Source organism: Pseudomonas sp. CHM02 (assembly GCF_000612585.1).
In the GTDB taxonomy this organism is placed as follows: domain Bacteria; phylum Pseudomonadota; class Gammaproteobacteria; order Pseudomonadales; family Pseudomonadaceae; genus Aquipseudomonas.
Genome location: NZ_JFCA01000045.1, coordinates 1 through 56,184, shown reverse-complemented (window position 1 = coordinate 56,184; position 56,184 = coordinate 1). Strand labels below are relative to the sequence as shown.

At 61.2% G+C, this 56,184-nt stretch carries 48 protein-coding genes; 12 read left to right on the top strand and 36 right to left on the bottom strand.

Translation table 11 applies throughout. From position 1 onward, the window contains the following. Positions 1 to 129 precede the first annotated feature (129 nt). From BM70_RS33700 to BM70_RS0123970, 6 genes are all read right to left on the bottom strand, one after another. The gene (locus tag BM70_RS33700; protein WP_256220941.1) at positions 130 to 255 is read right to left on the bottom strand and encodes a hypothetical protein; all 126 of its coding nucleotides are present in this window, start codon (positions 253 to 255) and stop codon (positions 130 to 132) included. 170 nt (positions 256 to 425) lie between these two features. Next, positions 426 to 605, bottom strand: coding sequence for a hypothetical protein (locus BM70_RS0123990; RefSeq protein ID WP_010210027.1), 180 nt, complete (start codon positions 603 to 605; stop codon positions 426 to 428). 156 nt (positions 606 to 761) lie between these two features. Then, entirely contained in the window at positions 762 to 1,937 is a 1,176-nt protein-coding gene (locus tag BM70_RS0123985; protein ID WP_025858396.1) for a lactonase family protein, read from the bottom strand. Further along, positions 1,924 to 2,220, bottom strand: a complete 297-nt coding sequence (locus BM70_RS0123980) for a DUF5629 family protein (protein WP_025858395.1) — start codon at positions 2,218 to 2,220, stop codon at positions 1,924 to 1,926. The genes BM70_RS0123985 and BM70_RS0123980 overlap by 14 nt, the downstream gene beginning before the upstream one ends. A 78-nt stretch (positions 2,221 to 2,298) precedes the next feature. Further along, positions 2,299 to 4,674 carry an RND family transporter gene (locus BM70_RS0123975; protein ID WP_025858394.1) on the bottom strand — a complete coding sequence of 792 codons (2,376 nt, stop codon included), beginning with the start codon at positions 4,672 to 4,674 and terminating at the stop codon, positions 2,299 to 2,301. A gap of 16 nt (positions 4,675 to 4,690) precedes the next feature. Continuing rightward, positions 4,691 to 5,731 (bottom strand): YCF48-related protein, encoded by a 1,041-nt coding sequence (locus BM70_RS0123970; protein WP_025858393.1) that lies wholly within the window; start codon positions 5,729 to 5,731, stop codon positions 4,691 to 4,693. Between the two features lie 306 nt (positions 5,732 to 6,037). Between BM70_RS0123970 and BM70_RS0123965 the strand changes: the two genes are divergently transcribed. Beyond that, entirely contained in the window at positions 6,038 to 7,153 is a 1,116-nt protein-coding gene (locus tag BM70_RS0123965) for a Gfo/Idh/MocA family protein (RefSeq protein ID WP_025858392.1), read from the top strand. A gap of 111 nt (positions 7,154 to 7,264) precedes the next feature. On the opposite strand, the gene BM70_RS0123960 is transcribed toward BM70_RS0123965, so the two are convergent. From BM70_RS0123960 to BM70_RS0123915, 10 genes are all read right to left on the bottom strand, one after another. Next, entirely contained in the window at positions 7,265 to 8,968 is a 1,704-nt protein-coding gene (locus BM70_RS0123960) for an AMP-binding protein (RefSeq protein ID WP_025858391.1), read from the bottom strand. A gap of 31 nt (positions 8,969 to 8,999) precedes the next feature. Then, complete coding sequence (locus BM70_RS0123955) at positions 9,000 to 10,298, bottom strand: acetyl-CoA C-acetyltransferase (protein ID WP_025858390.1); 1,299 nt, start codon at positions 10,296 to 10,298, stop codon at positions 9,000 to 9,002. Further along, the gene (locus BM70_RS0123950) at positions 10,295 to 11,185 is read right to left on the bottom strand and encodes a MaoC/PaaZ C-terminal domain-containing protein (protein WP_025858389.1); all 891 of its coding nucleotides are present in this window, start codon (positions 11,183 to 11,185) and stop codon (positions 10,295 to 10,297) included. Before BM70_RS0123950 ends, BM70_RS0123955 begins: the two co-directional genes overlap by 4 nt. A gap of 3 nt (positions 11,186 to 11,188) precedes the next feature. Then, on the bottom strand, positions 11,189 to 12,532 hold the full coding sequence (locus tag BM70_RS0123945) for a 3-oxoacyl-ACP reductase (RefSeq protein ID WP_025858388.1): 1,344 nt from the start codon (positions 12,530 to 12,532) through the stop codon (positions 11,189 to 11,191). 149 nt (positions 12,533 to 12,681) lie between these two features. Beyond that, positions 12,682 to 15,207 (bottom strand): acyl-CoA dehydrogenase, encoded by a 2,526-nt coding sequence (locus BM70_RS0123940; RefSeq protein WP_025858387.1) that lies wholly within the window; start codon positions 15,205 to 15,207, stop codon positions 12,682 to 12,684. Positions 15,208 to 15,439: 232 nt separating this feature from the next. Further along, positions 15,440 to 16,891, bottom strand: coding sequence for an outer membrane protein transport protein (locus BM70_RS0123935; protein WP_025858386.1), 1,452 nt, complete (start codon positions 16,889 to 16,891; stop codon positions 15,440 to 15,442). Between the two features lie 120 nt (positions 16,892 to 17,011). Further along, a complete protein-coding gene (gene praB, locus BM70_RS0123930) occupies positions 17,012 to 17,524 on the bottom strand; it encodes an alkane oxidation protein activator PraB (protein WP_025858385.1) in 513 nt (170 codons plus the stop codon). Between the two features lie 132 nt (positions 17,525 to 17,656). Continuing rightward, positions 17,657 to 18,151: an alkane oxidation protein activator PraA gene (praA, locus tag BM70_RS0123925; protein WP_016980194.1), complete on the bottom strand. Its 495-nt coding sequence runs from the start codon at positions 18,149 to 18,151 to the stop codon at positions 17,657 to 17,659. A 133-nt stretch (positions 18,152 to 18,284) separates the two neighbouring features. After that, the gene (locus BM70_RS0123920) at positions 18,285 to 19,565 is read right to left on the bottom strand and encodes an alkane 1-monooxygenase (RefSeq protein ID WP_025858384.1); all 1,281 of its coding nucleotides are present in this window, start codon (positions 19,563 to 19,565) and stop codon (positions 18,285 to 18,287) included. A 294-nt stretch (positions 19,566 to 19,859) separates the two neighbouring features. Beyond that, the gene (locus BM70_RS0123915; RefSeq protein ID WP_025858383.1) at positions 19,860 to 20,858 is read right to left on the bottom strand and encodes an alpha/beta fold hydrolase; all 999 of its coding nucleotides are present in this window, start codon (positions 20,856 to 20,858) and stop codon (positions 19,860 to 19,862) included. A gap of 264 nt (positions 20,859 to 21,122) precedes the next feature. Here BM70_RS0123915 and BM70_RS0123910 point away from each other — a divergent pair, with 264 nt between their 5' ends. Genes BM70_RS0123910 through BM70_RS0123900 form a run of 3 tightly spaced genes read left to right on the top strand, consistent with a single transcriptional unit; the run spans position 21,123 to position 24,397 of the window. Then, on the top strand, positions 21,123 to 22,661 hold the full coding sequence (locus tag BM70_RS0123910) for an NAD(P)/FAD-dependent oxidoreductase (protein WP_025858382.1): 1,539 nt from the start codon (positions 21,123 to 21,125) through the stop codon (positions 22,659 to 22,661). Then, positions 22,658 to 23,548: an SDR family oxidoreductase gene (locus BM70_RS0123905; protein ID WP_025858381.1), complete on the top strand. Its 891-nt coding sequence runs from the start codon at positions 22,658 to 22,660 to the stop codon at positions 23,546 to 23,548. Before BM70_RS0123910 ends, BM70_RS0123905 begins: the two co-directional genes overlap by 4 nt. Positions 23,549 to 23,563: 15 nt before the next feature. After that, entirely contained in the window at positions 23,564 to 24,397 is an 834-nt protein-coding gene (locus BM70_RS0123900; RefSeq protein WP_025858380.1) for a metal-dependent hydrolase, read from the top strand. Here the strand turns inward: BM70_RS0123900 and BM70_RS0123895 are convergent. Beyond that, the gene (locus tag BM70_RS0123895; protein ID WP_025858379.1) at positions 24,394 to 26,469 is read right to left on the bottom strand and encodes a PTS sugar transporter subunit IIC/EAL domain-containing protein; all 2,076 of its coding nucleotides are present in this window, start codon (positions 26,467 to 26,469) and stop codon (positions 24,394 to 24,396) included. The genes BM70_RS0123900 and BM70_RS0123895 overlap by 4 nt on opposite strands. Positions 26,470 to 26,716: 247 nt before the next feature. Here BM70_RS0123895 and BM70_RS0123890 point away from each other — a divergent pair, with 247 nt between their 5' ends. After that, positions 26,717 to 27,046, top strand: coding sequence for a DUF6388 family protein (locus BM70_RS0123890; protein WP_025858378.1), 330 nt, complete (start codon positions 26,717 to 26,719; stop codon positions 27,044 to 27,046). Positions 27,047 to 27,050: 4 nt separating this feature from the next. On the opposite strand, the gene BM70_RS0123885 is transcribed toward BM70_RS0123890, so the two are convergent. The 16 genes from BM70_RS0123885 to tssA are packed head-to-tail and all read right to left on the bottom strand — an operon-like array spanning position 27,051 to position 46,738. Beyond that, on the bottom strand, positions 27,051 to 27,896 hold the full coding sequence (locus BM70_RS0123885) for a serine/threonine-protein kinase (RefSeq protein WP_025858377.1): 846 nt from the start codon (positions 27,894 to 27,896) through the stop codon (positions 27,051 to 27,053). After that, complete coding sequence (locus BM70_RS0123880; protein ID WP_025858376.1) at positions 27,893 to 28,606, bottom strand: PP2C family serine/threonine-protein phosphatase; 714 nt, start codon at positions 28,604 to 28,606, stop codon at positions 27,893 to 27,895. Before BM70_RS0123880 ends, BM70_RS0123885 begins: the two co-directional genes overlap by 4 nt. Further along, positions 28,603 to 31,947: a type VI secretion system membrane subunit TssM gene (tssM, locus tag BM70_RS0123875; protein WP_025858375.1), complete on the bottom strand. Its 3,345-nt coding sequence runs from the start codon at positions 31,945 to 31,947 to the stop codon at positions 28,603 to 28,605. The genes BM70_RS0123880 and tssM overlap by 4 nt, the downstream gene beginning before the upstream one ends. 15 nt (positions 31,948 to 31,962) lie before the next feature. Beyond that, on the bottom strand, positions 31,963 to 32,826 hold the full coding sequence (gene icmH / locus BM70_RS0123870) for a type IVB secretion system protein IcmH/DotU (protein ID WP_025858374.1): 864 nt from the start codon (positions 32,824 to 32,826) through the stop codon (positions 31,963 to 31,965). Between the two features lie 5 nt (positions 32,827 to 32,831). Then, positions 32,832 to 34,160: a type VI secretion system baseplate subunit TssK gene (gene tssK, locus BM70_RS0123865; RefSeq protein ID WP_025858373.1), complete on the bottom strand. Its 1,329-nt coding sequence runs from the start codon at positions 34,158 to 34,160 to the stop codon at positions 32,832 to 32,834. 1 nt (position 34,161) lies between these two features. Beyond that, on the bottom strand, positions 34,162 to 34,647 hold the full coding sequence (gene tssJ / locus BM70_RS0123860; RefSeq protein ID WP_025858372.1) for a type VI secretion system lipoprotein TssJ: 486 nt from the start codon (positions 34,645 to 34,647) through the stop codon (positions 34,162 to 34,164). Positions 34,648 to 34,652: 5 nt separating this feature from the next. Then, positions 34,653 to 35,825, bottom strand: a complete 1,173-nt coding sequence (gene tagH / locus BM70_RS0123855; protein ID WP_025858371.1) for a type VI secretion system-associated FHA domain protein TagH — start codon at positions 35,823 to 35,825, stop codon at positions 34,653 to 34,655. Between the two features lie 16 nt (positions 35,826 to 35,841). Then, positions 35,842 to 35,973, bottom strand: coding sequence for a type VI secretion protein (locus tag BM70_RS32660; protein WP_081782121.1), 132 nt, complete (start codon positions 35,971 to 35,973; stop codon positions 35,842 to 35,844). A gap of 40 nt (positions 35,974 to 36,013) precedes the next feature. Continuing rightward, positions 36,014 to 37,546 (bottom strand): sigma-54-dependent Fis family transcriptional regulator, encoded by a 1,533-nt coding sequence (locus tag BM70_RS0123850; RefSeq protein WP_025858370.1) that lies wholly within the window; start codon positions 37,544 to 37,546, stop codon positions 36,014 to 36,016. Beyond that, complete coding sequence (locus tag BM70_RS0123845; RefSeq protein WP_025858369.1) at positions 37,543 to 39,975, bottom strand: AAA family ATPase; 2,433 nt, start codon at positions 39,973 to 39,975, stop codon at positions 37,543 to 37,545. Before BM70_RS0123845 ends, BM70_RS0123850 begins: the two co-directional genes overlap by 4 nt. After that, positions 39,972 to 40,994 (bottom strand): type VI secretion system baseplate subunit TssG, encoded by a 1,023-nt coding sequence (gene tssG, locus BM70_RS0123840; protein ID WP_025858368.1) that lies wholly within the window; start codon positions 40,992 to 40,994, stop codon positions 39,972 to 39,974. The genes BM70_RS0123845 and tssG overlap by 4 nt, the downstream gene beginning before the upstream one ends. Continuing rightward, positions 40,958 to 42,745, bottom strand: a complete 1,788-nt coding sequence (gene tssF / locus BM70_RS0123835) for a type VI secretion system baseplate subunit TssF (protein ID WP_025858367.1) — start codon at positions 42,743 to 42,745, stop codon at positions 40,958 to 40,960. Before tssF ends, tssG begins: the two co-directional genes overlap by 37 nt. Beyond that, the gene (tssE, locus tag BM70_RS0123830; RefSeq protein ID WP_025858366.1) at positions 42,735 to 43,136 is read right to left on the bottom strand and encodes a type VI secretion system baseplate subunit TssE; all 402 of its coding nucleotides are present in this window, start codon (positions 43,134 to 43,136) and stop codon (positions 42,735 to 42,737) included. The genes tssF and tssE overlap by 11 nt, the downstream gene beginning before the upstream one ends. A 14-nt stretch (positions 43,137 to 43,150) precedes the next feature. Beyond that, entirely contained in the window at positions 43,151 to 44,626 is a 1,476-nt protein-coding gene (gene tssC / locus BM70_RS0123825; protein WP_025858365.1) for a type VI secretion system contractile sheath large subunit, read from the bottom strand. 28 nt (positions 44,627 to 44,654) lie between these two features. Next, complete coding sequence (gene tssB, locus BM70_RS0123820) at positions 44,655 to 45,152, bottom strand: type VI secretion system contractile sheath small subunit (protein WP_025858364.1); 498 nt, start codon at positions 45,150 to 45,152, stop codon at positions 44,655 to 44,657. Positions 45,153 to 45,184: 32 nt separating this feature from the next. Beyond that, complete coding sequence (tssA, locus tag BM70_RS0123815; RefSeq protein ID WP_025858363.1) at positions 45,185 to 46,738, bottom strand: type VI secretion system protein TssA; 1,554 nt, start codon at positions 46,736 to 46,738, stop codon at positions 45,185 to 45,187. A 478-nt stretch (positions 46,739 to 47,216) separates the two neighbouring features. On the opposite strand from tssA, the gene BM70_RS0123810 reads away from it, so the two are divergent. Then, complete coding sequence (locus BM70_RS0123810; RefSeq protein ID WP_025858362.1) at positions 47,217 to 47,732, top strand: Hcp family type VI secretion system effector; 516 nt, start codon at positions 47,217 to 47,219, stop codon at positions 47,730 to 47,732. A 58-nt stretch (positions 47,733 to 47,790) separates the two neighbouring features. On the opposite strand, the gene BM70_RS0123805 is transcribed toward BM70_RS0123810, so the two are convergent. Beyond that, positions 47,791 to 48,612, bottom strand: a complete 822-nt coding sequence (locus tag BM70_RS0123805; protein WP_025858361.1) for an aldo/keto reductase — start codon at positions 48,610 to 48,612, stop codon at positions 47,791 to 47,793. A gap of 106 nt (positions 48,613 to 48,718) precedes the next feature. On the opposite strand from BM70_RS0123805, the gene BM70_RS0123800 reads away from it, so the two are divergent. The 5 genes from BM70_RS0123800 (at position 48,719) to BM70_RS0123780 (ending at position 53,484) form a co-directional block, all read left to right on the top strand. Further along, the gene (locus tag BM70_RS0123800; RefSeq protein WP_025858360.1) at positions 48,719 to 49,213 is read left to right on the top strand and encodes a DUF1543 domain-containing protein; all 495 of its coding nucleotides are present in this window, start codon (positions 48,719 to 48,721) and stop codon (positions 49,211 to 49,213) included. 98 nt (positions 49,214 to 49,311) lie between these two features. Further along, complete coding sequence (locus BM70_RS0123795; RefSeq protein ID WP_025858359.1) at positions 49,312 to 50,412, top strand: polyamine ABC transporter substrate-binding protein; 1,101 nt, start codon at positions 49,312 to 49,314, stop codon at positions 50,410 to 50,412. A gap of 25 nt (positions 50,413 to 50,437) precedes the next feature. Continuing rightward, complete coding sequence (locus BM70_RS0123790) at positions 50,438 to 51,856, top strand: aminotransferase (RefSeq protein ID WP_025858358.1); 1,419 nt, start codon at positions 50,438 to 50,440, stop codon at positions 51,854 to 51,856. Between the two features lie 65 nt (positions 51,857 to 51,921). Continuing rightward, entirely contained in the window at positions 51,922 to 52,764 is an 843-nt protein-coding gene (locus tag BM70_RS0123785; RefSeq protein WP_025858357.1) for a helix-turn-helix transcriptional regulator, read from the top strand. 42 nt (positions 52,765 to 52,806) lie between these two features. Next, on the top strand, positions 52,807 to 53,484 hold the full coding sequence (locus BM70_RS0123780; RefSeq protein ID WP_025858356.1) for a bifunctional 2-polyprenyl-6-hydroxyphenol methylase/3-demethylubiquinol 3-O-methyltransferase UbiG: 678 nt from the start codon (positions 52,807 to 52,809) through the stop codon (positions 53,482 to 53,484). Between the two features lie 5 nt (positions 53,485 to 53,489). On the opposite strand, the gene BM70_RS0123775 is transcribed toward BM70_RS0123780, so the two are convergent. Next, positions 53,490 to 54,689, bottom strand: coding sequence for a YgcG family protein (locus BM70_RS0123775; protein WP_025858355.1), 1,200 nt, complete (start codon positions 54,687 to 54,689; stop codon positions 53,490 to 53,492). 86 nt (positions 54,690 to 54,775) lie between these two features. Then, positions 54,776 to 55,579 (bottom strand): diaminopimelate epimerase, encoded by an 804-nt coding sequence (dapF, locus tag BM70_RS0123770; RefSeq protein ID WP_025858354.1) that lies wholly within the window; start codon positions 55,577 to 55,579, stop codon positions 54,776 to 54,778. 73 nt (positions 55,580 to 55,652) lie between these two features. On the opposite strand from dapF, the gene BM70_RS0123765 reads away from it, so the two are divergent. Then, complete coding sequence (locus tag BM70_RS0123765; RefSeq protein WP_025858353.1) at positions 55,653 to 56,159, top strand: AAA family ATPase; 507 nt, start codon at positions 55,653 to 55,655, stop codon at positions 56,157 to 56,159. Positions 56,160 to 56,184: the final 25 nt, after the last annotated feature.

The window sequence follows — 56,184 nt, the reverse complement described above, 5'->3', positions numbered from 1 at the left end:
AAGCAGCCCCATTAACAACACCCCATTTTTTCCGGAATAAACGCGGTGGTTTTAGGGCCGCTTCGCGCCCCAGCGCGGGGCAAGCCCGCTCACCACAATAAGCAGGCTCACCACAACATGCAGGCAGTATCAGCCTTCGATCAGGTTCAGCAATCGCTCGCGGGCAATCTCTGGCTCACCGTCCACCCATTGCACGGAGGACAGGATGGGGGCGGAATAGAGGAACAGGATTACTGCGGCGAGTCGGAGTGCCATGCTGTCGATTCCAGGGAGAAGGCGTCAATAATTGAGCGTCAAATTTAAACACATGGCAATGTGATATCAATCATTTTTATTCAGCAGACGCACAAACGCCAAACCACTCGAACGAGCCAGGCTGCGTTCCAGTGGTTTGGCGTCTGCTGTTGTGCAGGGTCAATCAACGCTCATTGCTGGGTTTTGTGATCCAGTGCGGCGTAGAAATTGGCGCTTTGTTGCAGGTATTTCTGGGTGTAGGCGCTGGTGCTGGATTTTTTGCCGGTGACTTCCACGCTGGCGGCGGCAGGCAATGCCACGGTGGCGGAAACGGCGGATGCGGCGATGATGGAGAAGAGATTCAGATTCATGTCGGTAACCCTTGTGTTCGTTTGGTTGAGTGGCCGGGGAAGGCCTTGGAACCAAACTTACGCCCGAGGGCTGAACCATAGAAATGCTTTGAAACAGTAGCCGCTATTAATAGAATTAATACAAAGGGTCAGGCCCCGCATTGCGGGGCCTGTGGCTTATTGACGCACCAGGAACTTGAGGTCACTGGGGGCATCGATTGGCAGTTTCTGCACGGTTTTACCCAGCAGACCGGTCTTGGGATCACGTTCGACGACTACGATTTCGTTGCTTTTCTGGTTAGCGATCAGCAAGAACCTGCCGCTCGGATCCAGGGTGAACTCGCGCGGGTGGTCGCCTTCCACGGAGCGGCGCTGCAGCTCCTTGAGATGCGCGGTGGCCGGGTCGATGCTGAATACCAGCAGTTGATTGGCCGTGCCACGGTTGCTCACGTAGAGGAACTTGCCATCACTGGACGCATGCAACGCGGCGCCGGCCTTGTCGGACACCGGTTGCCCGGCGGCGAAGTCCACCAGTTGGGTTTGGGTGAGCTGGCCATCCTTGTAATCAAACACCGCCACCTGTGCGCTCATCTCGGTGGTCAACCAGGCATGCTTGCCATCTGCGCTGAACAGCAGGTGGCGCGGGCCACTGCCGGGTGGCAGTTGCACCGAGGCCGGGTTGGCCGGAGTCAAGGGCAGCTCATGGTTGGCCTTGGGGTCGTAGTGGTAGGCAAACACCTTGTCTGCGCCCAAGTCCTGCACAAACACGTATTTGCCATCCGGCGACGACACCACCGAGTGCACATGGTTGGACGCCTGGCGCTCAGGGTTCACACGGCTGGATGGATGCCCGCTCAGTTGCACAGGGGCTGACAGCTTGCCCGTGGCATCGACCGGCAAGACCGCCAGGCTGCCGCCCGGGTCTTCGAGCACCGAATAGTTGGCGACGAACACGTAGCGCCCGTCAGCGGCGACGCTGGAATGGGTCGGCTCGTTGCCCAGGCTCTGCACCTGGTTGATCAACGTCAGCTGATGATTCTGCGGGTCGATGCTGTAGCTGCTCACCCGCCCGACCGGGTCTTTCTGGCCCGGGCCATTCTCGTTGACCACAAACAGGCGCTTCTGGTCCTTGGAGAGCGTCAGCCAGGAAGGGTTCGCTGCCTTGGCCGCCAGTACCGGCTGGCCCTGGAACTTGCCGGTGCGGCTGTCGAACTGCAGGCGATAGATCCCTTCGCTGGTGCCAGCGGTGTAGCTGCCCACCAACAGTTCATAAGTGTCGGCCGGCGCGGCCTGCACCGACATCGCACCGACACTGCCGGCCATCAGCAGGGGCCAGAATTTACGCATCATCATCCGCTTCATCCTCGTCGTTATTGTTGTCGCCCTTGATCGCGCTCAGGCAGACCAGACGGTGTTCACCGTCGTCGTTGCTCAAGAGCCAGCTTTGCAAGCTGTCATCAAAGGTCGCGGCGTTCAGTTGTTCTGGACTGAACTTCCAACGCTTGAGTTCCCGGCCATCCATGCTTTCGATCAGCAAGTGCTGGTCAAACGTGAAGTCGAAGGCGTGCAGCCCGTTGATAATCAGCATGTCGCTGTCGGTCAGGGCGCTGCTCAGGTTGGGTTGCGTATCGGTCATGATGTGAAGTCACTGCGGGGGAAAAGACACATGATAGGTCAATTCCCCCGCGGTGCCTTGCGGCAATGGTCAAATCGATCAATGCGCGAAGAGTGAATTCCCCTTCTGCCCAGCCAGCTTCTCGGGTTTGATCAGGAACCGCGCCAGTGCCGGCAGCAGCCACAGTGCACCGAACATGTTCCACAGCAGCATGAAGGTCAGCATCAGGCCCATGTCGGCCTGGAACTTGATGGCCGAGAAGATCCAGGTGCACACGCCGATCGCCAGGCACAGGCCGGTGAACAGTACGGCTTTACCGGTGGACTTGAGCGTCTGGTAGTAGGCCTCTTGCAGCGGCAGGCCGGCGCGCAGGAAGCTTTCCAGGCGGCTGTAGATATAGATGCCGTAGTCCACGCCAATCCCCACGCCCAGGGCCACCACCGGCAAGGTCGCGACCTTGACGCCGATGCCCATGAACGCCATCAGCGCGTTGCCCAGCACCGAGGTCAGCACCAGCGGCAGTACGATGCACAGGGTCGCCGCCCAGGAACGGAAGGTGATCATGCACATGGTCGCCACGCACAGGTACACCAGGATCAGGATGGTCAGCTCCGACTCCTTGATCACCTCGTTGGTGGCGGCCTCGATCCCGGCGTTGCCAGCGGCGAGGATGAATTCCAGGCCGTCCTTGTTGTTTTCCTTGGCGAAGTCCTGCACCGCATGCACGGCGCGATCAAGGGTTTCGGCCTTGTGGTCGTTGAGGAACACCAGCACCGGCGCCAGCGAGCAATTGTTGTTGTACAGGCCATCGGCGCGGGCGATGGAGTTGTTCAGCACATCCGGGTTGCGCGACAGGGTTTCCCATTTCAGGTTGCCTTCGTTCATGCCCTTGATCATCTGCTTGGACACGGTCACCAGCGAGATCGCCGATTGCACGCCCTCGGTGTTCTGCATCGTCCACATCAACTGGTCGATGGGGTCCATGGCTTCATAGCGCGAACAGCCTTCGGCCTTGGTCTTGACCATCACCACCAGCACGTCGGAGCTGGTGGAGTAGTTGCTGATGATGAAGTTGTTGTCCTTGTTGTAGCGCGAGTCGGGGCGCAGTTCCGGCGCGCCCTGGTCCAGGTCGCCGATCTTTAGGTTCTGGCTGTACCAGAGGCCGCCACCAAAGGCGACCAGCGCCAGGGCGATGGAGATCGGTGCGACTTTCGGGTTGGCAAAGTTCGACAGCAGGCGCCAGAACGAATGTTCGCGGTTCGCGTCTTTCTTGCTCTTGGCGATGGCGCGCTTGCTGATGCCGACATAGGAAATCGCCACCGGCAGCAGGATCAGGTTGGTGAACACGATCACCGCCACGCCGATGGACGCGCCGATGGCCAGCTCGCGGATCACGCCGATGTCGATGATCAGCAGGGTGATGAACCCCACGGCGTCGGCCAGGATCGCAATCATGCCCGGCAGGAACAGTTGCCGGAAGGTGCGTCGCGCGGCGGTCAGGGCGTTGTCCGCCTCGCTGGACTGCAAGGCAATGCCGTTGATCTTCTGTACGCCGTGGGAGATACCGATGGCGAAGATCAGGAACGGCACCAGCATCGAATACGGATCGAGACCGAAACCGAAGAAGTGCATCAACCCAAGCTGCCAGATCACCGCCACCAGCGTGGTGCTCAACACCGCGACGGTGCTGCGCAGGCAGTTGGTGAACCACAGCAACAGGACCAAGGTGATGATGAAGGCAACGCCGAAGAACATCACCACCATCACCAGGCCGTCGATCAGGTCACCGACCTTCTTGGCAAACCCGACGATGTGGATCTTGACGTTAGGGTTCTGGGCTTCGAACTTGTCGCGGATCTTGTCTTCCAGTTCGTGGGAGAACTTGCGGTAATCCAGGGCCAGCAACTTGCCCTGGTCCTGCGGGTCCGGGTAGGACTCCAGCAGCGGGATGTCGACGATGCTCGACTTGAAGTCGTTGGCCACCAGGCGACCGACCTGGCCAGACTTGAGCACGTTGTTGCGCAGTTGGTCGAGGCTTGCCGGCGAGCCGTTGTAGCTCTGCGGGATCACTTCACCGCCGGCAAACCCTTCTTCGGTCACTTCGGTCCAGCGCACGCTGGGGCTCCACAGCGACTTGAGGCCCGAGCGGTCGACACCGGAGATATAGAACACTTCGTCGTTGATCTGACGCAGGGTCTCCATGTATTCCTTGGTGAAGATGTCACCGTCCTTGGCTTCCACCGAGATACGCACGGTATTGCCCAGGTTCGCCAGGTCGTTGCGATGCTCCATCATCTTTTCGATGAAGGGGTGCTTGAGGGGGATCATTTTTTCGAAGCTGGTGGACGGGCGAATCAACGTCGCCTGCCAGAACAGGAAGATGCTCACCAGCAGGCAGATCACGATCACTGCCGGGCGGTTGTTGAAGATCAGGCGCTCAAGAAAGGTCGCTTTATCGTTGTGATGACTGCTCATTCTTTCCCCGCCCTTATTATTGTTTTACGAGTTCGGCGCCGTTGGGCGCAGCGACGCGAACGCCACCCTGCCCCGCCAGAATCAAGTTGCCGTTGCCTGCCGCCGTGACGGACGACAGCGAAATACGGTCCGGACGGTTGAACACGCTGAACGTCACCCCATCGTCATGGCTGACCACCACGCTGCCCCCGTTACCCACGACAACGATGGCACCGTCATCCAGCAAGGTCGCACCCGACAGGCCAAACTCCAGCGCTCCCCGCGCCGCGTTCAATTCGACGGGTTCCCAGGTGCTGCCGAAATCCGTGGAGCGGTACAGGTTGCCGCGCAAGCCATAAGCCAGCAGGGTCTGCGGCTGCGCCGTGCTGATCACGCCAAACAGCGAGCCCTCGTAGGGGCCTTCGAGCTTTTCCCAGGTCTGGCCGTCGTCGCTGGAACGGAACATGCTGCCCTGTTCGCCGACGATAAACAGGCCGGCGTCCTTGATGTGGGCAATGGCGTTGAGGTGGTACTGGTCTTCGTTGTCGAGGCGGTCGCTGACGTCATTCCAGGTCTTGCCGCCGTCGGTGGTTTCGATCAGCGCACCGTAGGCGCCCACCGCCAGGCCGTGGTTGGCGTCGTTGAACCATACATCCAGTAAAGGGGCTTCGCGCTTGAGGTCCTGGTATTGCTGGGTCCAGGTGGCGCCGCCGTCAGTGCTGGCGAGAATCTGTGCATCATGGCCCACGGCCCAGCCTTGCTTGTCATCGACGAAAAACACCGCCGTGAGCAGTTGCCGGGTGGGGACTTTGGCTTGGGTCCAGGTAGTGCCCTGGTCATCGGAATAGAGGATATGCCCGCGATCACCGACCGCCACCAGGCGCTTGCCCGCGTGGACCACGTCGATCATCAGGCCTTTGGCGGCCTTGGGGGATTCAATCGCAAAAGTGGTATCGCTGGCGGCCTGGACGGAGGTCGACAACGCGGCTGCCGTTACCCCCAGTCCAAACAGCGAGAGCGCTGCGGCCAGCATCGCAACCCTGCGTGCGGCGCGTGGGCGGCAAACAACCCACCCCATGACAGGCTCACTCATAGACCTTTCTCCCATTTATTATTGTTATCGCCTGCCTTCCGGGGCCTTGAAACCTGCAATCTAGAGCGCCTGGAGGAAGCAGGGCCATCCTATCGGGCTTTCGAATCGTCTGACAATCGGCGCTACGTTATCTTTTGTTAACTGACGCCCTTTCGTCAGCGCCTGAATATAGCTGCATTCGTGGGGGTGATTGGCAAAGCCTTAATGAATTTTTATTCCATCTATTGAATTATGAGAATTTTTATTCCATTAATAGCTTTCCTGAAAACAATAATGCAAAGGACCACGGCTATGCGTGAACTCGGAATCGGCTTGATTGGCACAGGCTTCATGGGCCGCGCCCATGCGCTGGCATTCAATAACGCCCGCGCGGTATTCGAATTGCCGGTACACCTCACGCTGGCCGCCCTGGCCGATGCCGACACTGAACGCGCCCGGCGCTGCGCCACGGCCTGGGGATTTGCCCAGGCCCATGGTGACTGGCAGGCGCTGGTCAACGACCCAAACGTCGACGTGGTGGCCATCACCACTCCCAACCATTTGCACTACCCCATGGCCATGGCGGCGATTGCCGCGGGCAAGGCGGTGTACTGCGAAAAACCCCTGGCCGTGAGCCTGGAACAAGCCGACGCCATGCGCCGCGCCGCCAGTGCCGCCGGGGTAGTGACCCGGGTGGGCTACAACTATCAGCACAACCCGATGATCACGCTGGCCCGGCAGATGATCGCCAACGGCGAACTGGGCGAGATCGTCAGTTTCCAGGGCGAGTTCAGCGAAGACTTCATGGCCGACCCGGCCTCGCCCTGGTCGTGGCGCTGTGAAGTGGCACATGCCGGAGGCGCCCTGGCGGACCTGGGCAGTCATTTATTGTCGATGGCGCGTTATCTGGTCGGTGATGTAGTGAGCGTGTGTGCCGACACCCAGACCGTTCACGGCCAGCGCCCGGCCATCAACGGCAGCGCCGAGCTGAAAGCCATCGCGGTGGATGACCAGGTGCATGCCTTGTTGCGTTTCGCCAACGGTGCACGCGGGACGGTCAGCAGCAGTTGGCTCAAGCACGGCTACAAGAACCACCTGAGCTTCGAGATCAGCGGGACCAAAGGCACTCTGGCGTTCGATCAGGAGCGTTTGAACGAATTGCGGGTCTGTCGCGTGGGTCAGGAGGGGTTCCAGCGTTTACTCGCAGGCCCTGCCCTGCCGGGTTATGCGGCGTTCAGCCCGGCAGCGGGGCATCAGTTGGGGTACAACGAGTTGAAGACGCTGGAGGTGCAGGAGTTGATTCTGGCGCTGGCCGGTCAAGGTGCGGATGGCACTGACTTTGAGGCAGCGTGGGAAGTGGAGCGGCTGGCGACGGCGATTCGCGTGGCGGCCAAAGAAGAGCGCTGGGTAACCGTGAACTCACTCTAAAATCCACCACAGAACTTTGTGGGAGCTGGCTTGCCTGCGATGGCGGTGTAACAGGTACACCGCTATCGCAGGCAAGCCAGCTCCCACATTTGGATCACCTAAACCTTCAAATTAGCGCAGTGCCCGTCGCAAGACTTTGCCCACGGTGGTCTTGGGCAACTCGGTGGTGCGGAACTCCACGTACTTCGGCATTTTGTACCCCGTCAGGTATTCGCGGCAATGCGCCAGGATCTGCTCCTGGGTCAGGTCCGGGTCCTTGCGCACCACGATGATCTTGACCTTCTCCCCGGTCACGCCATCTTCCACACCGATGGCCGCCACTTCACCCACCCCAGGATGCAACGCCACCACGTCTTCGATTTCATTGGGGTACACGTTGAAGCCAGAGACCAGAATCATGTCCTTCTTGCGGTCCACCAGGCGGATATAGCCACGCGCGTCCATCACACCGATATCACCGGTCGACAACCACCCTCCTGCGTCCAGCACTTCGGCGGTGGCCTCCGGGCGTTTCCAGTAGCCCTGCATCACCTGCGGCCCGCGCACTTGCAGTTCGCCTTGCTCGCCTATATCGGCCAGCTCGCCGTCTTCGCGGATAAAGCGCACCCAGGTCGACGGCAACGGTACGCCGATGCTGCCGGTGAACTCCATCTCGCGCATGCGCGCAATATCGATCGGGCTGATGCTCACCACCGGCGAACACTCGGTCAGGCCGTAGCCTTCGATGATCGGCAGCCCCGTGACCTCCTTCCAACGCTTGGCCACCGCCGTGTGGGTGGCCATGCCGCCGGCGATCACCATGCGCAGGTCGGAAAAGTCCCGTGCGCAGAACGCTTTGTTCTCCAGCAAGCCGTTGAACAAGGTGTTGACCCCGGCAATGCCGTTGAAACGCTCCTTGCGCAGGATCATCTGCACGCGCTTCACGTCCCTCGGGTTGGCGATCAGGATGTTGCGCCCACCCAGGCACATGAACATCAGGCAATTCACCGTCAGCGAAAAGATGTGGTACAGCGGCAGCAAGGTGACGTTGGTTTCCTGCTTGTCCTGGTCCAGTTGGTCACCGACCCAGGCCTTGGCTTGCAACAGGTTGGCGATGATATTGCGGTGGCTGAGCATCACGCCCTTGGCATCGCCGGTGGTACCGCCGGTGTATTGCAGGAAGGCCAGGTCGTCGAGGTGCATCTCCACCGGGAAATGGTTGAGCGCCCGCCCCTGCTTCAGCACTTGGTTGAAACGCACCGAACCGCGCAGATTGAACGCGGGCACCTGCTTCTGCACGCGACGCAGGATGAAGTTCATCGCCGCGCCCTTGAAGGTGCCGAGCAAGTCGCCGATGGCGGCGATCACCACGCGCTTGACGCTGCTGCCGGTGATGACTTTTTCCAGGGTCTGCGCGAAGTTCTCGAAGATCACCACGGTTTCCGCGCCGCTGTCCTTGAGCAGATGCTTGAGCTCATGGGCGGTGTACAGCGGGTTGACGTTGACCACCACCGCGCCGGCCAGGATCGTGCCTAGCAGGCAGATCGGGTACTGCAGGCAGTTGGGCATCATCAGCGCGACACGGTCGCCTTTCTTGACGCCCTGCCCCTGCAGCCAGGCGGCAAAGGCATGGCCTTGCACCTGCCAATCGGCGTAGGTCATTTCGGTGCCGATGCTGACGTAGGCCACCCGCTCGCGAAACTTCTCCAGGTGCTCCAGGAACACCTCGCGCAGCGACGGGTAGTCCTCGATACCCGCTTCGATATCCGCCGGGACGCCAGGCAGGTAAGCGTTCAACCAGATCCGTTCGGTGTGTTCCAGGCTTACAGCGTTCATGGCAGTCTCCTTGTTGTTGTTTTTGATAGCGCTATTTTTCGACGATGGCGGTAATGCCCAGCCCGCCCGCCGCGCAAATGGAAATCAGGCCGCGCCCGCCGCCGTTCTCATGGATGATCTTGGCCAACGCCGCCAATTGCCGGCCCCCGGTGGCGGCGAAGGGATGGCCGCAACCGAGTGAGCCACCGTTGACGTTCATCTTCGTGCGGTCGATGGCGCCCAGCGGTGCGTCCAAGCCTAGGCGCTCGCGGCAATAATCGGCGTCTTCCCACGCCTTGAGCGTGCACAGCACCTGGGCGGCGAAGGCTTCATGGATCTCGAAGAAATCGAAGTCATCGAAGCTCAGCCCTTCGCGCTTGAGCATGCGCGGCACCGCATAGGCCGGAGCCATCAGCAGGCCCTCGGTGCCATCGACGAAATTCACCGCCGCCGTTTCGCCGGTACGCAGGTAGGCCAGCACCGGCCAGCCGTGGGCGGCCGCCCATTCCTCGCTGGCCAGCAACACCACCGAGGCTCCGTCGGTCAGCGGCGTGGAATTGCCCGCAGTGAGCGTGCCGTTTTGCCGGTCATAGGCTGGGGACAGGCCGGCGAGTTTCTCCAGGCTCGCGTCGGCGCGCAGATTATTGTCCCGGGCCAGGCCGCGATGGGGGCTCATCAGGTCATCGAAGAAACCGCGCTTGTAGGCCGCGTCCAGGCGTTGATGGCTGGTGAGGGTCAGTTCATCCTGGGCCAGGCGTTTGATCTGCCAGCGCTTGGCCATTTCTTCGCAGTGCTCGCCCATGGATAAACCGGTGCGCGGCTCGCCATTGCGCGGCAGCAGCGGTTTGAAAAACATCGACGGCCGCACCTTGAGCAGCGCCTGCAACTTGGCGCCCATGCCCTTGGCGCGGTTGGCGGCGAGCAAGGTGTGGCGCAGGGCTTCGTTGATGCCGATCGGCGCATCGGACGTGGTGTCGGCACCGCCGGCGATGCCCACGTCGATCTGGCCCAGGGCGATCTTGTTCGCCACCAGCAAGGCCGCTTCCAGGCCGGTACCGCAGGCTTGCTGCACATCGTAGGCCGGCGTATCCGGCGACAAGGTGGTGGAGAGCAGCGACTCGCGCGCCAGGTTGAAGTCCCGCGAATGCTTGATCACTGCCCCGGCGGCAAATTCGCCCAGGCGCTGGCCGTGCAGGTTGTAGCGGTCGACCAGGCCCTGCAGGGCAGCGACCAGCAGATCCTGGTTGCTGTCGTGGGCGTACACGGTGTTGGAGCGCGCAAACGGGATGCGGTTGCCGCCGATGATCGCCACGCGGCGAACCGGGGCCGGGTTGAAGCTGTAGTCACTCATTGCACGCTCTCTTTCCAGATGAATAGGCCGCGCATATGGGGCTTGTCGCCGGCGCAGTTGCGCACTTCGAATTCGCGGCGTGGGCCCGTCACAGGGTGACTCCAAAGAGCAACCTGGCCAGGCAGGAAGATCGGCAGCTTGAAGTCACAATGGGCCTCGGCCTGGTCCAGCCCGCCGGGCGGTTGCTGCGCGGCGAGTGCGCGGCCCAGGGTCCACATGCCGTGGGCGATGGCGCGACGAAAGCCGAAGACCTTGGCGCCGATCACCGAGGTGTGGATCGGGTTGAAATCCCCCGACACCTTGGCAAAACGCCGACCCAGGTCAGCGGACAAGACCCAGCGCTGAGTGCGCAACACGCCCTCTGCCTGCAACGGCAACACGTCGTCCCACGGCTCGCCGACCGGGTTCTTGACGTCGCGGCGCAGGTACAGGCTGTCGCTTTCCCACACCAGGTCGCCGGCACTGTAGGCGCGGGTGGCGATGCTCAGCGCCTGGCCCTTGGGGTGGGCAACCCAACGCTCGCCATACACTTCCAGCCGCAACGCCTGGCCTTCGCGCAGGCGCTGGTGCTGACGAATGCGATTGGCCAGGTGCACCATGCCGCTGGCCGGGTACGGGAAGCTCGGCCGCGTCAGCAGCATCAGGTGCAACGGGAACGCCAGCACATGAGGGTAGGACAACGGCACACCCTGCTCGCGACGGAACCCGCAGGCGCGGCCATACGCGGCGATGTCGGCGGCAACCAACTCCACCGCCGAGCGCACCAGGCGTTCCCTGGGCAGTACCGGCGCACCGTCGAGCTTGGGTTTGCGCAAGGCTCGCACGCCATCCAGCAGCAAGCGCGTGCGCGATGGCGGCGGGTCGATAATCTGCGTCACGTAGTCCATGGCTCAGGCTCCCAGCAGGCTTTGGCCGCACACACGGATGACCTGGCCGTTGACCCCGCCCGACGCCGGGTGCGCCAGCCAGGCAATGGTCTCGGCCACGTCGATGGGCTGTCCGCCCTGAGACATCGAGTTCATGCGCCGCCCCGCTTCGCGGATCATCAGCGGGATCTTCGCGGTCATCTGGGTCTCGATAAACCCCGGCGCTACGGCATTCACGCTGACTTGCAACGCCGCCGCATGCGGCGCCAGCCCCTGTACCAGACCGATCACGCCGGCTTTGGAGGTGGCGTAATTGCTCTGCCCGAGGTTGCCGGCGATGCCGGAAATCGATGACACACACACGATGCGCCCACCGGGGTTCAGCCCCTGGTTTTCCAACAGTGCCTGGCTGAGTCGCAGCGGTGCTTCGAGGTTGACCGCCAGCACACTGCGCCAAGCGTCTTCGGTCATCTTGGCGATGGTCTTGTCACGGGTGATCCCGGCGTTGTGCACCACCACATCGAAGGCGCCGTATTGGCTGGTGTGGGCCTGCAACAGCGAGGCCGCATCCGCGGCGGTGATGTCCAGGGGCAGCGCCGAGCCGCCGACACGCTCCGCCGCCTGTTGCAACGATGCCTGGGCCTGGGGCACATCCACGCACACCACATGGGCGCCGTCCCGCGCCAACACTTGGGCAATCGCCAATCCGATGCCACGGGACGCGCCGGTGACCAGCGCGCGACGGCCGGCGAAAGGTTTGTCCCAATTGACGGTGACGTGGCCGTCCAGCGGTCTTTCCAGGCGGATCACTTGCCCCGAGACATACGCCGACCGGCGCGACAGGAAGAACCGCAGGCTGCTGTCCAGCGCGGCCTCGGCACCTGGCGCGACGTAGATCAATTGCACGGTGATCGCCCGGCGCAGCTCCTTGGCCAGCGACCGTACCAAGCCTTCAAGGGCGCGTTGGGCAATGGCCTGGGGCAAGTCCTGGCAATGTTCCGGCGCGGTGCCGAGCACCACCACGCGGCCATGGTGGCCGATGCGCTTGGCATTGGCGTGGAAGAACACATACAGCTCGTCCAATTGCTGCAGGTCGGCCACGGCGCTGGCATCAAACACCGCGCCCTGTACCTTGACCGTGGACGGCGCCTTGAGCGTGGCCGCGGTGGCGGCGACGGTATCCGTGGCCGCGAACACCCGCTGCACCTCGGCGGCCAGGCGCCCTGCCCCGGCGACGATCACCGGGTTGGCCAGGCCGTGCTGGCCGCTGCGATGGCGTTGCAGCGGCAAGGGTTGCGGCAAGCCGGCGGCCTGGGCCAAACGGCGGCCCCAGGGGGAATTGACGAACGAAAGGTAGCGGTCACTCATAGAGACATTCACTCACAACACATTCTGACCGTGAAAACCCGATCCCCTGCGGGAGCTGGCTTGCCTGCGATGCAGGCAACTCGGTGTGTCAGTCGTCCCGAGGTGATGCCTTCGCAGGCAAGCCAGCTCCCACATTGACCGTGATTTTCCTAATTGACCGAGGCGTTTTCGCTTTGGCTGTTGCGACGTTTCGTCGTCGGTTCCAGCGCTTGCTTGCGCTGCTGCAACGCGTCCAGCAAGCCGAAGTCCTGCGGGAAGTCGTCCACCTGGATGCCGTGGTCGGCGTATTCCACATAGCGCCCCAGCAAGGTGTCTTCGTCGTCGCTGATCAGGTCCAGTGCCCGCGCCTTGACGCGCCAGGCGGTAAAGGCCGTGGCGGAGATCGGCATCGGCGCGATCAGGCCTTGCTTGATCGCGGCCTTGAGTCGGGCCTCAATCAACTCGACTTGCGGCAACAGGCACAAGCCCAGTTCGCCGTACGCCAGCTTGTCGATTTCCGGACGTGGGATGTAGGAATCGGCCAGCAGGCGGTCGCGGGTTTCGCCCGGTGTCTGCACCACATCGGCCACCTGGGCCAACAGGCGGTCCGATGGTTTGCGCAGCGGGATACCGAATGGGAACGTCAACGCCCTCAGCACGCTTGCGGCGGCTTTCGACGGGTAGTTATCGAGCACTTCGGCCAGCGCTTCATGGGCGCGCAACAACGCGTCCTGTGCCGACCAGTGCACCAGCGGCAGGTCGGCCTGGGGCCGGCCGTCATCCTCAAAGCGCTTGAGCACGCAGGACAGGATGTACAACTGCGACAGAATATCGCCCAGGCGCCCGGTGATACTTTCCTTGCGCTTGAGGGCACCGCCCAGCACGCCCATGGAAACATCCGACACCAATGCGAGCACCACCGACAGGCGATTGACCTGGCGGTAGTAGGACGCCAGTGCCGGGTCGGTCTTGGCCGGGGCAGAAATCAACCGCCCGCCTGTCAGGGCATGCACCGCGGCGCGTACGGTATTGGCCAGCACAAAACTCACGTGGCCGAACATCGCGCTGTCGAACGCTTCCAGCGCCTGGCGCCGGTCCGGGTTGCGCGCGGCTTCCATCTCGCGGAACACATAGGGATGGCAACGGATCAGGCCCTGGCCAAAGATGATCAGGCAGCGCGTCATGATGTTCGCGCCTTCCACCGTAATCGCGATGGGGCTTTGCTGGTAGGCGCGGGCCAGGAAGTTGTTCGGGCCCATGCAGATGCCCTTGCCGGCGACGATGTCCATGCCGTCATTGACGATGATCCGCGCACGCTCGGTGACGTGGTACTTGGCGATGGCCGAGATCACCGAAGGTTTTTCGCCCGCATCCAGGGACGCTACCGACACCTTGCGCACCGCATCGCAGGCATACAGGTGGCCGGCCATGCGCGCCAGTGGCGCCTGCACGCCTTCGAACTTGCCGATGGGCAGGCCGAACTGCTTGCGCATCGCCGCATAGGCGGTGGTGCCGCGCACCGCGACCTTGCCCAGGCCGACGTTGGCCGATGGCAAGGAAATCGCCCGTCCGGCTGCCAGGCATTCCATCAACATGCGCCAGCCGTTGCCGACTTGCTCACGGCCGCCGATCACCCATTCCAGCGGGATGAAAACATCCTTGCCGGTGGTAGGACCATTCTGGAACACGGCATTGAGCGGCCAATGCCGGCGACCGCTGTTCACCCCAGGATGAGACGTCGGGATCAACGCACAGGTGATCCCCAGCGAGCCGGGCTGGCCGAGCAAACCGTCGGGGTCTTCGGCGCGAAACGCCAGGCCGAGCACCGTGGCGATCGGGCCGAGGGTGATGTAGCGCTTGTCCCAGGTCACGCGCAAACCCAGCACTTCCTGGCCTTCATGCTGGCCTTTGCAGACGATGCCCAGGTCCGGAATCGCCCCGGCATCCGAGCCGGCATACGGGCTGGTCAGGGCAAAACACGGAATGTCTTCACCCCGCGCCAGGCGCGGCAGGTAGTAATTGCGCTGGGCATCGGTGCCGTAGTGCAGCAGCAATTCGGCCGGGCCCAGGGAGTTGGGCACCATCACCGAAATCGCCGCCGCCGAGCAACGCGTCGACAGCTTCATCACCACTTGCGAGTGCGCATAGTGGGAGAAGCCTTTACCGCCGTACTGCTTGGGAATGATCATGCCGAGAAAGCCGGCATCCTTGGTGTACTGCCAGCCTTCGGGGGACATGTCCTGCCAGATCTGAGTGGTTTCCCAGTCGTTGGCGATGTCACACAGGGTTTCGACTTCGTTGTCGAGGAAGGCTTGTTCTTCCGCGCTCAGGCTGGCTGGAGCGGCCTGCAACAGGCGCTGCCAGTCGGGCTTGCCGCTGAACAACTCAGCGTCCCACCACACGGTGCCGGACTCGATGGCCGCGCGCTCGGTGTCGGACATGGCCGGCATGATCGTACGAAACAATCCCAGAGCCCTGCGGGTGAGCAAAGTGCGGCGCAGCGGTTTGATGGTCATCAGCAATGCGGGCAACACCACCAGTACCGCCGCGACGGTAATGCCCAGGCCAGCCACTACGTTGAACAGATAGCCCGCTGCCAGCCAGACCAGGCCAGCGCCCAGCCAGTGGATGGCAGCGGCTTGTCGATACGCCAGGGCAATCGCAGCTGCGACACCCACCAATAACCAGATAACCATGGGGATACCTCTACTCGATTCAGAGTGCGACCGATACACGGGCAGTTCGAAATGAACGGCGGCGTAAAGCCACAGTACAAACTTGAAAAGACATATTCAAATTTAGTTTTGAAATTTTTATTTAATGAGAGGACGAAAAAAACGGCTGAACACGTCAGCCTGTTGGGTCAGCCGTTGAGCGGGCTTATGACGCGAAGACCAAGATGCGCTTGGCGTTCGCGTCATAGCGGCCTTAAAACCTGTAGGTGGCGGACAAACTGACGATGTCGCCTGAAGACTCGGCTGTACCGTCAAGACGACCACCCCCCAGGCGGTCGACGTTCTGGGTCCTGATGTTGACCTTCTGGACAAACTGGTGCGAATACGCGCCGTCCAGTGTCAGGCCGGGAATGGCCTTGATGTCGTAACCCGCACCCAGCGAAAGAAAATAACGGTCGCCGTCGGGGATGCGTGGATCGCGAGTCGAATTGCGGGTAGGCGTCTGGTCATACGCCACACCCGCCCTCAAGGTCAGCTCGTCCGTGGCCTTGAAATCACCCCCCACGGAGTACATCCATGCATCCTTATAGTTATAAGGAATGGCAACAATCGTCGAGCCATTGGACTTGAGCGTCAGGTCCTTGAAGGATGACCACTGTGTCCACATGGCGCTGACACCCAACGTCCAACGGTCGTTGAACTGGTGTACCCAATCGATCGCGGCGGTCGCAGGAATATCCAACTGAGTACTGGCATTGGCACCATTGGGGTACAACTTCAGCCCAGGGTAAGCCGTCTCAACCAGCGTCTTGCCATCACCGAAGATCGTGTCATCCGTCATCAGGCCGTTGTTCAGCGCATCCGCCCGAATCTTGTACTTACCGGTCATCTTGTTCTTGATTTTGGCGTGGTAGTTCAGACCCAGCGAGTCTTTGTCTGTTGGTTTCCACACCACGCCGCCAAACCAGCCAACGGAGACATTGTCCACCTTGACCCGCATGAGTGCGGTACCCACGCCGGACGGGAACGCCCCGTTTCCGAGGCCCGGAGAGACCGAAGCCGCCGAGAACAGATCGATATTCTGGCTTACGAAGCCTTGGCTGCGCTGGACGATCATGCCGCCACCGATGGAAAAGTCGTCGCGCACCTTGAAGGATAAGGAGCCCGTCAGGCCGACGGTTTCAATTTTGGTGTCTACGGCGAAGTCACGAAACTTGGAGTTTTCATTCCAGGTGGTGCGCATGCCTTGCGGCACGACCTGACTGAGGCCGAACGCAAAGCGGTCACCAATCGGGATCACCAGGAACCCAGTAGGCAGCCATGCGGTGAAACCGCCCTGGCCACCCTCGTTGTTATTGACGGTTGCCGTGCTCGGATCAAAGCTACCATCGGGCGCCACGGCAGTATTGCTCGCCGGATTTCCGTTGTAATCGTAAGCCTGGCCACTGTACTTGATCTTGACCCGGGCATAGTCGACGGTTTGTTGAGCCACGGATTGGTCGACGAACGCCATCGCGGCCGGGTTGTTGTACGCAGAACTTGGGTCATTCTTGAACAGAGAACCGCCGCCGAACGCCCGACCCCAACCTGGGGCACCGTAAGTCGGCGTGGAGAAACCACCTGCCTGCGCGGGCGCAGTTGTCATCAGGCCCCCCAGTATTGCCAGCCCTAGCAGTGTTTGAGCCTGTTGTTTCTTAATGATCATGCGGCACTCCTTATTATTATTCGCTACCGGCATTGCCGGTTTTCCACGTCAGCCGGCGCCTCTGGCGAGGCACCGGCCTTTCAACGGGTGATCAACCCTGTGTTCCGTAACGTGTGCGCTTTATGGGTTGACGGTCAGGCCGGTGGCAGTCGTGGTCAGCGATACAATGTTGCAACCGCCGCTCAGAGCCTGGTTAGCAGCAGTGAGGGTGTGAGTGGTTGGGTTCCAGTCCACGTTGATGGTGGAAATACCGCAATCAGTAGCTGGAATGATGAGGGTCTTTTTGATGGTGTACCCCACGTTATCCACCTTGCCCTTCTTGCCATCAGTGTCCGGCAATGCGGTCAGTACCCAACCTGGTGCCGGAATGCTTTTGAGCGTAGGCAGAGCACACAGGCCACCACCGGTCAGCGCTGCGTTAGTGATAGTGGCAATACCGCCGGTGACAGTACCGCTGAAGGTAATGCCGCAGGTCACGCTGCCGCCGAATGAAGACGGTGACTGCACCACGATGGAACCTGCGGTAGTGGTGAAAGGACCTTCAGGGCTGATCGAAGCGGCACTCGCCAGGGAAGCAGCACCCATGCAAACAGTCAAAGCAGTCAACGACACGAGGGTTTTCAAGCTTTTCATTGTTTTTCCTCACATGTTATGGCGAAGTCATTTCGCCAGGGGTAATGGCCATGATCGAGAGGTCACGGAGAAACTGCAGAACTTCCCTTTCCAGCCAAATTTCAATTCAATTACCGCAACAACATCCGACGGTTATTCAACAACTTTGAAGTTCGGCGGCATCTTGATCGACACCGTCTTGATCTTGCAGTCTTCGCCAATCGGCACATTGGCGGCTTCCAACTTGCCGGTGGCGTTGTCCCACGTGCCGTCGGCGGTCGAAGGGCCGCACTTACCGCCCAGGCCGAATGCATGAACATCGACGCTGATCTTCGACATGGAACCGCTCTTGGTGTCTTTGGCCACTAAGATCCATGGCAAGTTGATGGCTTCGACCCGACTGCACTTGAGGCCGCCGTCGAACTCCACTTTGTCGACGTTGACCGATGAACCATCCGCCGCGACCTTGCCAGCCACCTTGATGGTGCAATCGGCGCTGATCAACGCACCTTTGGAGAAACTGATGGGACCCTGTGCCGTAAAGGCGCTACCGGCCGGCTCGATGCGTGCAGCCTGGGCCTGGTGATAGGCGATCAGGCCCAGCGCAGCCAATACGATGTGGGTGGTGAACTTGGCAGGAGCTTGCATGGTGTACGTCCTTCCCTTTAATTATTTTTGTTCGGGTCAAACAACTTTCTTGCAACTGTTCTGGAAAACGTCGGGCGATAGAGGCCTGCGCGGCACGCAGGCCCCGAGTATGCAAACAAGGTGTTACTTGAACTTAGAACGGTTTGGCGCTGTTGCTGTACTTCTCCAGGTACTTCAACCGTTGTGAAGGTTGAAGATTGGTCAGGCTGATATCCCCGGCGTAATGATTGAGCACACGATGGTCCATGCGCCGGCGCCACAAGTACGGCACATACGCCCAGACAATCATGCTTGCGTAACCATAGGGAAGTTGCGGCGATTCATCGAAATGGCGCAACGACTGATAACTACGGGTCGGGTTGGCATGGTGATCAGAGTGACGCTGAAGTTGGAAGAGAAAGATGTTGGTGACAATACGATTGCTGTTCCACGAATGCCGTGGCGAGCAACGCTCATAACGGCCGTTGGGCAACTTCTGGCGTTTAAGCCCGTAGTGCTCGACGTAATTCACCACTTCCAGCAGCGAGAAGCCGTAGATGCCCTGGATAATCAGGAACGGGATCACTGCCGCGCCGAGCCAGGCGATCATCGCGCCCCACAACACTACGCTGTACATCCACGCGCTGAGCACACCGTTCTGCCAATGCCACGCTGGCAGGCCGAGCTTGCGCAGCCGTTCGCGCTCCAGGTTCCACGCCGAGCGGGCACTGAACCACACCGAGCGTGGCAGGAACGCCCAGAAGCTCTCCCCCAGGCGCGAACTGGCCGGGTCTTCCGGTGTGGCGACGCGCACGTGATGCCCACGGTTGTGTTCGGTGTAGAAGTGCCCGTAGCAGGTCGGAGCCAGGGTGACCTTGGCCAGGAACACTTCCAGTGCATTGGGCTTGTGCCCCAGTTCATGGGCCGTGTTGATTGCAATACCGGTGGCGGCGCCGGTGGACATGGCCATGCCCAGGTAAGTGAACCAGCTCGGTTCGCCATGCAACTGAATGCGGGCGGTGATGTAGCTGGCGGTGTGGGACAGCCAACTGGACGGCTCCAGGTTGGCGGCAGCCTGCAACAGGCCGCCCCGGATGATCCAGTCGATACCGCCAGCGGCGAGCCAGCCAGTGATCACCACCGAGGAGATGACAAACAGCACGCCGGTGTAGACGATCCAGCGGTAGTAACGCTGGGATTCAAGGTGAGTAACGGCGGATTCGGGTGGGTTGCTCACGTCTTCACCGAGCAAGCCATCGATCAGTGGGATCAAGCCGAAGATCACCAGTACACCGACCCACCAGAGTTGCTGGATACCGGTGGCGATCGCCAGGGCACCGGAGAGCAAGGGCGTGGCCAGTGGCATGATGCCCAGCCACCACAGGTGACGCTTGCCATCGGTCCATACGCTTGGCGCTGCCAAAGTCTGGTTCATGGCAGCCTCCGTGGCAGGGTGGCCGAAAACAGGTTCAGGGAGCGCTGAATGCTCCGGGAAATCAACCATGCGATAAAAGACGTTTTTTTCATTTTTATTCGCTCTTAGGCATTTCAAAAATCATTTCAAAATAAACATTGAAATATTTTTTTAAATAAATAGCGCGGAATCGTTAGGTCGTCAACTACTTTTTCGAGGCCTTTTTTACGTGACTGGGCAGTCTCTTTTTCAGCCGTTTGGTCAGGTCTCTAGGGCAAGCATTTGCGACGCGCCAACCCGCAGTGAGGGCCACGATTATTTGTTCGCCAAGGCAAAGGGTGGATGCAGGATCGCGGCGCTTTCCGGCGGCCGCACACGCTTGGCCAACTGCTGCACCGCCTCCACCACCCGTGCGGTAGCGGTGATCGGCAGCATATGTCCACGCCCTTCCACCACCTGCAGCTTCAGGCCCGGGACCTTGTCGGCCAGGGCCTGGCCGTGTTTGCGAAAGTCCAGGACCTTATCCCGCGCGCCATAGATCAGGCTGATGGGCAGCGTCAGTTGCGGGTAGCGCTTGACCATGTCAGGCAGGTGGTCGTTGACCAACGCAATCTCGCTGGACGCGGCGTAGAAATTGTCGGGGCGCATGCCCAGCAGCCCGCCGCCGCGAGTGGCGAAATCCTCCGGGGCCGTGTCGGGGGCGAACACGCCCTTGACCACCGAGCGGCGCGTCAGCAGGCCCATGGGCACGGTCAGCGTGTAGGACACCCATCGCCGCAGCCAGGCCGGTCGCACCGCCAGTGACCAGAACACCAGTGGCAACGTGGGTTGTGGATGGGTCAGTGGTGCCACCAGCACCAGCCCCGATACCGCGTGGGGATGGTCAAGGGCCAGCGCCAGGGAAATTGCGCCGCCGAGGGAATGCCCCAGCACCAGGGGTTTATCCAGGCCCAGCGTATTGATGAACGCCGCCACTTGCCGCGCCTGGGCCGGCAGGTCCGCGGCGCTGCCTTTATGGCGCATGGAATAGCCCGACCCCGGGCGGTCGAGGGTGATGACGCGAAAGTGCTCGCGCAATTGCCCGGACAACGCGTAGGTCAGGTTGCGACTGCTGCCCATCAGCCCGTGAATCATCACCAGCGGCGGGCCCTTGCCTTCCTCGCAATAATGAAAGCGCTCGCCGTTGACCTCCACGAAACGCCCGTTGATCGGAACAGCGGCCTCGATACGCCGCGTCATCCACGTGCTGAAGCCCCACAAAACCGCGCTCGCGCCTATGAAAACAGCCGCAGCGATAACCCATTCACCAGCCATAGCTCGGTCCTCTGCATCCCTGCTGCTGACGACCCGACCGGAATTGATCGAGCCTCAGCCATCGTCCACACCCTGGACCTGAACGTCGTGCCTGTCCGTCGGACAAGTCGCACATGAGGAGCCTGGGACTAGCGTAGGCGATATTTTCAGGTAGATTATTTAAAATTTTTTTAAAATAAGTAATTCAATTTTTCTTTGCAATGGTGTTCTATCTAAAAGACAAAACAAGAAAGGAGCACACCCGATGCCCACGAAGGACTGCCTATGAATGCCCAGAGTGATTCAATCGACATTGCCATCATCGGCTCCGGCTTCGCCGGCCTGTGCATGGCAATCAAGCTCAAGGAAGCCGGGTTCACCGACTTCTTTATCGCCGAGCAGGCCGACACCCTCGGCGGCACCTGGCGGGATAACCATTACCCCGGCTGCGCCTGCGATGTGCAGTCCCACGTGTATTCGTTTTCCTTTGCGCCCAACCCGAACTGGACGCGGCAGTTCGCGCCGCAAGCGGAGATCCGTGCGTACCTGGAGCAGTGCGCCACGCGCTTCGAATTGGCGCCGTACCTGCGTTTCGGCATGGGCCTCGAGCAGGCGGTGTACGACGAGCACCAGCAACGCTGGCAGTTGCGCTTCAGCGATGGCCGCCAGGTCAGTGCGCGGGTGCTGGTGTCGGGCATGGGCGGCCTGTCGCGCCCGGCGCTGCCGGACATTGCGGGTCTCGACAGTTTCAAGGGCAAGCGCTTTCATTCCCAACAGTGGGACCACGACTATTCCTTGAAGGGCAAACGCGTCGCGGTGATCGGCACCGGCGCCAGCGCCATTCAGTTTGTGCCGCAGATCGCGCCACAGGTGGCTCACCTGGATCTGTTCCAGCGCACCCCACCGTGGATCATGCCCAAGCCCGACCGGGCGATTTCCCCCATCGAGCGCTGGCTGTTCCAGCACCTGCCCTTCACCCAGCGCCTGGTGCGCAGCGCTTTTTACTGGGCGCTGGAAGGCCGCGTGATCGGCTTTGCCCTGCACCCACGCCTGATGAACATCGTGCAGAAAATCGCCCTGCGCCACCTGCACAGACAAGTGGCCCGTCCTTCCCTGCGCAAGACCCTGACCCCGGACTACACCCTCGGCTGCAAGCGCGTGCTGATTTCCAATGACTATTACCCCGCGTTGTCGCGCAGCAATGTCGACGTGGTCACCGAACGCGTGCTGCGCATCGAAGCTGACGGCGTGATCACCGCCGACGGCATCAAGCACCCGGCGGACTGCCTGATCTTCGGCACCGGCTTCCAGGCCACCGATCCCCTGCCCCGCGAACGCATCATCGGGCGCGGCGGTGTCGACCTGATGGACACCTGGCAGGATGGCGCCCACGCCTACAAGGGCACCACGGTGCCCGGCTATCCCAACCTGTTCCTGATCGTCGGGCCCAATACCGGCCTGGGGCATAACTCGATGATCCTGATGATCGAAGCCCAGGTGACTTATATCGTCGACGCGCTCCAGCAAATGCAACGGCATCGCATCGCCACGGTGGACGTCAAACCCGGCGTGGAAAGCGCCTACAACCAGCAACTGCAAGCCAAACTCAAACGCACCATCTGGAATACCGGCGGTTGCCAAAGCTGGTACCTCGACCCACGTACCGGCAAGAACACCACCCTGTGGCCCGGCTCGACCTGGCGCTTCAAGCAGGTCACGCGGCAGTTTGCGCTCAAGGACTATGTGGCCGACCTGCTGCCGGTCAACGCGCCCGGCCGCCCTGCGCCGGCGCCCCACTCCACCCCGGAGGGCAGCCTGTCATGAAGTCATTCAACGGCCGCGTGGCGGCGATTACCGGCGCGGCATCCGGCATGGGCCGCGCCCTGGGATTGGCCCTGGCGCGTGACGGTTGCCACCTGGCGCTGGCGGACAAAAACAGCCAGGGGCTGGACCAGACCCTGGCGCTGATCAAGACCTCGACGCTGGCACCTGTGTTGATCACCACCCAGGTACTGGATGTGTCCGACCGCCAGGCCATGGAAGAGTGGGCCGCGCGCTGCGTAGCCGATCACGGCCAGGTCAACCTGGTGTTCAACAATGCCGGAGTAGCCCTGTCGAGCACCGTGGAAGGCGTGGACTACGCCGACCTGGAGTGGATCGTCGGCATCAACTTCTGGGGCGTGGTCCACGGCACCAAGGCCTTCCTGCCCTACCTGAAAGCCAGCGGCGATGGCCATGTGATCAACACCTCAAGCGTGTTCGGCCTGTTCGCCCAACCGGGCATGAGCGGCTACAACGCGACCAAGTTTGCGGTGCGCGGCTTTACCGAATCCCTGCGCCAGGAATTGGACATGCAACGCTGTGGCGTATCGGCCACCTGCGTGCACCCTGGCGGCATTCGCACCGACATCTGCCGCAGCAGCCGTATCGACGCGAACATGACCGGTTTCCTCATCCACAGCGAACAGCAGGCGCGCGCCGACTTCGAAAAACTGTTCATTACCGACGCCGACCAGGCCGCCAAGGTGATCCTGCAAGGCGTGCGCAAAAACAAACGTCGCGTACTCATCGGCCGTGACGCGTATTTCCTCGACCTGCTCGCCCGCTGCCTGCCGGCGGCCTATCAAGCCCTGGTGGTGTTCGCCAGCAGGCGCATGGCCCCCAAGCCACGCACGCCGGTGTTTGAAACCAACGACGAGACTCGTCTCTGAACAGGAGCACGCACTATGTTGCCGATCCGCCGTGACATCCGCTTTGCCCTGCCACCCGAACGCATCAAGAACTGGCACGAACAGGGTCCGTTCATCACGCATTTCTTCAATGCGCTGTCGCTGCTGTTTCCCCAGGGCGAGCTGTTTTTCATGGACAGCGTGCGCCACTACCGTCAGCACATCGACGACCCGGCGCTGAAGAAAGAGATCCAGGGTTTCATCGGCCAGGAAGCCATGCACAGCCGCGAGCACGTGGCCTACAACGACCTGTTGCAAGCTGCAGGGCTGCCCGCACACACCCTCGACCGTCGGCTGAAGTTCATCCTCGACCTGCAGAAAAAACACCTGCCAGCGTCCTTCAACCTGGCGGTGACCATCGCGCTTGAGCATTACACGGCGATGCTGGCAGAAATCCTGTTGAGCGACCCGTCGCGCTTCGGCGACTCACTCAAGGGCTACCAGCAGATGTGGTATTGGCACGCCCTGGAGGAAACCGAACACAAGGCGGTGGCCTTCGACGTGTGGAACTGCGTGATCAAGCCCGGCCCCAAGCGCTACTTACTGCGCACCGGGACCATGCTGACCACGACGGTGTTCTTCTGGCTGGTGGTGTTCGACTTTCACCTGCGCCTGCTGATTGCCGACCGCAAGTCGGGTGGGCACTTGAGAGGCTTCTGGCGCATGTTGAAGTTTCTGTATGGACCGAAGGGTGTTTTCCCACGGATGCTGGTGCCTTGGCTGCACTACTTCAAACCCGGCTTTCACCCCTGGGATCATGACAACCGTGCGCGCCTGGCCGGTATCGACGGGCTGATCGAGGAGATCGAACAGACTCGGCGCGGTTACTAGGCCTGCGCCAGCGCTTCACGCTCACGCACAAAGCCTTGCAACTGATCACCCGGCAGCGCCTTGCTGAAATACCAGCCCTGGATAATCAGATCGGCGCCAGTACTCAGGAAGGCCAACTGCTCGGCAGTCTCCACGCCTTCCACCACCACGCCCAGGTTCAGCGCCTCACAGAAGCGCAGCATGCCGGTCATGACCTGGGCGCCCTTGGGGTCGTGCTGGGCCACCACGAAGCTGCGGTCGATCTTGATAAAGTCGACCGGGAACTGGTGCAGGTAGCTCAAGGCCGAGAACCCGGTGCCGAAGTCGTCGATGTAGACCTTGGCGCCGATGGCTTGCAACTTCCGGATGGCCTGGCGCGTGACCTGGATGTCACTCACCAGCGCGTCTTCAGTGATTTCCACCGAGACCTGCCCGTGGGCCTGGGCGAGGATCTCCACCAGGCGTTCACCATAGGCGGCGTCGGTCAGGGTCGCGCTGGAAATATTGATGGTCATCGGCAAACTGAAGCCGAGCTTTTGCCATTTCTGGTACTGGCGAACCGCCTGGGACGCCACCCACACATCCACATCCGGCATCAACCGCGCCTGGGCCAGCCACTGCAGGAACTCCCAGGGCGAATGCACCTTGCCCTCGGCATCACGGGCGCGCATCAGCGCTTCACACCCGGTGCACAAGCCCGTGCGGGCCGAGACTTGCGGCTGGAATTCGAGGTAGAACTCATAGTCGCTGATCTGCTGGATGCGGCTCAGTTCAGTCGCCTGGCGCGCCAGGGTCTTGTGGGAGGCAAGCACCGGGTCCAGCTCGCGCAGCCGGCCCTTTTCTTCAAGGCCACGGAAGGTCATGTCCAGGGACTTGAGGTACACCGTGCCGCCTTCGGCGGCCTGACGATGAATCGCACGCACGTACGGCGCATACACCAGGGTGCCCAGGCCCAGCAGCGCCACTTGCAGCACCACCGCGACCAGGTCGCCCTGGGTACTGAGGTAGGCATTGAGCAGCACCGGCGCCGTGAACGGGACGCTGGCTACCGCCGGCGACACCCATCCCATCTGCACCACCGTCAACGCCACCATGGTGTTCAACGCGGGGACGATCAGAAACGGTATGAACAACCGTGGGTTGAGGATGATCGGCAGACCGAACAACAGCACTTCACTGACGTTGAACAGCGAAAGCGGCAAACTCGCCACGGCCAACAGGCGCATGGACTGGCTCTTGGAAAACAGCAGGATCGCCAGCAACAGGCACAACGCACCGCCCGAACCACCGATAAACGCAAAGCTGCCCAACAGGCCGCTGTTCAACACGTACTTGATCGGCTCGCCCGCCGCCAATGCAGTGCTGTTCAGCACCACGGCCTGGTCCAGTACGTCGAACAGCGGTTGCATGGCGTACACACCGTGGATCCCGAAAAACCACAGCAGCGAATTCATCAGGGTCACAAACAGGCCGCTGCCGTAGGGCGACGCCAGGGCGTCGAGCACCTGAGGCCCCTGGAGCTGCACCACATACGGAATCTGGAGCAGCAAGGACAGCACCACCACCAACGCCAGGGCGGTGATGGCGCCCGGCACCACCATATTGATGGTACCGCGCAGGTTGTGTCCCACCAGGTCTTCGTTGACCAGTCGGGTCCAGCGATAACGGTGCAGCCAGGCAATTGCCGGCACATTCAGCAGCGGCGACGCAATGGCGATAAACAGTAAGAAGGTAGCCGAAGCCCGGGGGTAGTCGCGCAGGATAAACGTCGCCACTACCACGTGTGCCAGGCACAGGAACGCCACGGGCAGTTGGGGAAGTCGATGCTGGATCGCCAGCATGTAGCCAATCGAAGCGGCGACCAGCAGCGGGATCACCGAGCTGATCTGGTTGTGCAGGCCAGCCAGGAACGCCACTACCTGCGGGTCGAAGCCCAGTACCCGGGCACATTCGGACAGGATCAGAAAACCCGCTGACACCAGCAGGCATGGCAGGATCCACAACAACCCTTCACGAATCGCTCGCAGCGACTCCGTGCTGGCCAACGCGGCCAGACGTTGAGTGAAAAAAAGCTTGAACAGCGTTTGCGCCATGACCCATCCCTCTGCCCATCGCCCACGGTCCCTGGAAGGCAGGGCCGTAAACACTGGCTAACGCTACACGTCCTGGCACGATGAGCGAAAGTCCTTTGCCATCCATCCTGGTGAATTTTGCGCATCGGCTGACAGACATTTCTCAGGTTTTTCCAAATAGTTGAATGTTTCGACTGGGGGCACTCGCCGAATCTGCTTCAATGAGGGCTGTCCGAATGTCACCCTGACCTTTATTGGGAGCAAGCCCTTGTCACAACCCGGTGATAACCACCAGCTCGCGCTGGACAGATTCCTCCACGAACATCCCGATGTCGCCACCGAACTCAATAGCCTCAACCCACTGGCCGCCCAGGCCAAGGGCGAAACCCTGGCGCAATACCGCGCCGAGCGCCTGCATGAAGCCTTTGAAGCAGAAGCCGAGCGCCAGGGCCTGTTTGCCTGGGAGCTGACCCTCAAACTCACCGCTGACTCTTGCGAAGCCTTCGAAGCCCAGCGCCTCGAGGTGCACAAGGAAGTGGCGCAGATGGCTGGCCTGAGCTGGGACGAATACCGCCAGCTGCATGACCTGGCCGGTTGACGCACTAGCCCTGGAACCAGCGACGTCGCTTGCACCCCAGCGCTTCGCGCAGTTCGGTGACGCTGACCGTTCGCTGCTCGGGGTCCATCGCCAACGCTGAACGCAATGCAGGCCAGCATTGCCTGGGCAGTTGCCTCGGCCTTGGCAACGGCTGATTGCGTTGGCGCTCGGCGGGGCGCCGCCCTTCGGCGAGTTCATAGAGCACACACGCCGCGCCGTACAGGTCGGCCCTGGTCGACAGAAGCCCTCCGGCCATCAACTCCGGCGCCGCATAGGCAGGCGTCCAGGCATTCAAGCGGCTGCGGTCCAGGGCTGGCAATCCAGGCCGTGTCTGCACCTCGGTGTGCGCCAGGCCAAAATCGAACAAACGCACCCCCTGCTCCCCCACCATGATATTTGCCGGTTTCACATCACCATGCAGGACGCCTTGCCGATGGGTGTAGGCCAGCGCGTCCAGCAATTGCAGGGCAATGGGTTGCAGGGCCTGCCACGGCAGGCCCTGCGGGCACTCGGGGAGCACGCGGTCCAGGGTCAGGCCAGGCATCACTTCCATGGTGAAGAATGCCACCTGCCGGACCGTGTCGACCTCGAAAGCAAACGCGCGTACCACGTGGTCATGGCGCAGGCTGCGGGTCAGGGAGAACTCGCTGTACAGCAATAGATGCGCATCGGCGGATGCGCAAAGGGTCTCGCCCAACAGTTTCACGGCTACGCAACAGTCCGGCTCACCAACTGCTTCATGCAGCAGGTCGCGGGCGCGATAGACCACGCCCATGCCGCCTGTGCCGAGGATTCGCTCAAGCTGATAACGCCCTGCCAGCAGTTTCGGCGGCCCCGCCGCTGCGTTCATCGCTGGACCACCACGGCGGTAAGGTCATCCAGCGCCGCCCCCCGCAACACGTCGCTGAACAACCGTTCCACCACCCGACGCGGCGTACCGGCACTCATTGCGGTCCCCAGGTCGCGGTGGCTGAGCCCTTGGTACAGGCCATCGCTGCACAGTAAAAACACGTCGCCGGGCTGAGTGCCAAACTCCAGTATCTCAAGGCACAGTGGCTGTCGGGCACCAATGGCACGGGTCAAGGCCCTGGCGTCTGGATGAGCCCGCGCCCGTTCCCGGCTCAGTTGCTGTTTATCCATCAGTTGCTGCTGCAAGGAGTGATCGCGCGACAGCTGGTACAAACACCGACCGCGCCAGAGGTAGCATCGGCTGTCCCCTGCCCAGATACAGGCTGCACGCCCCTGTTCGAGCAGCAGCACAACCACCGTACTGCCCACGATGCCGGTCAGGTCATCGGTAGGTTGCAAGCGGCTGTCGAGGCCGCGCAGGCAGCGGCGGACGGCGTCGATGCGTTGATCGAAGCCGCCGAGGCCTGGCAGTGCGGCAAGACTGCTGACCACCCGCTGACTGGCGACGTTCCCGGCCTGATGGCCACCCATGCCGTCAGCGACCGCCCAACAGCCGCGTTGCGGGCAATCGAGCAAGGCATCCTCGTTGCGCTCGCGCCCCTTGCCTTGCGCAGTGCGCCCGGCACTTTGCCAAGGATGTGCCGGGCTCATAATTGCTCCGGCAGACGGAAGGTGCGCCATGTCGCCATCTGGAAGGGGCTGGGGTTCCGTTGGCTGGTGAGCAGGTAATTGGCACGCAGGCCGGCCAGCTCGGCCTTGAGTATCTGCGCGTCCCTGCCGTTCGCTGGCTCGCTTTGCATCAGGTCGAACAACCGGAACAGCGACCAGGCACCACGGTCTTTTTCGATGCCCAATGGTCGTTCCGCACCACGCTCCAGTACCAGGCTGCTGCGACCGTTGCCTGCCTCGTTCGGCCAATCGAAAGCCATTGGCACGATCGGGCCGTGACGATACTCCAATTGCTGACCGCCCACTTGCAGCGTCGCCCGGCTGACGGCCTGGTCCAGGCTGTAGGGCGCCAGCGTGAAGCGGACCGACCAATCGCCCTGGTCCTCACTGAAAAAACCCTGCCGAATGGTCTGGGCCCTGGTCAGTTGGTCCAGCAACGAACGCGACATCGGCAGGCTGCGCCCCTCCAAGGCACGCAAGCGATAGCGGTTACCCTCGACGCTGACGAACGACCGCAAGTAGCCGTCATAAAAACGCTCCAGGGTCCCCCGCGGCTTGAAGAATGCATGGAAATCACCCAGGGCGATATCGCTGCCGGCATGGGCATTGAACGGGTACCGGTGCTGGATCGCCTTCACATAAAAGCCATGGACTTCGCTCTGGTAACGCTGATTCACGTACCCATAGGCGTCATCCAGCAGATGACGCCAGCTTTGCTCGGCAATCCCCTCGAACCAGGCCCTGAGCGGCTGCGGCAAACGCGCCGCCGCATCACGCAGGTTGCCCAATAACGGCTGCTGCCCATCCATCCGTTGCCTGGCGATCTTGAAGGCTGCCTGTTCCGGCGAACTGTCGCGGTTCAGTGTCGACAATTGCACGTGCAGCTCATCGAGCAAGCGCAATGCCTGCGTCAACTCGCCGCCGGGGTTCTGCTCTTCATCAAGCAACTGGTGCAAGGGCTCGAAGCGGCGCTGCAACGCACGTCGGGCGCTATCAGGCAGCACTTGGCGCGGTAATGCCGTGTCGATCACGCTGGATGCCGTCGCTCCCCATTCGCCGAGCGGCTGATGCGTCGGCATCAGCCGCGTGTTTTCACGTACCTGCTGCACTATCTGCAGCAACGCCGATTGAGCGGAGGTAAGGCTCGCGAGCTGTTCCGCACCCTGTCTCAGGTTGTCACTTTCCAGCAGCCTGACTCGCCCCAAAGCGTCACTCCAGGCATCGGCGTATTCACTGAAATAGCGCTGCTCCAGCGCCAGCATCAGCTTGCGCAGTTCCATGACGCTCAGTTCGGTGGCTTCCCCTAACACCCAGTTATCCTGGGCAATGGCGTTGACCAACCGGGGCCCCTGGGTTTCGAAAAACTGCAGGTATTTCTTGCTGTAGAAACCCGGGATGGCTGGCTCAGTCCGGGAGAACGCCGGACCTTCGGGCAGGCGGTAAGGCTCCAGGTTTCGCGCCTGGTCCCGCAACGCCCGGTAGACCACGTCAGCCAGTGACTCACCGCGCAATGCCAGGCGAGCCTGGGCGACCAACTCATCGTTCAACGGCGTCAGGAACCCTTGCTCGAGGAGCCGTACGACGTGTTCACCCAAGCGCTTATGCACTGAAAGGTCGCCAACGTACCCGACCGCCCATTGGGCATCCACATGCTCTGCCAGCCAGGCCTTATCACGCCGCTCTGGCAGGTTGAGCATCAGGTAGGCGCGCAAGTTGTCCAGCAGCCGCTCACGGTTTCCCAGGCTGGCGCGCACCTGCTCTTCGAGCCGGGTGGTCACATAGGGCAGCAACTGCTGATGCAAGGTTTGCTCATAGGCGCGCCTCAGCACTGGACGACTCACTTCTCCCTGATACAAACCGGCCCGATCAACCCATCGCGCTTCTGCCACTGGTGGGAATACCTGCGTCGCAGCCCAGCGACTGTCCAACAACGCCAGCAACGCCAGGTCCGCGTCCGGGATAGAGGACGTGGGCTTGCTCAACGTCAGCAGTTGAACCAGCCGCTGATCGTTGAACGAGTAACTGTGTATCCATAAGGCCCCCGCCGCGGCGATGAGGACTGATGCAGCCAGGGCCGACAAACCGTGGCGTTGACGTATGCGCCGTCGCTCCGGGGTCTGCAGCCCGGCGAGATCCGCCTCAGCAACAATCACTCGATTGAACAGGCCCAGGACGAACCGGGGACGAACATCGTCGGTCTTCCCACAGGTCAGGTAGAACCCTCGCAAACCCTTGATACGCTGATGGCGGTGAGCGGAAAACGCTGTCTCGATAAACAGGCACAGGTTATCGCCGAGGCGCGCGACCTGCTGAGGAAGGTCCAGCATCAGGCCCCGTCGCTCAAGGCTGCGTTCCTGATGCAGGCGCGGGATCAGCTCAGCGCCCAGGCGTTGCAACAGCGCCTCGAATGCATCGCGTACCTCGGCGAGATCCATCTCGGCCGCGCCTGCGCCCAGATGTCCGCCCAGTACATCTTCGCTGCTGTCGCCCTGTTGCGCATCGAAGAACTCCACAAACCCGGCCAGCCGATCAGCCTGGGTCAACACCAGGTACACCGGCACATCCACATGCAGTGTCTGCTGGATATCCTGCAAGCGGGTACGAACGTGGCGCGCGTGGAGTTGCAGGTCGTGTTCATTGCTACGCAAAAGCGTATCGACGGACAGCGTCACCACCACGCCATTGAGCGGCCTTGTCCTGCGCCACGATTTAAGCTGGCCGAGCAATGTCGACCAGCCCGCCCCATCTACCGAAGGCTCGGGTTGGTCCAGATAACGGCTCGCCATTTCGACCATCACGGCGTCATCGGCAAAGTACCAGTCACAGTAGGCGGCAGTGCCCGCAAGCGCTGCTTCGGCCCGGTGCTGTAGCGGCTGTAGCCCGCAGGCGCCCAGCAAGGCAGTCTTGCCACTGCCCCGCTCGCCAATCAACAGGTACCAGGGCAGCTCATTGCGCCAACGTTCGCTGTGCTCGCCATATTGGCGGGAAGTCTTCAACCTCTGCAGGGCCTCTTTGAAGCGCCCCCGCACGTGCCTGACTTCGTCGCTGATCAACCCCAGCCGCTGATGACGTTCAGGGTGTGCAGGCGATTCCGGTCGAACGGTGCGGCGTGCCCCCACGCCTGCCATCGCGAGTCCCCATAGCAACAACAGCCCACTGATGGTCAGCAATCGGGCGGTCGGGCTTTGCCAGAAACGGTAGTCATCCACCGCCAGCAAAGGCCCTGCAAACCACACCAACAACGTCATGGAGAGCACCAGCAACAGGCTCCAGGCCCAACTTTTGCGCAGCAGCGTGCCCGCGCCCTTGAAGAATGCGTTCATACATTGCTCCCAGCGTTACAAGGGCGTCCGAGACGGACCCGGCACCGAAGATTGAAAGGGTTGAAGCGCCGTCATGCGTTCCTGCCCCAGCATCCAGGCAAACCCTGAATACATCACGAGCAAACACGCGAGTACGCAGAGGGCCACCGAGGTGATGGAGACAAGGCGTATTGGCGCCCGAGATGCCCTGCCCGTTTCTGGCAAAGCGCATACCGGCAGCCGATCACCTCGCACATGCCTGATCTGGCGGTACACCGCATCGTGCAGGGTTTCAAGCTCAACCCTTCCCCGCTCCATGACGCGATATCTACCTTCGAACCCCAGCGACAGGCATACGTACATAAGCTCCAGCATGGCCACATGCTTGACGGGGTCGCGGGACAAACGCTCCAGCAGTTGGAAGAACTTTTCACCGCCGAAGGTTTCATTGTGGAACCGGCTCAACAGGCTGGTCTTCGACCAGTCGCTGCGACTGCCCCAGGATGTGGTGACCACGGCTTCATCAATCACACTGCACAGCACATAACGCGCTGACATCACCTGACTGCTCTGCGCCCCCTGGTGCAACGCACGTGTCTCAAACGCGTTGATTCCCGATGAAAGCTGGTCATTGAGCGCCTGCAGGCTTTCCCGACCGGGACCGGCCTTGAGCTGGACAACCTGCAGCAAGAGCTCCCAGGCCGCGGCCAACAGGATGTTGGGCCCCATGTTGAAGCGTGGTGCGCCCTGCAGATGGGCGCTATAGATCATGCGGTCTTCCAGTTGCTCGATGCGTGGCGGCGACGGGCAGTCCGTGACCGCCCCCCTCACCGGGCCCCGACCTTCACGGTCAAGCAGCACGGTTTTTTCGTCCTGCGGGTATTCACTGTCCCTAGTCATGGTGTTCAGTTCCTGATAGCCCAGAAGTCGAGTTCCAGCTCGGCGAACTCGCCGCTGGCGTGGAAGGCGAAGCCACCTGATTGCTCCAACTGCGCAATGTCACGGGGACTGAGTTCGAGCATGAAATAGGTCTTGCCGGCGTGAAACGGGATCTGCCGCGGCGCTACCGGCAACGGTGTGACCTTGATGCCCGCGAGGTGCAGGTTCACCAGCTCACGGATGCGTTCCACCGGGCCGATCTTGAGATGCGCCGGCAGGCGATGGCGCAACTCCTCCGAGTCGCACTGGGCGGTAGCCGCCAAAATGAACGTGGCCGCGCCCAGTAATTTGAGATCGCTCACCGGGCAGACCAGCACCCCGTACTGGCGCTGTTGCAACGTCAGTTCGATGGCATGTTGCTCCAGTACCAGCGACAGCACTGTGCGAAGACCTTCCATCAGGCCGCGAAAGCTTGTCCCTTGATCACCATGCTGGTAATGCGGCACCCATTGCGCACGTTTGTTGTCGGTGGCGAACGTCGACAGCTCACCCAGAATCGCCAGCAACTCCCGATACAACGCCTCCGGGCGGACCTGGGCCTGGCTCAGGTAATGACGCAAGATCAGCTCCGCACGATTGATCAATTGCAGCATCAGGAAATCGCCGACCTGCGCCCCCGCAGACGCGCCGCTGCCCTGAATACGCGCGGCAATCGCATCGCCACGGGTCGCCAGCAGGCTGATCACCTCCTTGACGCATGACGACACGTACCCCGACCCCTGGAGATGGATGAACGTCGGCACAAAATCTTCATCCAGCCTTACACCTCCTTCCTGGGTCGAATCCTGGACCTGTGCAACCTGGAGTTTCACGTAGAAGGGATCACTGGGCTGCTCCCCCAGCAGCAGGCGCAGATCAGGACGTGCACAGTGGACCTGACAGCGGGAATCGACACCGGCATTGGAGTCGCCGATCTCCGTTTCACAGGCCACATAGCGCGCCAGGACATCGCCTTGCTCCTTCCTGCGCACTTCAACCTGATTGTCAGTCGCCAGCGGCAAGGCGAGGTACACCGCTTGCCTGCCGGCATTGGCAGGTACCTGCAGCACCAGGGGCTCCATTGCGCCGCTCAGCTCGAACAGACTGCCGTCCGGCAACACACCGCTGGCCTGGTTGACCACGACCTTGCCGAGGTTGAGGTATTGCACATCGACGTCCAGGGTCAGGAACCCCCAGGCGTCACTGCTCAACAGGCGTGTGCGGTTGAGTTGGCGATGGTAGTAGCGATCATTGTGCTGCAGGTGCTGGGGCCTCAGCAGCATGCCTTCTTGCCAGATAACGTTATGAATCTGCATTTCATTCCCTCGCTTCGTCGGTTTGAGGCGTTGCCATCCGGACACCGGTCTGGTCCAGCACCATTGCGGCGCGGGTCAGTTGACCTGGGGCCACGGGCAACACCAGCCGCCATTGCACATGGGGCAAGTCGCGATAGGCCGCCAGTACACCGACATAGCGGCTTCGTGGCTGGACGCTGAGCTTGAGCGCCAGCTGTTGGCCGGGACGCAGCTCCAATTCCTCGCGGCTGACCCAATCCTTGGGCAGAGTCTGCTCGGCGCGGTCGTACAGGCTGAAGAAGTCGGCGTTTTCAAAGGCCACGGGGTGCTGCAGCTCAAGCAGATGCACCACCACGGGCGAGGGACGGCCGTGCAGATCGGGGTTGACCCCTTCGCTGGCCGTCAACGCGAGGTCCAGCTTGGTGAGGGTAGAAAAAGGGGACAGGGTGCTGCAGCCGGCCAGCAGGCCCAGCGCTAGCAGCGTTGACGTAACAGCGATTCGAGACATGCACATCATCCTGGGTACCTGGCATGCAGGATGGAGACAAGGCGCACCTGATCCTCGTAGGCTTTGGAAAAGTCATTGCGCAAAAACTGCTCACCCAAGGGTTGCTCATCTGTCAGCCGTCGATAGTGACGTTGGTACGCTCGCCAATGGACACCGTCAGTGAAAAACCTGGGGGGTTTGCCCTCGCGCTCGAAACAAAGCAGCAACGGGCCGGGTGCAAAGGCGGCCAATGCAGCGCGTACGGCAGATCGGCAGGCGACGACCAGGGCCAACTGATGAACTTGCAAGTCACGACAGGCCTGGGCAATGGCTTGCCCGGCAGAAAGTTGGCCCGGCTCGTCGGCGCCCAGCAGCGATATCATGGCCGCCTGGCCGTCGATGCAATCGTTCAACGGGTTGCGGGGATTGAGTGCTGGTACAGCCAACGCTCCGTTGATCTCACGGTTCAGCTCATCACGGGTTCTCAGGTTTTGTTGCAAACCTTCGATGGTTTGTCTGAACAAACCTGCCACCTTGATCGCCAGGGCTTCGCGCTCAGGCGCATCGAGCGTGTCCATCTGCATGCCCAATGCTTGCGCGAACGGCGACCAGAAGGTTTCCGAGGCAACAGGTGCAGCCGTCAGGGGCTCAGAAGACTGGACTTCCCTGACCGGTTCGGCCCACGTCGGTACAACCAAATGATCGCGATCCACGGTCCCCTGGCAAAGCGACGAGAGCGGTGCTGGCGTGGATCTATCCAAGGCGTCCAGCTCTGCTGATGACTCTTCATGCCGTTGCTGGCGATCCAGTGCGTAGACCGGGTCAAGCCCCAGGAACGCATCGTCTGGAATCGTGTCATCCGGGACAAACGGCTGCCGAGCATGCACTACCAGGCGGGCACGGATGTCCAGTGCCCCCAGTTGATACACGTCACCGTCACCGATGGGCCGTGCCTGCCCCTTGCACAAGCGCTCCATGCTGCCCGACACCCCGATACCGTTGCTGCTGATGTCGGTCAGGAAGTAGCGACCTTCTCGATAACTGACCAAGCCGTGGTGGCTGGAAATCAGGCGATCGGCGTCAGGAATGACCCAGTCACAGCCGGAGCCACGGCCAATCACACCGCCGAGACCATCAAATGTCTTGCAAGCCGGCGGCGCGCCGCCCGCGGTAGTACAGACCTCAAGCACCAGTTGCATCGTCGCGTTCCCCTGCTCACTGCCCACGACGGGTCGCCTGGGGATCACCCAAAGGACGGTAGTCGGCATCATCAAAGACATAGTTGGCGTTACAGCCGCTCAATAAACACAACGCAAGCACCACGGCCTGCCACGGATGAAAAGGCATCAGGTATCTCCCATGAAAATAAGGTACGCACACATCCCCTTCAGCACTTCTCAAGGGCCTCACCCACCGGGATCTTCAGACGCGCCAGACGGTAGAGCAGCGTGCGGCGTGCGACGCCCAGTTCACGTGCCGTACGGGTACGGTTGCCACGGTTCTTGTGCAAGCAATCGATCAGGAATACCCGCTCTACCCGCTCCAGACGTTGGCGCAACGTCGCATCGACGGACGCATTGACAGGCGGTGCAGGCAAGGACAGGTGCGTCGGAAGGATCACGCCGTCATCACAGAGCAGCACCGCACGCTCCACCAGGCACTTGAGCTCGCGGACATTACCGGGAAAGGCGTGACTCGAGAGTTGATCCAGGGCGGCACTGGACCATCCCACCGGTACACGCCCAAGCGCGCTGGATGCCCTGTGTGCAAATTCCCGCGCCAACAGCAGTACATCGCCGTCGCGATCACGCAGGGGCGGCAGCTCGATGGGAAACTGCGCGAGCCGGTAGTAAAGGTCCTCGCGAAAACGACCTTCGGCGACCATCGCGGCAAGGTCTCGGTGAGTTGCGGCAATGATGCGTACATCGACCTTGTGAGCCGCACTGGCCCCCAACGGGCGGACTTCGCCTTCTTGCAGAACCCGTAGCAACTTGGCCTGCAGCGACAGAGGCATATCGCCAATTTCGTCCAACAGCAGCGTACCTTCGTGAGCCGCGTCAAACAGGCCGGTGTGATTGCGCTCAGCCCCCGTGAATGCACCTTTGCGGTAGCCAAACAATTCACTTTCCAGCAGCCCTTCGGGAAACGCCGCGCAGTTTTGCACCACGAACGCTTTGTTCTTGCGTGGCCCCGCTGAATGGATCGCCCGAGCCACTACCTCCTTCCCGGTGCCGGTCTCGCCACGCAGCAAAACGGTATAAGGGGTATTCAAGACCTTACCGATCAAGCGATACGTTTCATCCATGGCCGTGCTGCTGCCGATCAACCCGAACAGTGCACGCGGGACCGGGCTGCATTCATTGTGCTGAGTGACGCCTCCTGCGGGACGGCCACACCGCAGCAAAGCCAGTTGCATCAGGGTAAAACTGCCCAGATGACTCAAGGATGCGGTGTGGCCCTGCAGGTTTTTCGGGTGCTGGCTGGCACACAGCAGCACGCCATTGATGGCCTTGCCTCGGTCGAACAGCGGCACGCATGACAACGCTCGCCAAGGCGCCACCATCGCCGGCAGGAACCCGCACTCGTACACGCTGCCAGCCAGATCTTCCAGGCTTAGGGCAGTTTGCTCGCCAAGCACATAGTGCAATACCTGCTCATGTTGAAAGTCCTGGCTGCAGGCCGGGTCGCCAGGGCTGAACACACCCGGCAAATGCTGGGCAATCAGCTCAAGCCGGCCGGTAGCCTCGTTGCGCCAGTACAATTGGCTGAGCTCACACTGGCTCAGTTGCGCCGCCGCCGCGACACACAGCCCTGGTAACGTCGTTTCATCGCCATCAATGCCCAGGCGGATGAACCAGCCGAGCAGCGCCTCGGCGCAGGCCTGAGGATGGGGTATCTGGGTGAGCCGGTTATCTCTCATTGGCCGAACTCACAAACTGGGGAGCCATCACTTGCAAGGCGAGCATGCACCTGTGCCAGGGGTTCGCCTTGAGCCATGGTCTCCAGCAGCCGATCCACCACCAGCGGCAGCAAGTGACGTTCGATCCATTGATCGATGTACCGAGCACCGCTGTCCACGTGGGTACAACGCTCGACCATATGTTCAACCAGCTCTGGCGTATAGCTGAATGCCAGCTTGCGCAGCAGCAACCGCTGCCCCATGCGTTCCAGCTTGAGCCTCACCAGGTCGTGCAGAATCTCACCCGTGACCGGGTAATACGGGACTACGCGCATGCGGGCCAGTAACGCGGGCTTGAAGTGGTCACGCAGCAGCGGCCGGATTGCTTCTTCCAGCACGTGTGCATCAGGTCGCTGGCGGCCTGCGCATAAGTGACCGATGCATTCACTGCCCAGGTTGGACGTCATCAGGATCAGCGTGTTGCGAAAGTCGACCTCCCGGCCTTCCCCATCATTGGCCAGGCCCTTGTCGAAAATCTGATAGAACAGGTTCAACACTTCCGGGTCGGCCTTCTCGACCTCATCGAGCAGCACGACCGAATACGGGCGTCGGCGCACGGCTTCTGTCAGCATGCCGCCCTCGCCAAAGCCGACATAACCGGGTGGTGCGCCAATCAATCGAGACAGCGAGTGCTTCTCCTGGAACTCCGACATGTTGAGGATCGTGACAAAACGCTGTCCGCCATACAGCAGGTCGCCCAGGGCCAGCGCAGTCTCCGTCTTGCCCACACCACTCGGGCCTACCAGCAGGAAGACGCCTACGGGGGCGTCGGCCTTGTTGAGCCCAGCGGCAACAGCACGCAAGTTGCGGTCCAGGGCCTGCACTGCCTGCTCCTGTCCGAGAACGCGCAAGCGCAATGAATCGGCAAGCCCCAGTATCCGTTCACTGTGTGCGAATGCCAGTTGTTCAACCGGAATACCCGTCCAGGCACTGATGACCTGGGCCACCAGGCGCGGGCACACCTGCTGAGCCGTTTCTTGCTGCTCAAGCCAGTGTTGCTCCAGACGCAAGCGCTCGCAATCCGCCGCGTCCATGCGCAGTCGCACGTCGTGCAAGACCTGTTCATCCACAGCAAACCCTGCGTCCCTGTCACGACACAGTGCCTGAAGCTGCCGCGTACCTTCCGCCTGTTCGGCGCATAGGCGTTGCAATGCCTCCGGCGCCGTCTCGCGACTGGCACGCAAGCGGGCGCAGGCGGTATCCAGCACATCCACCGCCTTGTCGGGCAATTGCCGACCGGCCAGGTAACGGGCGCTCATCTGCGCTGCCACGACGACTGCATCGTCGCGCACGTAAACACCGTGGCTGCGCTCATACACCGGAACCAATCCGCGCAGTATCGAAATCGCCTGCTCGACACTGGGCTCACCGACCTGGACAGGTTGGAAACGCCGAGCCAACGCTGGATCCTTTTCGAAGTATTTCTTGTATTCCGCCCAGGTGGTGGCGGCGATGGTCCGTAGCTCGCCACGCGCCAGGGCCGGCTTGAGCAGGTTGGCGGCGTCGGATGCGCCCGCCTGGGCGCCCGCTCCTACCAGCGTATGCGCCTCATCGATAAACAGAATCACCGGATGTGCCGAGGCATTCACCTCATCGATCACACCCTTGAGGCGCCGTTCGAACTCGCCCTTGATACTGGCACCGGCCTGGAGCAGGCCCATGTCCAGGGTCAGCACCCGGACATCCTTGAGAGGGCCAGGCACCTGCGCACTGGCGACACGCAGCGCGAGGCCTTCGACAACGGCGGTCTTGCCGACCCCGGCTTCGCCGACAAGAATGGGATTGTTCTTGCGGCGACGCATGAGTATGTCGATCAACTGGCTGATTTCAGCATCGCGACACAGCACAGGGTCGATACGCCCTTCATGGGCCTGGCGTGTCAGGTCGTGGGTGAAGCGCTCCAGCAATGACTCGCCTTTCGGCACAGCATCGGCTTCAGGCGCCTGACTCAACACGAAACCTTGCACACGCTGCGCATCCAGTCGGTTCAGAAAAGCCTGATAGGCACTGCCAGCGTGTTGCAGCGGATGGCGCAACAGCGCCAGCAACAGCGCACCATGATCGACTTCGGTCTGTCGCAGCTCCAGGTGGGCAACCATCAAGGCCTGTTGCAGCCATTGCACCAGCGCCTGGGCAAACACTGGATTTCGCGAAGCACTCGCCTCCCCCCTGGGTTGCAGAACGGCGTGCAGTGCTCCGGCATCGATACCCGCATCCGCCAGTGCCCTTGCCAGAAGGCCGTCGTGGTAATCCAGCAGGGTCAACAGCAGGTCCTCCACCAGCACTTCCCTGCCACCGCGCATGACACAGCGTTCGGCCGAGCGCTCCAGGTCTCGACGAGCCTGGGAGGTCAACGTCCGGATAAGTTGTTGCAGGTCCACATTCATCATGATGATTCATCCCTATGAGCGTTGCTCGGCACAACGACCACTCCGTCGGCGCATTCATGTGCCAGCCAACTGGTCCATCCGAGGCGGCAGACGTTGTGTACGCCAATGTGCAGCGGTCTGATCTCTTCCTTTGCCAGTACCAGGCGCAGGTCATATTCCAAGGGATCCCGAGCCGTCAGTCGCACCAATGAACACAGCAGCGGGTAGTTCGTACCCGTGGGCAGAAACCCGTGGAACTGGTGCCAGCGCAGGCCTTGCAGATGCACCCTGAACTTGCCGCTGCGGTCGGCGACCTGGCTCCCCAATACCTGGTCATGCCCGAGCACGCTGTTCGCGACGCCGAGCCTGTTTCGCTGGGAGTCGGCGACGACAACCCTGCGCTGCACCCATTGTTCGATGAACAAACGGTTGTGCTTGAAGTAGTAGCGCAGCACGGTCTCAATCGAGGCTGCCGAATGCGCCCGCAGGCTGAGCAACCCCAGGTAGGGCAACAGGCGCTTGCAATTCAATTGCGCAGCACTGCGAATCTGCCGCCCCCTCAACCCGATCAACGCAAACATCTGCTCGGAAAACGCATCACGTGCGCCTGCCTGGAAGCACGCTCGATACCGGTATTTGCGCCAGATCGGCAGCATCAGGCGTTGCAACCGATGGTGAAACACATCGAGGAAGTCTCGGGTAACGTTGCCACCCGCCCCATCGGCACACGCCTGCTCGCCATAAAACGCAGGCAATGGCGACCCCGTACCACACAAGCCCAACACGTTGAGGCGCAAACGCGCACGCAACTGCCCGTGCTCGACAAAAAACGCCACCCGGTCAATATCGTGGCCGGGAAAACCCAAACCCGGGTTGGCGTGAAACTCCAACTGGTCGTACAGCGCGTCGTCATCCAGCAGCGGATGGGCATCGCGCAGGCGCTTGATCACTTGCAAGACCGCCTGGAACAGCGAGTACTCGCGGATAACCCGGGACAGTTGCGTCAAAGCAGGGGCTGCTGCCCCATCCGTGGTGGCCATAGGTACACGTCTCCTTGTGTGCTGATGACTCTCAGTTCGTGGTAGGCATTGAGGCTGGCGTAGAGCGCAAAGAATTCGTTGAGCACCGACGCAAACAGGAACACTTCGCCCTGCCCCAGAAACCCCTGGGGATCGATGGTCAGATCGATTCGTACGCCGCGAAACGGCAACCCAAGGTGCAATCGGTCGACGGTTGCATGGCTGACAGCGCGCATTGCACCCAACCGTCTCTCGCTGGCCTTCTGTGCTTGTCGGTCGTGATAACGCGGCAAGTCATAGGTTTCGAGGATCACCTTCAAGGCATTGATGTCGCTCAACGACAGGTAGTTGAGCGAGAGGTTGCTGATAAGCCTCCAGAGAAAGTCCTGGTCCAGTGGTGGCGAGAAACTTGCGGTCGGCGCGCAGATATTGCGGAACGACAACCCTTGCGGCGTCTGCTCGCAAGCCTGGTTGATATCGCCTATCTGCAACTGGCGTGGCAGATTGTGATTGGTGCACGTCAACTCGATCGACAGGGTCTGTTGGTCCGACTCCAGCCCACCGCCAAACCCAAGCCAGGTGTCGAGCCCGGCATGCTGTGCCGATGGCCGTTGGCGAATGCTGTAGCTCGGAGGGCTCGCCGAAAGGTCGCCATCGCCATCATGTTCGAACGATTCGAAGGGGACGTAGGCCTGATACCCAAGCCCTCCGGGCTGCCAACCCGTGACGCTGTCCACGGAAAATACACTGGCGTTCTCTCGTGAATACTCACCGGGGATCAGCAGATACTCATCCTGCTTGCCGTCCAGGCGAATAGGCACCGCGTCATGTTTGAACAGGTTGACGATGGGTGTGCAGTACAGCTTCACGTTATCCAGGGTCGGCTGTCGGGATTCACGCCATGAACGGCGTAATTCGAAGCGCAACACCATGCCACGCACCTGTTTGAGCACCTCATCGGGCAGCCGACGCAGTACGCCCAACCCCACCACATCGACAAACAGATACTTGTCAGGAAAGGCAAAATACTCTTGCAGATGGCGATAACCGCGAAAGGTATTCGACGGATATGGAATCAACGCCTGTTCCTCGCTGAATCCCACCGGCCGCAGCTGATCGGCTTCCAGCCGCAGCGATATGGCCTGGCCGTCGGCCCCGCTCAGCGGCCGGCCATCGAGGCCGAAGGGCTGCAACTCGATGCCCCCAAGATGACGCAACAAGTTCAGGTACAGCGCCTGGCTGATGTAGCGATCGCCCGTCAGGTGCAGGCGCAACTGATCCAAGGTCCACTCACTCAAATTACCTTCGGCGCTCATCTCCAGACGCAGGCTCAACATTCCCCGCTCTGCCTGGGCGCTGTACTCCAGCGCGCTCAGTTGCAGCGGTAGAACCTGCGTGGCGTAACAGGTGCGAAAGCGGCATCGCTCGTCATTGATTGCGGCGCTTTCGATCGGTGTATCCCGCGCCACCCACACACCCGCGCCGGAATGCTTCAACGGATCAAACTGCAGGATGCTGAACGAAGGCATCGGGCGCATGTAGTTGGGCCAGAGCAGATGCATCAACGAATGCGTCAGCTCCGGAAGCTCGTCGTCCAGTTTCTGGCGCAAGCGGCCGGTGAGAAAGGCAAAGCCTTCCAGCAACCGCTCGACATCCGGGTCCTGGCCGGACTCGGCAAGAAAGGGGGCAAGCGCCGGATTGCGTTCGGAGAACCGCCGCCCGAGCTGCCGTAACGCACTGAGCTCGCTTTGATAATAACGGTTAAAGGACATCCGGCAGGACCTCTACCCGGCCGGCGTCACCTAGCCGTGCAGTAAACACCACAGGCCGCCGGGTCCCATTGACCACCAGCGTGGCCTCGATAGCAAACGCCAGGGCCAACGGGTCCAGATCCCGTGGCAACGGCGTGACCCGCACATGCTTCAAGCGCGGCTCGTAGGCGCGGATAAACCGCTCGATCAACAGACGTGACTGACTCAATGATTCATGCAGGCTCTGATTCATGTCATTGAGGTCGGGCAAGCCGTAGTCCGGCAGTGTCTGCACACTGCCCGCGCGGATGCTGAGCATCTTGCCCAGATGAGTGGCGACAGCTGTCACACCGCAGACAGGTTTAGCCGCTGGACGTTCGAGCCGGTCAAAAAGGCTTTGGTGGTGGGGCATTCCCTGGTCTCTGCTCATTCTTTGTCGAGCTTGCCAACCAGGGACAGCGTGAAATCTGCCCCCATGTACTTGAAGTGCGGTCGCACACTCAGGTTGATGCGGTACCAGCCGGGCTCGCCCTCGACATCACTGACAACGATGCGTGCGGCGCGCAAGGGGCGCCGACCACGCACTTCGGCACTGGGGTTTTCCTGGTCGGCGACGTACTGGCGAATCCACTTGTTGAGTTCCAGTTCCAGGTCTGTGCGTTCCTTCCACGAACCCAACTGCTCGCGCTGGAGGACCTTGAGGTAATGGGCCAGGCGATTGACCACCATCATGTAGGGCAGCTGGGTACCCAGGCGGTAATTCAACTCAGCTTCCTTACCCTCCGGGCTTTGGCCAAAGAGTTTCGGCTTTTGTACTGAGCTTGCGGAGAAGAACGCGGCATTGTCGCTGCCCTTGCGCATCGTCAAGGCAATGAAACCCTCTTGCGCCAGCTCGTATTCTCTACGGTCGGAAACCAGTACTTCGGTTGGGATCTTGGTTTCGATTTCTCCCATGCTCTGGAAGTGATGCAACGGCAAGTCCTCCACCGCACCGCCGCTTTGCGGTCCGATGATGTTCGGGCACCAGCGAAACCGCGCGAAACTGTCGGTGAGCCGCGTGGCAAACGCGTAGGCCGTATTGCCCCACAGGTAGTGCTCATGGCTGTTGACCACGTTTTCCTGGTAGGCGAACGTCTTGACCGGGCATTCGAGAGGATCATAGGGCGTACGCAGCAGGAAACGCGGTACGGTCAGCCCGACGTAACGCGCGTCTTCGCTTTGGCGAAAACTTTGCCACTTGGCGAATTGCGGGCCTTCGAAATGGTCCTTCAGATCTTTGAGGTCCGGCAGACCGGTAAAGCTTTCCAACCCGAAAAACCCAGGCCCGGCTGCGGCGATAAAAGGCGCATGGGCCATGCACGCCACACTGGAAGCGTATTGCATCAGCTTCACATCCGGCGCACTGGGGGAGAGAAAGTAGTTGGCAATAATCGCGCCCACAGGCTGGCCACCAAACTGGCCGTATTCAGCGCTGTAGATATGCTTGTACAAGCCGGACTGGGTCACCTCCGGCGAGTCTTCGAAGTCCTCCAGCAGGTCCTGCCGGGAAACGTTCAGCAGTTCGATCTTGATGTTTTCGCGAAAGTTGGTGCGATCCACCAGCAACTGCAGCCCTTTCCAGGAGGCTTCCAGGGCCTGGAAGTCCGGGTGGTGCAGGATCTCGTCCATTTGCAGGCTGAGCTTCGTGTCGATCTCGGCAATCATCCGGTCGACCAGGCGCTTTTTCACCGGCTCGCCACGGTTCTGCGGCTTGATCAATTCTTCGATAAACGCAGAGACGCCCCGTTTGGCAATGCCATATGCCTCGTCGTCGGCACTCAGTAGCGTCTGGGCGACGATAGTGTCAAGGATGCTGTATTGATCGGCGGATTGTGTCGGTTGCACGTGTTGTCGTGTGGTCATGCGGTCAGTGTCCTTTTACTGAGAAATATCAGGCGTCGGGGTTGTTCAGGCCCAGCTCCACCAGTACCCGTGCGCGGGACTCGTCATCGGCCAGTGCCCGCTCGATAGCTGTGCGAAAGCTCGGGGTGTTGCCCAACGGACCTTTGAGCGCCATCAGTGCCTCGCGCAACGCCATCAGCTTGTGCAACTCGGGAATCTGCTCAACCAGATTCGCGGGATTGAAATCCTTCATGGAATCAATGCGTACCTGAATGGCCAGTTCCTCCACGTCCGCCTCCTCCTGCAAGCGATTAGGTACGTTCAGCGTCAGGCTCAACGCCTGCTTGGCCAACACGTCATCAAGGGTGTTCTTGTCGATCGCGATGGGCTTGCGGTCTTCAAGCTTGCGCACGTCTTCACGCAGGGTGAAGTCTCCCAGCACCAACAATTTCAAGGGCAGCTCGACCTCTTCCTGCGCCCCGCCGATGGCGGGTTTGAACGTGATATTGATACGTTCCTTGGGGGCTACCGAACCTTCTTTGGCCATGGTGTCTCTCCTTTTTCAAGTGGCTCGAAAGCCTATTCAAGTACCGCTTCCAGATCGAAGAGGCACAGCCTGCGATGGGTTTCGTCCTTGCGCTCGCGCACGGCGTGGTTGTGTGGCAGCAAGTCGCAGCAGCGGTACAGAAGCTGTGCCACCTGGAGGGCCAATTCCGGCTCCCAGCGCTCCAGGCCCGTGCGTTGCAGTTCGTGGTCCAGCTGTTCGAGCTGGATTTTCGCCAGCTCATGCTTGCCCGCCTGCACACACAGACGCGCCTGGGCCAGCCGCCAATGAAAACGCGCACGATCACTGCGAGCGGCATACAGGCCCTGCTTGAGCTCCCGTATGGCGACCTTGAGCCCGTCCTTGCGCAGTTGAGGCGCGACCGCCTGCAAGGCGATTTCCCAAGGCTCGGCTTCGGCATCAACCACCACTGCGGGTGATTCGGGCATGTGCAGGTGACGGGCAACCTGCAGCGTTATCCAGTCACGCGTCGCGGCGTCGGCAAACGGCGCACCGTCGTGAAAGCGAAATTCCGGCAGGTCCGGCAAGCGTTGCAGCAACAGCGCGAAGGTCACTTCCAACTCAGTCATGGCCTGGTTGGCCTGCAGGACCTCCAGGCATTGCCAGAGCATGCGCAACCCATCGAACCAGAACATCGCACCGGCGAGACTGGCCTCGAGTTCAAGCACGAGGTCGGCGTGATGGCCGTGGGCAAAATGTTCCTGATAACGCTTGAGCTTGTCGGGTGCGGGTCCACGCAAAGTGGTGACCCGCTCGCTGTCGGCATCCGGATAGCTGGTGAGCGCCAGCCACGTCAATGTTCGATTCAGGCGCAGGGCCCGCAGGTCGGTGGCGTTCTGGCGCAGCCACCAGGTACACAGCGTTCGGCCCTGTTCCTGAAGGGTACGCAGCAGCCTGTGGGCGTCCTTTTCGTTCTCCACCTGTGTTTCGGGCTTCAGCAATTGGCTGGTCGCCTGCTTGACCTGTGCGATGACGCCGCTCACCCCTGCCGCCGGGGCTTCACCTTGTGCGGCACGCTCCAGGCGCTGGGCCAATTGCCTGCGAATCGGCAACAGCAACGGTGCGGCATCGCCCAAGTGCTCGGCCCACAGCTCGTCAAGGCGCACCAAGTGCTCATGCACGGCGCGGAACAAGGGCTGCTGGTTCTGGAGCGACAGGCTTGGCGTGAACAAGGCTTCAAGGCGCAATACCAACCATCCGAATGCCGCGCCGCGGGTGCGTGGTTTCCCGGGATGGACCACCGCCCAATGATGCTCGCAGAGACAGCGCAATAACCCGAGTCCGGCCAGCAAACCCGGGTAGGACTCACGCTGGTGCAACGCCCAGGTCAACCAGACAGCGACCCGCAGATCCTTGGACTGTTGGCGCAGGAGGGTCTCGCTGTTTTCCAGGACTTTGCCCCAATCGGGTTGCCCGCTGCCATGAATCGATTGCGCCTTGGCAAGCTCGGACTCCAGGACCTCGTATTCACTCGAAAAGCGCATATCACTGCCAGCAAAGCTTGTTTGCGTGCAAGGCGAGCGTGCAACTTCAAGGTAATAATCATACAACTTGTCCGGATAAGCCATTTGACACCGCGCAAAACTAAACAAGACAGTAAAGGCCAACTAAGCACATACAACTCGCGCATCAGAACGCCATCTCAACTTCACCGGAAGCCCTGCGAAGTTCACGAACCTTAGCTACGCCTAAAACATTCAGCAAGCGACGGAAGCACACTTAATCCTTTTCCTACAGCCCCCTTTTCCCAAGGACATGCGCAGCATTTTGCACACTCAATCGTCCACTCCCGGCGTAAAACCCCCGACAACTTCAACAGTCTCTAAATAATCTATCTGGGCAAGTAAATGCGCACCACCGCGCAATCAAACACTTAATAACTCCCATAAAAAACGCCTACTTTTTGAATATTTATTCAAATACGGCACAGTACCCCTTGCTTCATTGGCTCGCATACTTTCAGGCACGTTTCTTGTTATAGGCAATTAACCAACCGACGCCTTTGTCGATTGGAACTACCTCATCAATCAGGCAAGGAAACCCGTCATGCCAACACCCGCGTATCTTTCCATCACCGGTGTCAAACAAGGTCTGATTACGGCAGGCACTTTTACCCAGGACTCGGTAGGCAACATTTACCAGGAAGGCCATGAGGACCAGATTCTGGTCCAGGCCTTTTCTCATCAGGTGATCATTCCGCGCGACCCGCAATCCGGCCAGCCAACAGGCCAGAGGGTTCATAAGCCGTTGATGATCAGCAAGGTGTTCGATAAGTCCTCGCCCTTGCTGTTCAGCGCATTGACCAGCGGCGAAGAGGTCAAGTGCCGGCTGGAATGGCTGCGCACCTCGTCGGCCGGCACTCAGGAACACTACTTCACCATCGAACTGGAGGGCGCGACCATCGTGGACATCCAGTCACGCATGCCCAACTGCCAGGACCCGGACAACGCCCATTTCACTCACCTGGAAGATGTGTACTTCACCTACCGCAAGATCGTGTGGACTCACGAAGTGTCCGGCACTTCCGGGTCGGATGACTGGCGCAGCCCGGTTGCGGGCTAAACCGCGCTGACGCAGGCGCAGTGCCAGGGACGGCACCGCTCCTGCTCCCCGGCTACCGCTACACCATCGCCAACGGGTGCTTGCGCTGGGGTGCACCGAACACGCGATCGATAGCGTCCAGGTCGTGCTCATCCAACACCAGCTTGGCTGCTGCTGCGTTGAGTCGCACGTGTTCCGGGGTGACGGCCTTGGGTATTGCGATCACACCGTCCTGGCGCAGCACCCACGCCAGGGAAACCTGCGCCGGCGTAACCTCGTGGCGACGGGCGATCTGCTTGAGGGTTGGGCTGGACAACAGTTCGCCGCCCTGGGCGATCGGGCAGTACGCCATCAAGGGCAAGTGATGCTGTTGCCACCAGGGCAGCAGGTCGAATTCGATGCCGCGTTCTTCGATGTTGTAGAGCACCTGGTTGGTGGCGCAGGCCGGGGAGGCGAGTTCCTGCAGGTCGGCCACGTCGAAATTGGACACGCCCCAGCGCCCGATCTTGCCGGCTTCGCGCAGGCGCTCGAAGGCTTCGACGGTTTCTTCAAGGGGGTACTGGCCACGCCAGTGCAACAGGTAAAGATCGATAGAGTCCGTGCCCAGGCGTTGGAGACTGGCTTCACAGGCACGGGGCACGCCCTTGTGGTTGGCGTTGTGCGGGTAGACCTTGCTCACCAGGAACACCTGGTCGCGCCTGCCACGAATGGCTTCGCCGACCACCGTTTCGGCGCCGCCCTCACCGTACATTTCGGCGGTATCGATCAGGGTCATGCCCTCGTCGATGCCCAGTTGCAACGCCGCGACTTCAGCGCGGCGCTGGTCGGGTTTTTCGCCCATGCGCCAGGTTCCCTGGCCGATGACGGGAACGGGAACGCCCGCCAGATCGATGGTACGCATGACAACCTCCTGATGAGTTCGCGGATTAACAGTGTGGCATTGGCCGGACAAAAGGGTTCAATCGAAGTATGGTTAGCCTCTGCGAAGTCGCCAGGAAGGACCTGCAATGCTGTTTGTCGTCATGCTCGGGGGTAAGCACCCTCGGGCGAAAATCGAAGTCCACGATGTGGTGTTTGTTGTCGCGGACACGTTGGAGGCCAGCTACCCGCAATTGCGCGAGGGCTGGTTTGGCAGCCCCAAGGGCATGCATATCGATGCGTGGATGGCGGTGGATGGCGTCGACGGCTGGAAGGTCGAGTTCAGCCCGCTGGCACCTGCCGCCGGTGCGCATCACCTGTATTTCATCAATCTTGGCGGTTATGAGTCCGATAGCTTTGGCGAAGCCCACCACTACCTGTTGGTGGTGGCCCGCAATAAACAGGAGGCTACGAGCAAGGGCAAACAACAGATGCTGCGCCACTGGTCCCAGGCCCACACCGACGCCGTGCTGGATATCGATGATTGCCTGCCGATCGACCTGGTGGACGGTCGATATGTTCACCTGGTACAGGGCCCGCACCGGCCGATCCGCCAGCAGAACGACTACATCGTCCTGACCTGACCCCTACCCGAACGGGGTATGGCGCCCGCCCGCTCCCTGCCTGACAGTGCACTCAGTCGCTCAGCCTGATAACAAGCACAGCTCAAAGGTGGGTTCCCATGCGTAAAGCCTTTTTCGCCCTGTTCAGCGCCGTATGGCTGGCTTCCCCTGCAGTCAGCCAGGCCGCTGACGACCCAGGCAATACGTTGCGCATCTACAACTGGGCGGACTATATCGGCGACACCACCCTGGCCGATTTCGAGAAAGCCACGGGTATCAAGGTGGTCTACGACACCTACGATTCCTACGAAACCGTGCAAGGCAAATTACTCTCCGGACGCTCCGGTTATGACCTGGCACTGCTCAATGCGTCGCTGGTGCCGCTGCTGATCAAGGGCAACGTGTTTCAGCCCCTGGATAAATCCCGGCTGCCCGACTGGAAAAACCTCGATCCCCTGGTCCTCAAGAGCCTGGAGGCCCATGACCCCGGCGTCGCCTACTCGGCGCCCTACACCTGGGGCAGCAATGGCGTGACCTACAACGTCGACATGATCAAGGCGCGCATGCCGGACGCCCCGCTCGGCTCCCTGGCGATGATCTTCGACCCCAGGATCGTGTCGAAATTTGCCGATTGCGGCATCACCTTCATGGACTCGCCCACCGACATGATTCCCCTGGCCCTGACCTATCTCGGCCTGGACCCCAACAGTGTCGCCCCCAAAGACTTGAAGGCTGCGCAAGACGTGCTGATGGCCGTGCGGCCCTACATTCGCAAATTCGATTCCAGCGGTTTCATCAACGGCCTGGCCAATGGTGACTTGTGCCTGGCCACCACGTGGTCGGGCGACTACGCCACCGCCCAGGCACGGGCGACGGAAGCCGGGGCCAAGATCAAGCTGGATTACTTCATTCCCAAGGAAGGCTCGTTGATCTGGTTCGACAACTTTTACATTCCGGCCGATGCGCCCCATGTCGCCAATGCCCACAAGTTCATCGAATTTCTCCTGCAGCCCAGCACCATGGCCGGCGTCAGCAACACCATCCACTACGCCAACAGCAACCTGGCGTCCAAGCCGCTGGTCAACGCCGATATCCGCGACAACCCGGCTATCTACCCGGACCCGGTGACGATGCAGCGCCTGTTCACCCAGAAAAGCCAGCCACCGGCCGCCGTGCGCCTGATCACCCGTACCTGGAACGCCGTCAAGACCGGCAAGTGACTCCCAGCCATTGAAGGTAAACGCCATGACTCTGCCAAATCCTGAATTCTTCGCCCAGTTCAACCACGCGCAACTGGACGCCGCCGACAAAGCCCACTACATGCATGGCTTCCACATGTTCGACGAACACCGCGAACAAGGCTCGCTGAACATCGCTGCGGGGGACGGTGCCTATATCTATGACACCCACGGTAATCGTTACCTGGACGCGGTCGGCGGCATGTGGTGCACGAACATCGGCCTGGGCCGCGAGGAAATGGCCGATTCCATCGCCAACCAGGTGCGCCAACTGGCCTACTCCAACCCGTTCTGCGACATGGCCAACGTGACGGCCATCGAGTTGTGCGCGAAGCTGGCGAGCCTGGCCCCGGGCGACCTCAACCATGTGTTCCTGACCACCGGCGGTTCCACGGCGGTGGATACGGCCTACCGGCTGGTGCAGTTCTATCAGAACAGCCGCGGCAAACCGACCAAGAAGCACATCATCTCGCGCTTCAGTGCCTATCACGGCTCGACGTTCCTGACGATGTCCATCGGCAACAAGGCCGCGGACCGGGCGCCGGAATTCGATTTCATGAGCGACCTGTTTCACCACATTGCCTGCCCCAACTACTACCGAGCACCGGCAGGGATGAGCGAGGCGGAGTTTCTCGACAGCCTGGTCAACGAGTTCGAAGACAAGATCCTCACCCTCGGCCCGGACAACGTGGCCGCGTTCTTTGCCGAGCCGATCATGGGCTCCGGTGGCGTGATCATTCCGCCCAAGGGCTACCACCGGCGGATGTGGGAAATCTGCCAGCGCTACGACCTGCTGTATGTCGCCGATGAAGTGGTCACCTCGTTTGGACGCCTGGGCGCATTTTTCGCCTCCGAGGACGTCTTCGGCATGCAACCGGACATCATCACCACCGCCAAGGGCTTGACCTCGGGCTATCTGCCGCTGGGCGCATGCATTTTCTCGGAGCAGATATGGCAGGTGATCGGCGAGCCGGGCAAGGGCCGCTGCTTTACCCACGGTTTCACCTACAGCGGCCATCCGGTCAGCTGCGTGGCGGCGCTGAAGAACATCGAGATCATCGAGCGGGAGCACCTGCTGGCCCATGTCGAGGACGTGGGTGCGTACTTGGAGCAGCGCCTGCAAACCCTCGCCGGGCTGCCGCTGGTAGGTGATATCCGCTGTCAGCGGCTGATGGCCTGCATCGAGTTTGTCGCCGATAAACACACCAAGGCACTCTTGCCGGATGCGGTGAACATTGGCGAGCGCATCCACCTGCGGGCCCAGGCCAAAGGTTTGCTGGTACGCCCTATCGGGCATTTGAACGTGATGTCGCCGCCGCTGATCATTACCCATGCGCAGGTGGATGAGGTGGTCGAAACCCTGCGTCAGTGCATCCTCGACACCGCCACCGAACTGCGCCAGAGCGGCGAGTACCAGGGACGATGAGCCACAACGCCGAGCCTGCCTCGGCGTTTTTGCCGCAGCGCTGGCCGGCGGGTAGACTGGCCAGCATGAACGCACCTATCGATCAGCCCCCTGCCCTTTGCCTCCAGGCACTCGAAGCCTGGCACGACGCCCTGGGCCAGGCGTTTATCCATGTCGATGAAGCGTCATTCCTCGGGCACCTGGCCGCCGCGCTGTGTGCCTTGTGCCCTGTCGAATCGATGATGATCAGCCTGGAACGCCAGGGCCTGGCGCCGCATCTGCTCTATCAGCAAGGCATTCCACGGGCGCATCAGGACGAAATCATTCATCGCTACTTTTCCCGTGGCTATCAGTTGGACCCGTTCTGCCTAGCCGTCGATAAAGGCCTGGCGGAAGGCTTCTACTCGCTGGCGGAAATTGCGCCGGATGACTTCTTCAACAGTGAGTACTACAAGACCTATTACCTGCGCAGCGGCGGCGCCCTGGAAAGTTACTACATCGTCGACCTGTGCCCGCGCAGCAAGATATCCCTGTGCATGTTCCAAGGCCTCAGTGCCGGGCAGTTCAGTGAGGCGCAGTTGGCCTTGCAGCGTTCGGCCCACTCGGTGATCCGCGCGTTGCTGCACCGGTTTGGCACGACGGGTGGGTTGGACAAGGTGGTGGGCGACCAAGCCTTCAGCCAAACCCGTGTGCATCAACAGATCGAAGCGGCCTTCATGGGTTTTGGAGATGGGCTGCTGACGGTGCGTGAGCGGGAAATTGCGCACTTGATCCTGCGCGGGCACTCGGTGAAATCGACGGCGCAGGTGCTGGGGATTTCGCCGGAGACCGTGCGCATGCACCGCAAGCATGTGTACACCAAGCTCGCCATCAACTCCCAGGCGGAGCTGTTTGCATTATTTATTGAATGGATGAGCCGGCAGCAGTAGGGGTTACGCCCTTCCCCTTCCCCTTCCCGCAGGAGCCCACCGATGACCTGGTTTTCCGACCCCGACGCTGTCGCCCGCTACGCAGAAGGCCCTGTGCGCCTGGTACCCGGTTTCGATGGCCTGCAGCGTATGAGCACACTGCTGCTGCGCGAAAGCGTACCGGCCACGGGCAATGTACTGGTATTGGGCGCGGGCGGCGGGCTGGAGTTGAAACGGTTTGCGGACGCCGAGCCGGGCTGGCGTTTTGTGGGGGTGGACCCGTCTGCCGAGATGTTGAAACTGGCGCAGGCGACGCTGGGGCCTTTGCTGGACCGCACGCAGTTGCATGAGGGCTATATCGACACGGCGCCGCTGGGGCCGTTTGATGGCGCCACGTGTTTGCTGACCCTGCATTTCATTCCGGCGGCCGAACGCCTGCAGACGCTCAAGGCACTCTGGCAGCGGCTGTCACCTGGTGCGCCGCTGATCGTGGCGCATCACAGCTTCCCACAGGCCCCGACGCAAAAAGTCCGCTGGTTGAAACGCTATGCGGCATTTGCAGTGGACTCGGGGGTGCCGGCGGTCGATGCCGAGCGGGCGATCACCGCGATCAGTGCGCAGCTTCCGGTGCTGTCGCCCGAGGAGGATGAGGCGCTGATGAAGGAGGCCGGCTTTGAAGGTGTCGAACTGTTTTACGCCGGTTTCAGCTTCAAGGGATGGGTGGGCTACAAGCCGCGCTAGCAGCTTTACCAACTGCCTGATGCGCCACCGCCACCGCTCGAGCCGCCGCCCCCGGACGAGCTGCTCGAGCTGGAGCTGCTGGAACTCGAGCTTGACCCACCGTCCGAACTCGACCCCGACCCGCCGCCGGTCTTGCCAAAGATGAACAGCGCCGCAAATGAAGCGATGGGGAACGCAAACAGCCAGCCGTTACGCCCCAACTCCATCAGAAAACCCGCCGCCACATAAACCGCTACAGCCGCCAGCAACCGTGCGACGAAGCCCGCCCGACTCTGCTTCCAGGCCTCCTTCATGATCACGAACAGGATCAGGTACAAACCCAGCACCACCAACGCACCGACGGGAAGCGCCAGCCAGTGGATGAAGTTGACGTCTGCGTACCAGTGATCCACCGCCAACAACGCCAGGATGTAAGTCAGCAGCCCGACCACGCAGTAAAACACCGCCCGCGCCATCCACAACGCGCCGAACGTTGCGCCGCCGATCAGCAGGATCAGTGGCATCACCAGCAGGAACATCAGCCAGTCGCGGCCACCGCCAAAGATCGCCAGCAGCACCGTGGCGGCCACCGCCGCAATCAAGGCGCGGCGCCAATGCAATTTGCCGGCGGCGATCAGCACACCGCCCACGGCGCCGAGGATAAACGCCAGCAGGATTGCGATGATCTGGGGGTTGATCCCGGGCGCCGCGACGCTGGGCAAATCACCGCCGTCCACCAGCACGACCAGGTCATTCACGCCCTGGGCCACACCGCCCGCATAGTCGCCCTGGCGAAACGCCGGGGTGATATGTTCTTCGATGATGCGGTGGGCCAGCAGGTCGGTGACGGTGCCTTCCAGGCCATACCCCACCTCGATACGCACCTTGCGGTCGTCCTTGGCCACCACCAGCAGGATGCCGTCGTTGACGTCCTTGCGGCCCAGCTTCCAGGCGCGGAACAGTTGGTTGGCGTAATCCTCGATGCTCGCGCCGCCGGTGGTGGGCACCAGCAGCACGGCCACTTGCGAGCCTTTGCGCTGTTCAAGCTCGGCGAGCTGGTTTTTCAGACGGTTGGTGGTGTCGGCATCCAGCGTGTTGGTAAGGTCGATCACCCGCTGATCGAGGGCCACGCCGATAGGCGAAGTGTCCGCCTGGACGGTGCCAAACAGGCTGGCGACCATCAGCACCAGCAGACTCAAGACGGATTGCCGTGCACACCGCATCATGTTTTGTTACCTGAAATTTCTTCCTGAAGGCGGCGACTTTACCTTATCTGCGCTGTAACGCGTGACCCGCAGTTGACCGTGCAGTTTCAGGCCACGTAGGCGCTGCCCTGCATCACCGGCTCCACACTGCCGGTCAGTACGACACCGCCCTCGCCCGCCCACTGCACGGTCACCGTGCCGCCGTCGCACTGCACCTGCACCGTGGCGTCCAGCAGCCCGCGCCGGATCCCGTTGACCACCGCGCCACAGCAGCATGAACCGGAGCCCAGCGGCACACCGCCGCCGCGTTCCCAGATGCGCAGGCGGATACGGCCGCGGTCGAGCACCTGCACAAAATGCACATTGGTCCTGGCCGGGAACAGCGGATGATTTTCCAGTGTCGGCCCCAGGGCTGCTATGTCGACAGCCGCGATGTCCTCCACGAAAAACGTGCAATGAGGATTGCCCATGCTGCACGCGGCCGGGTCGCCTTCGATGGGCAAGGTCCGTGTGTCCATGGCTTGGGACAAGGGCACTGCCGCCCAATCCAACGACGGCTCGCCCATGTTCACTGACACTTGCCGGCCCGATTGCCGCACGCAGGTGAGCAGGCCTCGGTCGGTACGCAGCACGATCGAGTCGGTGCCGGCTTCATGCATCAAGCGGTCAGCCACACCACGGGTGGCGCTGCCACAGGTGGCCAACGGTGTGCCGTCGGGGTTCCAGAACCGGATACGCGCCGCGGCTTCTTCGCAATCGAGGACCACGGCCAATTGGTTGAAGCCAACACCGGTATGCCGGTTGCCCAACTGACGGGCGATGGGCGCGGTGATGGGATCGTCCAGGCCACGACGATCAATGATGATGAAATCGTCGCCGTGGGCGTGCATCTTTACGAACGGCAAGCGCATGGGCTGTCCTGTGATCGACCTGGGGAGAACGGAAGGATACCCTGAACCGACCCACCCTTATCGAGCGCAACGCATGCTAATTGTCTTCAGCGGACTGCCCGGCACCGGCAAGACCACGATTGCCCGCGAATTGGCGCGCCAGACGGGTGCGGTTTACCTGCGTATCGACGTGATCGAACAGGCGATCCGCAGCGCCGGCGTGCTGGCGGACGATGTGGGGGCCAGCGGCTACGGCGTGGCGACTGCGCTGGCATCGAGCAATCTGCAACTGGGCCACACGGTGGTGGCCGACTGTGTGAACCCGGTCAGGGAAAGCCGCGAGGCGTGGAAGGCGTTGGCGGCAATGGCAGCGGTTGAGCTGATCAATATTCGCGTGGTGTGCTCTGACCGCCAGGAACATCAACGGCGGGTGGAACGCCGTGTGGGGGATGTTCCCGGCCTGACGCCACCCACCTGGCAGTCTGTGTTGGCGCATGAATACGAAACGTGGGATGGAGCGTCGATGGAAATCGACACCGCGCTCTTGACCCCGGATCAAGCCGTCGCAATGGCCTTGCAGCACCTCACAGGTGCCGAATAGACAATCCCTGTGGTGAGCGGGCTTG

Excerpts from the sequence above, each read along its gene's own strand:
- BM70_RS0123845 (WP_025858369.1), bottom strand. The coding sequence starts at position 39,975 with ATGATGAATGTGGACCTGCAACAACTTATCCGGACGTTGACCTCCCAG.
- BM70_RS0123880 (WP_025858376.1), bottom strand. The coding sequence starts at position 28,606 with ATGAGCCCGGCACATCCTTGGCAAAGTGCCGGGCGCACTGCGCAAGGC.
- BM70_RS0123850 (WP_025858370.1), bottom strand. The coding sequence starts at position 37,546 with ATGAGAGATAACCGGCTCACCCAGATACCCCATCCTCAGGCCTGCGCC.
- BM70_RS0123810 (WP_025858362.1), top strand. The coding sequence starts at position 47,217 with ATGCCAACACCCGCGTATCTTTCCATCACCGGTGTCAAACAAGGTCTG.
- BM70_RS0123940 (WP_025858387.1), bottom strand. The coding sequence starts at position 15,207 with ATGGTTATCTGGTTATTGGTGGGTGTCGCAGCTGCGATTGCCCTGGCG.
- BM70_RS0123805 (WP_025858361.1), bottom strand. The coding sequence starts at position 48,612 with ATGCGTACCATCGATCTGGCGGGCGTTCCCGTTCCCGTCATCGGCCAG.
- BM70_RS0123790 (WP_025858358.1), top strand. The coding sequence starts at position 50,438 with ATGACTCTGCCAAATCCTGAATTCTTCGCCCAGTTCAACCACGCGCAA.
- dapF (WP_025858354.1), bottom strand. The coding sequence starts at position 55,579 with ATGCGCTTGCCGTTCGTAAAGATGCACGCCCACGGCGACGATTTCATC.
- tssE (WP_025858366.1), bottom strand. The coding sequence starts at position 43,136 with ATGCCCCACCACCAAAGCCTTTTTGACCGGCTCGAACGTCCAGCGGCT.
- BM70_RS0123780 (WP_025858356.1), top strand. The coding sequence starts at position 52,807 with ATGACCTGGTTTTCCGACCCCGACGCTGTCGCCCGCTACGCAGAAGGC.
- BM70_RS0123970 (WP_025858393.1), bottom strand. The coding sequence starts at position 5,731 with ATGGGGTGGGTTGTTTGCCGCCCACGCGCCGCACGCAGGGTTGCGATG.
- praA (WP_016980194.1), bottom strand. The coding sequence starts at position 18,151 with ATGCAAGCTCCTGCCAAGTTCACCACCCACATCGTATTGGCTGCGCTG.
- BM70_RS0123885 (WP_025858377.1), bottom strand. The coding sequence starts at position 27,896 with ATGAACGCAGCGGCGGGGCCGCCGAAACTGCTGGCAGGGCGTTATCAG.
- praB (WP_025858385.1), bottom strand. The coding sequence starts at position 17,524 with ATGAAAAGCTTGAAAACCCTCGTGTCGTTGACTGCTTTGACTGTTTGC.
- BM70_RS0123975 (WP_025858394.1), bottom strand. The coding sequence starts at position 4,674 with ATGAGCAGTCATCACAACGATAAAGCGACCTTTCTTGAGCGCCTGATC.
- BM70_RS33700 (WP_256220941.1), bottom strand. The coding sequence starts at position 255 with ATGGCACTCCGACTCGCCGCAGTAATCCTGTTCCTCTATTCCGCCCCC.
- BM70_RS0123910 (WP_025858382.1), top strand. The coding sequence starts at position 21,123 with ATGAATGCCCAGAGTGATTCAATCGACATTGCCATCATCGGCTCCGGC.
- BM70_RS32660 (WP_081782121.1), bottom strand. The coding sequence starts at position 35,973 with ATGCCTTTTCATCCGTGGCAGGCCGTGGTGCTTGCGTTGTGTTTATTG.
- BM70_RS0123765 (WP_025858353.1), top strand. The coding sequence starts at position 55,653 with ATGCTAATTGTCTTCAGCGGACTGCCCGGCACCGGCAAGACCACGATT.
- tagH (WP_025858371.1), bottom strand. The coding sequence starts at position 35,825 with ATGCAACTGGTGCTTGAGGTCTGTACTACCGCGGGCGGCGCGCCGCCG.
- BM70_RS0123990 (WP_010210027.1), bottom strand. The coding sequence starts at position 605 with ATGAATCTGAATCTCTTCTCCATCATCGCCGCATCCGCCGTTTCCGCC.
- BM70_RS0123905 (WP_025858381.1), top strand. The coding sequence starts at position 22,658 with ATGAAGTCATTCAACGGCCGCGTGGCGGCGATTACCGGCGCGGCATCC.
- BM70_RS0123960 (WP_025858391.1), bottom strand. The coding sequence starts at position 8,968 with ATGAACGCTGTAAGCCTGGAACACACCGAACGGATCTGGTTGAACGCT.
- BM70_RS0123965 (WP_025858392.1), top strand. The coding sequence starts at position 6,038 with ATGCGTGAACTCGGAATCGGCTTGATTGGCACAGGCTTCATGGGCCGC.
- BM70_RS0123935 (WP_025858386.1), bottom strand. The coding sequence starts at position 16,891 with ATGATCATTAAGAAACAACAGGCTCAAACACTGCTAGGGCTGGCAATA.
- BM70_RS0123785 (WP_025858357.1), top strand. The coding sequence starts at position 51,922 with ATGAACGCACCTATCGATCAGCCCCCTGCCCTTTGCCTCCAGGCACTC.
- tssB (WP_025858364.1), bottom strand. The coding sequence starts at position 45,152 with ATGGCCAAAGAAGGTTCGGTAGCCCCCAAGGAACGTATCAATATCACG.
- BM70_RS0123945 (WP_025858388.1), bottom strand. The coding sequence starts at position 12,532 with ATGAGTGACCGCTACCTTTCGTTCGTCAATTCCCCCTGGGGCCGCCGT.
- BM70_RS0123915 (WP_025858383.1), bottom strand. The coding sequence starts at position 20,858 with ATGGCTGGTGAATGGGTTATCGCTGCGGCTGTTTTCATAGGCGCGAGC.
- icmH (WP_025858374.1), bottom strand. The coding sequence starts at position 32,826 with ATGACTAGGGACAGTGAATACCCGCAGGACGAAAAAACCGTGCTGCTT.
- tssA (WP_025858363.1), bottom strand. The coding sequence starts at position 46,738 with ATGGCTTATCCGGACAAGTTGTATGATTATTACCTTGAAGTTGCACGC.
- BM70_RS0123955 (WP_025858390.1), bottom strand. The coding sequence starts at position 10,298 with ATGAGTGACTACAGCTTCAACCCGGCCCCGGTTCGCCGCGTGGCGATC.
- BM70_RS0123980 (WP_025858395.1), bottom strand. The coding sequence starts at position 2,220 with ATGACCGATACGCAACCCAACCTGAGCAGCGCCCTGACCGACAGCGAC.
- tssC (WP_025858365.1), bottom strand. The coding sequence starts at position 44,626 with ATGACCACACGACAACACGTGCAACCGACACAATCCGCCGATCAATAC.
- tssM (WP_025858375.1), bottom strand. The coding sequence starts at position 31,947 with ATGAACGCATTCTTCAAGGGCGCGGGCACGCTGCTGCGCAAAAGTTGG.
- BM70_RS0123985 (WP_025858396.1), bottom strand. The coding sequence starts at position 1,937 with ATGATGATGCGTAAATTCTGGCCCCTGCTGATGGCCGGCAGTGTCGGT.
- BM70_RS0123795 (WP_025858359.1), top strand. The coding sequence starts at position 49,312 with ATGCGTAAAGCCTTTTTCGCCCTGTTCAGCGCCGTATGGCTGGCTTCC.
- tssK (WP_025858373.1), bottom strand. The coding sequence starts at position 34,160 with ATGCAGATTCATAACGTTATCTGGCAAGAAGGCATGCTGCTGAGGCCC.
- tssF (WP_025858367.1), bottom strand. The coding sequence starts at position 42,745 with ATGTCCTTTAACCGTTATTATCAAAGCGAGCTCAGTGCGTTACGGCAG.
- BM70_RS0123775 (WP_025858355.1), bottom strand. The coding sequence starts at position 54,689 with ATGATGCGGTGTGCACGGCAATCCGTCTTGAGTCTGCTGGTGCTGATG.
- tssJ (WP_025858372.1), bottom strand. The coding sequence starts at position 34,647 with ATGTCTCGAATCGCTGTTACGTCAACGCTGCTAGCGCTGGGCCTGCTG.
- BM70_RS0123920 (WP_025858384.1), bottom strand. The coding sequence starts at position 19,565 with ATGAACCAGACTTTGGCAGCGCCAAGCGTATGGACCGATGGCAAGCGT.
- tssG (WP_025858368.1), bottom strand. The coding sequence starts at position 40,994 with ATGGCCACCACGGATGGGGCAGCAGCCCCTGCTTTGACGCAACTGTCC.
- BM70_RS0123900 (WP_025858380.1), top strand. The coding sequence starts at position 23,564 with ATGTTGCCGATCCGCCGTGACATCCGCTTTGCCCTGCCACCCGAACGC.
- BM70_RS0123895 (WP_025858379.1), bottom strand. The coding sequence starts at position 26,469 with ATGGCGCAAACGCTGTTCAAGCTTTTTTTCACTCAACGTCTGGCCGCG.
- BM70_RS0123950 (WP_025858389.1), bottom strand. The coding sequence starts at position 11,185 with ATGGACTACGTGACGCAGATTATCGACCCGCCGCCATCGCGCACGCGC.
- BM70_RS0123800 (WP_025858360.1), top strand. The coding sequence starts at position 48,719 with ATGCTGTTTGTCGTCATGCTCGGGGGTAAGCACCCTCGGGCGAAAATC.